This window comes from Halomonas gemina (genome assembly GCF_023554995.1).
Taxonomy (GTDB): domain Bacteria; phylum Pseudomonadota; class Gammaproteobacteria; order Pseudomonadales; family Halomonadaceae; genus Halomonas; species Halomonas gemina.
Genome location: NZ_JAMJPK010000009.1, coordinates 54,807 through 107,673, shown reverse-complemented (window position 1 = coordinate 107,673; position 52,867 = coordinate 54,807). Strand labels below are relative to the sequence as shown.

Genomic DNA, 52,867 nt, shown 5'->3' with positions numbered 1-52,867 from the left:
ACGCCTACCTGAAGGACGTGCTGGAACGGTTGCCGACCCAGAAAGCCAGCCAGCTCCACGAGCTCCTTCCGCAGAACTGGCAAAAAACCGCCTGACCATGCGCCGGCGGTGATGCCCGAACGCTTACGCCTCGGCAACCTCTGTCATCAGGTGGGCCAGGTCCCACAATTGTCGATCGCCACTGTCACGGCCGAAGCGCTTGTTGATGACGGGGAGTTCCTCGAGCCTAGCCGACACCAGGGCCATAGGTAGTCCAAGCCGACGACACACCTGACAGACCGCTTCGGCCTGTTCGCGAAAACTTGTTTGGGTGAGCAGCCCAGTATGGAGGTCATAGCCGTCCGAAGAGGAGAGCGCGAGTTCGTTCTCGACCATGCTGGCCAGGTCGTCGAGGAGCTTGGCATCCTCTTCCCCGAAGGCCCGAGGTGCAGGGTCGACCAGGCAGAGGGTGCCGACCTTCTCACCGCTGCGCAGGTAGAGTGGCCGGCCGGCGTAGAAGCGGATAAAAGGGGTACCTGTCACGCCTGGGTAGTCATGGAAAAGCGGGTGTGCGTGGGTATCGGACACCACCATCAGCTGGTCGCCTTCCAGTGTCTTGTGGCAGAAAGCGATGTCGCGCGAGGTCTCTGTGATATCGAGACCCTGCCGGGACTTGAACCATTGGCGGTCACGATCCATCAGACTGATTAGTACGGTGGAGACGCCAAATAGCCGGCGTGCCAGCCGGGTGAGACGGTCGAAGCGCGCCTCGGCGGGCGTGTCCAGAAGACCCAGACCCGAGAGCGCAACGAGCCGACGCTCCTCGCGCTGTGACTCGCGGATGATGAACCAGTCGGGGACCTCATCCGGCGGCAGGGGGCGCGCGATCAGATAGCCCTGAGCCAGATCGCATTGCAGGTCGTTGAGATAATTCAGCGTCTCTCCGTCTTCGACACCCTCGGCGGTGGTGTTCAGGCCCAGGCTGCGGCCGAGCTCCACCACCGAGCGAATGACCGCACGCGACTCCTCCGAGTCGTTGGCCGTCATCACGAAACGTTTGTCGATCTTGATCTCGGTGAAGGGCAGGCGTACCAGTTGCACCATCGAGGAATAACCAGTGCCGAAGTCGTCGATGGAAAGCTGGAAGCCCTGCAGGCGCAACCGAGTCAGGGTAGCCAGCGAGGTGGTGGCATCCTGCATGGCGCCGGTCTCGGTGAGTTCGAGCACGATGCGCTGAGGGGCGATATCACGCTCGCGGCAACGCTGCAGGATGGCATCGAACAGGGCAACGTTGCCCAAAGAACGCGCGGAAATGTTCAGTGACAGCAGGATGTCCTGAAGGACATGCTGCCCGACACGCCTGACGGTGGCCTCCGAGGAGATTTCGGCCAGCCAGTCGAGGGCCTTTTCGATCACCTGCAGGGTCAGGCGGTCGATCAGGCCATGAGTCTCGGCCAGGGGGATGAAGACGTCTGGAGGGATGAATCCCAGTTGGGGATGCTGCCAGCGGGCCAGTGCCTCGAAGCCCACGAGGGTGCCGGTACGGCAGCGCACCTTGGGCTGGTAGGCCAGATGGATCTGGTCCAGCGTGAGCGCCTGTTTCAGGTCCTCGACGCTGGCTTCCTGGGGCAAATATCGTTCGCCTGGCGAGTCCTCGGCGGTAACCTCTCCCCTCTCCATGGCCTTGTGCAAGAGCTCGCGAAGACTGGAGGCCGAGAAGGGCTTGGCAATCACACCGACGATGTCCAAACCATGCTCTCTGGCCGAGCGTGCGGCAGCATCCAGTACCCGGCTACCCACTCCGCTGGTGATGATCAGCCGGGGCTGACAGCCACGCCTGGCCAATTCGGCCATCACCTCCACACCATCCATTTCCGGCATGATCAGATCGATGGCCAGGATATCCGGTTGCCAAGTCGTCACTTGTTCGAAAAAGATGGCCGGCGAGGTGATGTGCCGTGCATCGAATCCGTCGAAATCGGCGACACGCGCGATGGTCTCGCCTGTCATAACCTCGTCATCGAGGATCAGCAGACGCGGCGGCTTTTCCTTGCCGGCTGAGTCAGTCTTCATCCAGGGTCTCTCTGATCATTCTCAACAGGGCGACGGGGCGATAGGGCTTGCCGAGGAATCGGACGCCTTTGTCCAGTCGGCCGTTGTGGACGATGGCATTTTCCGTATAGCCGGAGGTATAGACCACCTTGAGGCCAGGACTGAGCCTGCAGGCGACGACGGCCAGTTCCCTGCCGGTCATGCCTCCGGGCATCATGACATCGGTGAAGAGAAGGTCGATCGCATTGTCATCGGCAAGAACCGCCAGGGCGCTCGGACCATCCACCGCCTGTCGCACACCATACCCGGCAGCCTCGAGTTGCGCCACGACATACCCCCTCACCGCGACATCGTCCTCGACCACCAGAAGGGTCTCGCTACCCTCCAGGCTCGCCTCTTTCTGCAACGTGGAATCAGGTTCCGTAGCAGTTTTCCGGATGCGCGGCAGATAGAGCTTGATGGTGGAGCCCTCGCCCTCCTCTGAGTAGAGATTGACATGCCCGGCGGACTGCTTGAGGAAACCGAAGACCATGCTTAGCCCCAGCCCCGTCCCCTTGCCTTTCTCCTTGGTGGTGAAGAACGGCTCGAAGACACGTCCCCGGATGGCCTCCGGGATCCCCGTACCGGTATCGCTGACCGCGATACAGACATAGTCGCCCGGTGCTAGCTCCAGATACTCGTCGGCATACTCAGCCGAGAGCGACACATTACGGGTCTCGACAGTCAGGTGCCCGCCATCGGGCATGGCATCCCGAGCGTTGAGGGAGAGGTTGAGAATCGCGCTCTCGAGCTGGGAGGGATCGATATTGGCCGACCAGAGAGAGCGCCCCGGATGGAAGCGTAGCTCGATCTGCTCTCCCAGAGTTCGCCGCAGCAGCTCGGTCAGCCCGCGGATCAGGCGATTGATATCGGTGGGTTGCGGGTCCAGCGCCTGGCGACGGGCGAAGGCGAGGAGGCGCTGGGTCAGGTCGGCACCCCGCTGGGCGCTATCGGCGACGGCCTGGATGAGGGGCGCCAGCCTGGCGTCATCAGCCAGCGCCTCGCAGAGCAGATCGGCATTGCCCAGCACCACCGTCAGCAGGTTGTTGAAGTCGTGGGCCATGCCCCCGGTCAGATGACCGATGGCCTCCATGCGATGCGCTTCCTGAAGCTGCGCCTCGAGATGTTTCTGCTCGGTGACGGTGCGAAAGTAGACCGCCAGCCCCTCCTCGCCAGGATAGGCATTGACCTCGAACCATTCTGCCAGCGGCGGATAGTAGAAGGTGAAGTGCTTCGATTCACCGGATTCGACGGCGCCATGATAGTGAGTCCAGGCCTCACTCTCCCTGGCTTCGGGAAACTCCTCCCAGACGTTGCGACCCAGGAGCTCGTCGGCGTTTCTCGACAGCACGCGTTCCGCCTGGTGATTGAGGTAAGAGAAACGCCAGTCCTTATTGAGCAGGAAAAAAGCGTCGCTCATGTTCTCGAGGCTACGCGTCAGCCGCTGGGACAGCGACGTCTGGCGTGCTTCCGCCTCGCGCTGCACGGTAATGTCCTCGATCACGGCGACCAGGCTGATGATCGTGCCGTGCATATCGCGCTGAGCGGAGACACTGTTCCGGCACCAGACGACACCGCCCCGACTGTCCAGCATGCGTTTCTCGATGACGAAGCCGTTTCTCTCGCCGGCGAGAAGAGCTCCGAGTTTTTCTAGGTTGTCCTGTCTGTCCTCGGGATGGGTGAGGGCGAGAAAGTCTGTGGACGTCAGTGCCTCCTCGGAATAGCCCAACATGTCGCACAAGGCCCGGTTCGCATACAGGAATCGGCCTTTCGTGTCGGCCTGTGCGATACCAGTCGCGGCCTCGGCGAAGAGGCGGCGCCAGCGCTCTTCATTGCTTCGGTACCGTTCGAGAAGGGTCTTGAGCTCACGGGCGCGGGCGACCAGTTCCATGTTCGCGGGTTCGATGGCCTGCGCTTCGTGGAAATAGTAAGTTACGTCCTCGGTGCGGTGCAGAATCAGTGACAGCTGTCGATACTCGTCGAAGACTGGAACATTGATAGGGCTCCAGTAGCGCTCTTCGAAGTCACCGGTCTTGGGATTGGGTATCGGATAGCGAAGGACGGGCATGACATCGGGTTGGCCATAGCGCTTGACGCACTCAAGGGAAGCACTCAGTTCCTCGATACCCTCCGCATTCGACTGGTCGGGCGTTACCGGGAAGACGTCGAAAAGCTGGCGACCAATAATGGCATCGCGGTCTGTATAAGTCGTCTGCAGATAGGCATCACTGACCTCGACAATCCGGTAGTCGTCGGCGGTCAGCACCAGATATAGGCCCGGAGCGGATTCAAAGATGGCACGAAACCGTGACTTGAGGGCCTGCTCTCTGGCTAGTAGCTCGCGATTGCGCTGTTCCGTGGCATTGCGTTCGGTGACGTCATGCACCACCGACAGCACCGAGGTCACACGCCCTTCAACATCAAACTGGATGGAGTTGTACCATTCGCATTCGACCACGGTCCCGTCCCGTGTCAGGTTGCGATTGGTCGAATCATGCTGCCGCTCGGCGCCGAGGAGAAGTTGCTGGATGACCTCGGCGACGGATTCAGCATCCCCGGGATGAACAAAATCGAAGTCGAAGGGATGCAGCCCGATGACCACCTCGGCCGGCCAGCCGAACAGGATTTCAGCGTGTCTCGACCAGCGGGCGATGCGAAAGTCGCTATCCCACTCGATCACGGCCAAAGGCAGGTTGTCGAGATGGAAGCTGAGCAACTCATGGTCTTGATGAACGGGGCGGCCACTCCCTCCGGAATCCTGGGGCATCATGTCGTTCTCCGTTACCGTGGGTCCTGTCCGCCACTTTTGCACTATGTCTTCTCACACCTTAGCGCCCCAGCATTGCCTTGTCGCCGTAAGCCTCGGGAGTCGAAAAGACCGCCCCTGGTGGCCCATAGACTCACAAGCTTCTCTCTGAGAGCACACTATTTACGGCAGCCCTCAGGAGCCTGGCCTCTCTACTTGGGCTTCCACGCGGCGGCCTGAGTGGTTGAGCGGAGGCGCGAATCCCTCGCACCACCGGCTCGGGTGAGCCAGGTGGCTACCGGCCTACAGGCAACCAGCCAACGAAAAGGCTCGCCTGCCAGGCGCCAGGGATTGGAGCCCGCTCCCTGGGCTGGCACTATGCCCATCAGCATACTGCATGACATCGCCCTGACAGCGAGCATTACAAAAATACTGATGGTGTAAGCCTGAAGATCGTCAACCCCCTCACAGCCGCCCTGCGGCAACACTTCTTTTCCCTGCGCGGACGCCTGCTGCTGGGCGTCGCGGGGGTATGGTTCCTGCTTTCCCTGATGCTGCTGGCCTTCGGTTGGCAATCCGGCACCCTGCTGGTCGAGGAAACCAACCGGGTGCACCTGCGCTATGAGGCCGATCTCATTCGCAATGCGATTACTCACCAGGTCGAACAGCGCCTCGAGGCGCTCGAACGGCTGGCTGCCAAGCTGCCCGACGCCTCACAGGGCGCTTTGGCAAGCGGAAGTCAGGAGGCCCTGCTCACCCTGTTCGATGGCCTGGTAGTGGTGAATGCCGAGAACGAGGTCGTCGATGACTGGCCCAGGGTGCCGGGTCGGGTCGGCAGGGAGGTCAACGATCGAGCCTATGCACGTTTCATGCAGGCCGTGCAGCGCCCCCATGTCAGCGAACCCTTCATCGGTGCGGTCTCCGGCCAGCCGATGGTCATGATGCTGGCCCCCCGTCGCGACGAACGAGGCAACTATGCAGGCTTCCTGGGCGGGCTGGTGGAAATCGACGGCAGCGAGCTGTTCGAGGGATTCGAGCGCCTGCGGCTCGGCGATGCCGGCCATGTCGTGGTGGCCACGACATCAGGCCAGCTGCTCTACCACCCCGAACAACGCCATCGCGTGCCAGAGATCACCCAGGCGGAGGGCGATTCCCGCCTAGAGCTCGCCCTCCTGGGCTGGGAGGGCGAGGCGCGAGGTGAACTGCGCCAGGGCGGCGAAGCCCTCAAGGCCTATCGGCAGATCTGGCCCGCCGACTGGGTGGTGGGTGTCTACCTGCCTCTCGACCAGGTCTATGCCCCGCTGAGCAACGTGATGGAGCGCATTACCCGCCAGGCCTGGTGGGCCTTGGGCCTGCTGCTGCCGGTGATGGGCGCGCTGATCTGGCTGGCCCTGAGACCGCTGACGCGGCTGGCTCGGCAGATCAAGGAGCTGAGCCTCGGGCGCAGGCGCTCGCTGGAGATTCCTACCCGGATGGCGGAGCTACGCCGTGTCATCGATGTCTTCAACGAGGTGGAACAGCAACGGCTGGAAACGCTGGAAGACCTGCAGCAGCGCCGTGCCTTGCTGAGAGGCATCCTCGCTGCCTCACCCCAGGGCATGTTCGTCACCGACACCCTGGGTCAATTGACCTTCGTCAACCAGGCACTGAAACGGTTGCTGGGCATCACGCCGCCGATCCGGCTTGCCGCCTGGGCCCGGCACATTCACGAGGAGGATCGCGACCCGGTCATTGAGGCCTGGCTGGCGAGCCTGCGCCAGCATCAGGACTTCGATCGCCAGTTCCGCTATTACGCCGAGACCGGCGAGTTGATCTGGCTGGACGTACACACCAATGCGATCAGCGTGGACGGCGAGTTCATCGGTCTGGTGGGGGCCGTGCGCGACATCACCCAGCGCCAGCACGAGGATGCCCTGCGCCGCTGGGAAGCGGAGCATGACCCGCTGACTGGCCTGCTCAACCGCCGCGGCTTCGAGCGCCGGCTGGAGGAGGCCTTCACCGAGTGGCAGAAGGTCGGCACCCCTTCGGCCGTACTGCTGTTCGATCTGGACCACTTCAAGCGCATCAACGACGAGGGTGGACATGCCCTCGGCGACAGCATGCTTCAGCAGGTAGCCGCCGCGATGGGCGCGGAGACGCGCAGCAGTGACCATGCCGCCCGCCAGAGGGGCGATGAGTTCGCCATGCTGCTGCCGGGATGCGAGCTATCCAGAGCCATGCATATCGCCGAGTCGCTGCGGGCGCGGATCACAGACCTTGGCCAGGAAGGGCACGGCAGAACGTGGCGGGTCACGGCCAGCATCGGGGTCAGCGGCTTCCAGCGTGCGGACCAGGCCATCGATGACGTGGTGAACCGCGCCGATGCGGCGAGCTATCAAGCCAAGTCACAGGGCCGCAACGGCGTGGTCAGCGCATGACCACCACACCGGTGAGCCCGGCGATGCCCGAGGCTTCCCGATGATTGAGCCATCTTGTGGCGAACAACTAAAAAGAGCCCGTCCACTCGCGGGGAGGGACGGGCAAGGGGGTTACAGGACGCAACCTGAATCTCAGTGTAGCGCGCTGCCGCCCGGTCGCCCGGGCGGCAAGGTAACGCTTTGTGGCGCTGTGTGACGCGGGTTTATGGTGTGCGGCCTCAGCTCTGGAACACCAGCTTGTCGCCTTCCGCCTCCACCTGGATGACGTCGCCCGGCGAGAACTTCCCGGCCAGCAGGTCCTGGGCCAGCGGGTTCTCGATGCGCGCCTGGATCGCCCGCTTGAGCGGCCGGGCGCCGAACACCGGATCGAAGCCCGCCTCGGCCAGCAGGGCCAGCGCCGCCTCACTGACCTCGAGGCGCAGCTCGTGCTCGGCGAGCCGCGCGCGCAGGCGGTCGAGCTGGATCTCGGCGATGGCCTGGATCTGCGCCTGCTGCAAGGCGTGGAAGACCACCACCTCGTCGATGCGGTTGATCAGCTCCGGGCGGAAGTGGTCGCCGACCACCGCCATCACCATCTCCTTCATCTGGGCGTAGTCCGCGTCGTCGCCGCCCATGCGCTGGATGATGTCCGAGCCCATGTTGGAGGTCATCACGATCACGGTGTTGCGGAAGTCCACGGTGCGGCCCTGGCCGTCGGTGAGGCGGCCGTCCTCCAGCACCTGCAGCAGGATGTTGAAGACATCGGCGTGGGCCTTCTCCACCTCGTCGAGCAGCAGCACCGAGTAGGGCTTGCGGCGCACCGCCTCGGTCAGATAGCCGCCCTCCTCGTAGCCGACATAGCCGGGAGGGGCACCGATCAGCCGCGCCACGGAGTGCTTCTCCATGAACTCCGACATGTCGATGCGCACCATCGCCTCCTCGGTGTCGAAGAGGAAGTTGGCCAGCGACTTGCAGAGCTCCGTCTTGCCCACCCCGGTCGGGCCGAGGAACAGGAAGGAGCCGTTGGGCCGGTTGGGGTCGGCCAGCCCAGCCCGCGAGCGGCGCACGGCGTTGGCCACCGCGGTCACCGCCTCGTCCTGGCCGATCACCCGCTCGTGCAGCGCCTCCTCCATGCGCAGCAGCTTGTCGCGCTCGCCCTCAAGCATCTTGGCCACCGGGATGCCGGTCCAGCGCGAGACCACCTCGGCGATCTCCTCCTCGGTGACGTTGGAGCGCAGCAGCTGGTGCTTGGAGGTGTCGGCCTCGGCCTCGCCGGCCTCGGCGATCTTCTTCTCCAGGTCGGGAATCACCCCGTACTGGATCTCCGACATCCGCGCCAGGTCGCCCTGGCGACGCGCCTGCTCCAGGTCGATGCGGGCCTTGTCGAGGGCATCCTTGAACTGGGCCGCGCCCTGGATGCTGGCCTTCTCGGCCTTCCAGATCTCGTCGAGGTCGGCGTACTCGCGCTCGAGCTCATCGATCTGTTCCTGCAGGCCCTCGAGACGCTTCTTCGAGGCCTCGTCGGTCTCCTTCTTGAGGTGCTCACGCTCCATCTTCAGCTGGATCAGCCGGCGGTCGAGGCGGTCCATCTCCTCGGGCTTGGAGTCGAGCTCCATGCGGATGCGCGAGGAAGCCTCGTCGATCAGGTCGATCGCCTTGTCGGGCAGCTGGCGGTCGGTGATGTAGCGGGTCGAGAGCTTGGCCGCGGCGATGATCGCGCCGTCGGTGATGTCGACGCCGTGGTGCACCTCGTAGCGCTCCTTGAGGCCGCGCAGGATCGCCACGGTGTCCTCCTCGGAGGGCTCATCCACCAGCACCTTCTGGAAGCGGCGCTCGAGGGCGGCGTCCTTCTCGATGTACTTGCGGTACTCGTCGAGGGTGGTGGCGCCCACGCAGTGCAGCTCGCCACGCGCCAGCGCCGGCTTCAACATGTTGCCGGCATCCATGGAGCCCTCGGCCTTGCCGGCGCCGACCATGGTGTGCAGCTCGTCGATGAACAGGATCACCCGGCCCTCTTCCTGCGACAGCTCCTTGAGCACCGACTTGAGGCGCTCCTCGAACTCGCCGCGGAACTTGGCCCCGGCCAGCAGCGCGCCCATGTCCAACGACAGCACGCGCTTCTCCTTGAGCCCTTCCGGCACCTCGCCGTCGACGATGCGCTGGGCCAGGCCCTCGACGATGGCGGTCTTGCCCACGCCGGGCTCGCCGATCAGCACCGGGTTGTTCTTGGTGCGCCGCTGCAGCACCTGGATCGTACGGCGGATCTCGTCGTCGCGGCCGATCACCGGGTCGATCTTGCCGCTGGCCGCCCGCTCGTTAAGGTCCAGGGTGTACTTCTCCAGCGCCTCGCGCTGGTCCTCGGCGTTGGGGTCGTCGACCTTCTCGCCACCGCGCACGCTGTCGACGGCGGTCTCCAGCGCCTTGCGGGTCACCCCCGCCTGGGTCAGCAGCTTGGTCACCGCATGGCCCATCTCCAGCGCGGCCAGAAGCACCAGCTCGCTTGCGATGTACTGGTCGCCGCGCTTCTGAGCCTCGCGGTCGGTGAGGTTGAACAGCTTGATCAGGTCGCGGGAGGGCTGTACCTCGCCATCGAAGTTGGCGACCTTGGGCAGGTCGTCGAGGTGGCCCACCAGGCCATCGCGCAGCCGGGCGGCATCGCCGCCGGCCTTCTGGATCAACGCCTTGACGCCGGTATCGGTGGCCTCCAGCAGCGCCAGCAGCAGGTGGCCGGGCTCCAGTTGGTTATGGCCGCGGCCCACGGCCAGCGACTGGGCATCCGCCACGGCGTTCTGCAGCTTAGCGGTGAACTTGTCGAATCGCATTCGCTTTCCTCCATCGGGGTGACGGCGCGGTCGGACGCACCGTTTGGCCCTGTCAATGTGTCTTGACGGTATCAATGGAGTCAGCGTGGCCGGCTTTCAAGTCGGCGGCCAGGGAAAGGGCGCAGGGGATTGATATGCATCAAGGAGTCGACGCGGCCAAGCGGCCAAGCGGCCAAGCGGCCAAGCGGCCAAGCGGCCAAGCGGCCAAGCGGCCAAGCGGCCAAGCGGCCAAGCGGCCAAGCGGCCAAGCGGCCAAGCGGCCAAGCGGCCAAGCCAGGATAGCGCAACAGCGCAGGGAGCAAGCCAAGGGGGGCCTTGGCGCTTGCAGCTCGGCGCTATCTCAACCAGATCACGCTGGCCATGCGGCCGGTGACACCGTCGTCGCGGCGGTAGGAGTAGAAGCGGGGCTCGCAGGCGGTGCAGAAGTGGCCGCCGCTGATATGGGAGATGCCCAGGCGCTCGAGGCGCAGGCGGGCCAGCTTGTAGAGGTCGGCCATGTAGTGGCCGAGCCGGTAGGGGCTGGGATCGAAGGCCGCCTCGGCCTCCGGGTGCACGCCGACGAAGGCCTGCTGCACCTCGGGGCCGACCTCGAACTGGGCGTTGGAGATCGCCGGGCCCAGCCAGGCCATCAGCTCCTCCGGCGGCAGGCCCATCGCCCCCACGGTGGCCTCGATCACGCCGCCGGCCAGCCCGCGCCAGCCGGCATGGGCCACCGCCACCCGCTCGCCGCGGCGGTCGCAGAGGAACACCGGCAGGCAGTCGGCGGTGAGCACCACGCAGGCGTAGTCGCGATTCATGGCCACGGCGGCGTCCGCCTGGGGCCGGGCGTTAGAGTACTCCTGCTGCACCCGGGCACCGTGCACCTGGTCGAGCCACAGCAGCGGGCGGCCGTCGCCCACCTCCTTCTTCAGCTGGCGGCGGCAAAGCGTGACGTGGTCCGGGTTGTCGCCCAGGTTCTCGGCCGGATTGAAGGCGGCGAAGGGGCCCTGGCTGGGGCCGGTCTCGCGGGTGGTGACGAAGGCCCCCACGTTCTCCGGTGCCGGCCAGTCGGGCAGGATCGGAGTCGGGCGCAGGTCGAAGGTATCGCTCATCACGGGGTCCTTAGCGCATGGTCTCGCGGTCTTCGCGCAGGTAGTCGAGCAGCATCAGCAGGTCATCCGGCAGCGGCGCGCGGAAGGCCATCCGCTCGCCGCTGGCCGGGTGCACGAAGGCCAGCTTGCGGGCATGCAGCGCCTGACGCGGGAACTCGCGCAGGATCTCCTTGAGGGTCTCGCCGGCGCCGGCCGGCAGCTTGAGGCGCCCACCATAGACCGGGTCGCCGATCAGCGGATAGCGCGCATGGGCCATGTGCACGCGGATCTGGTGGGTGCGGCCGGTCTCGAGCCGGCAGCGCGCATGGGTATGGGCGCGGAAGCGCTCCACCACCCGGTAGTGGGTCACCGCCGGCTTGCCCGAGGCATTCACCGCCTGACGCTTGCGGTCGCGCGGGTGGCGACCGATGGGGGCGTCCACGGTGCCGCCGGCGGTCATCACCCCGACCACCACGGCATCGTACTCCCGCGAGACCGTGCGCGCCTGGAGCTGCTCGACCAGCGCGGTCTGGGCGGCCAGCGTCCTGGCCACCACCATCAGCCCGCTGGTGTCCTTGTCCAGGCGGTGCACGATGCCCGCGCGGGGAATGGTCGCCAGCTGCGGGTCGTGGTGCAGCAGGGCATTGAGCAGGGTGCCGTCGGGATTGCCGGCGGCGGGATGCACCACCAGGCCCGGCGGCTTGTCGATCACCAGCACCTCGGCATCCTCGTAGACCACCGTCAGCGGGATGTCCTCGGGCTCGAAGCGGGTGTCGTCCTCGAGCTCGGCGGCCAGGGCCAGCGCCTCGCCACCGTAGACCTTGTCCTTGGGCTTGGCCGGCTGGCCATCCAGGGTCAGGGCCCCGCTCTTGATCCAGGCCTTGAGCCGCTCGCGGGAGAAGTCGGCGAAGAGTTCGGCGGCGGCCTGGTCGAGGCGCAGGCCCGCCATGCGTTCAGGAACGCGATGCTGGGCTTCGAGGGTCTGGGACATGGGTCGGGACAGGGCTCTCTGCGCACCGGGAGCGATGACTGCGTTTCGCCGCAAGGTGCTTTATAGTGGGCGGATATCGGCCGATTCTATCACGGCCACCCGGGTTGTTAGACACGAGGATCACGATGCGCGTTATCACCTCCCCCGCCCGCCTGGCGTCCCTGCTGCTGGCCGGCATCCTGCTGGCCGGCTGCGCCAGCAACGGTTCCGAAGAGGAAGACGAACTCGCCGGCGTCGCCGAGCGCCAGCTCTACGAGGAGGGTCGCGAGGCCCTGGAGGATGGCCGTTACACCACCGCCATCAACCGGCTCGAGGCCATCGATACCCGCTTCCCCTTCGGCGAGCATGCCGAGCAGGCCCAACTGGAACTGATCTACGCCTACCACGAGACCGACGACTGGGAAGGCGCCCGCGCCGCCGCCAGCCGCTTCATCCGCCTGCACCCGGACCACCCCCAGGTGGACTACGCCTACTACATGCGCGGCCTGGCCGCCTGGCAGGCGGGGCGCTTCAGCCTCGAGCGGCTGCGGCTAATCAACATCGCCAAGCGCGACCTTGGCGCCACCCGCGATGCCTATGCCGACTTCCGCGAGCTGATCCAGCGCTACCCGGACAGCCAGTACGCCCCGGACGCCCGGCAGCGCATCGTCTACCTGCGCAATGTGCTGGCCCGCCACGAGCTGCACGTGGCCGACTTCTACCTGCGCAAGGGGGCCTACCTGGCCGCCGTGGAGCGCGGCCGCTGGGTGATCGAGAACTACCCGCAGTCCGCGGCCACCCATGACGCCCTGGCGGTGATGGTGGAGGGTTACCTGGGCCTGGAGATGCGCGACCGCGCCCGCGAGACCCTCCAGGTGCTGATCGACAACGCCCCGAACCACGAGCGGCTGCGCGGCCGCACCTTCCGCCCGGAGCACGTCAAGGCCGACGGCCTCTCGGCCTGAGACCCGCCCCACCCCGCTGCCCCACCAGCCAGCCCGGTGGGGCGCTTCGTTGAAGCCCGCCGGTGCCCGGCAAGCACCCAACAGGGTATCCTTGTAAAAATTCTAGGATCATCGCATTTTGGCGTGAAAGAGGTGAAGGATCCCTGTGGGAGCGCAATTCATTGCGCGAATGGCGCCGACAGGCGCCCTAAGCTGAGTGCCCATAGCCGAGAAGGCCTCCGGCCTTCTTTCGCGATCTAAAGATCGCTCCCACCGGAGGGCGGTCTACGCCCTTTGCTGCCGAACAGCATCACGCCAGTCTGCGAAGAACCAAATTCTAATGGCCGAATGTCCCGTCCAGCGGGAAATGCCGACCCAAGCCCCCATGCCGACAGACACCCCCTCTCCAACGTCGCGCTACATACGGCGCCTGCACCTGCGCATCCGCTCGCTGGCCGCGCTGGGCATCCTGGCCACTGCCCTGCTGGCCGGGCTGATCACCGCATTGCCCTTCTATTACGCCGCGCACAGCGGCATCGAGCACATCAGTCAGCTCAGCGCCGAAGCCCAGGCGGAGGCTCTCCACTATCAGTTCAAGCGCTATCAGGATATTACCCGCCAGCTCACCGGCCGCACGGAGATTCGCCGCCGCCTCGCCGCCTATGCCCGCGGGGACATCTCGCGGGAAGCGCTCGCGGCGTTCACCACGCCGCGCCTGGCCGACGCCATGGCCCAGGCGCCGGACATGGCCGGCGTGCTCCGACAGGGGCCCGAGGGCGAGCTGATCTCGCAAATCGGCGAGATCCCGTCTAACGTGGTGCCAGCAAGCGCCCCGCAGGAAGGCTACCCCTGCCGGCTCGAGCTGCTGGACAACGGTGAGGTACTGGTGCAGAGCTGCTCGCCGATCGTCACGTCGGCAGGGGAGCACATCGGCCGAGATATCGTCTTCTTCCACGCCGAGCCGCTGCTAGCTCTGCTGGCCGATACCGAGCCCTTCGGTGAAGGCGCCAGGATGCGGCTGCGTTCCACCGACGGCCAGCAGGAGCTCACGCTGGGTCCGGAGGGGCCGGTCGTAAGCCGCGTCGACGCCCTGGAAAGCCGCGAGGAGACGATTCACGTCACCCTCGAGGCCTCACTGGGGGAGCAGGACTGGCAACTGCTGGTGGCCGTGCCGTCACAACGCTTTCGCAACGAAGCCCTGCAACTGCTGCTGTGGCCGGCGCTGGCCATCCTGCTGATGGCCCTGGCAGGTAGCTGGGGCGTCAATCGTGCCATGCACCCCCTGCTGGCCCGCGTGGACCGGCAGGCCCGTGAACTCGAGGGCTCGGAACAGAAGCTTCGCCTGGCCGCCAGCGTCTTTCGTAACGCCCACGAGGCGATCGCCATCACCAGCCCGAGCCATGCCATCATCGATGCCAACCCGGCCTTTGCCCGCCACCTGGGCTACTCCATCGAGGCCCTGATCGGGCGGCCAATGAAGGCCCTTCTGGCCTGGCACACCGACAGACCGGAGCTGCAAGATGGCCTGCAACAGCTGGAACGCCACGGGACCTGGCAGGGCGAGGTCCGCTACCGCTGCGCCAACGGAGACCTGCTGGTGGCACTGCAGACCGTGAGTGCCGTCCGCAACGGCGACGGCGACACGCTGCGCTATATTCATATCTTCAACGATGTCACCGAGCAGAAGGCCGCCGAGGAAGTAGTACGCCACCAGGCATTTCACGATGAGCTGACCGGGCTGGCCAACCGCGCCCGGCTGGAACAGCACCTGGACGAGGCCATTCGCCGATCGCGCCTCGCCGTCAGGCAGTTGGCCGTGCTCTTCATGGACCTGGACCATTTCAAGGAGGTCAACGACACCCTTGGCCACCAGGCCGGCGATACGCTCCTGCAGGCCGTGAGCGAGCGCCTGCAGGCCAACCTGCGCGCCGAGGACATGCTGGCCCGGCTGGGCGGGGACGAGTTCGTGATCGTGGTGGACCCCATCCAGGTCGCCGATAACGCCGCCAAGGTGGCCTCCAATGTGGTCGAGGCGCTGACGACCCCCTTCACCATCGACGGCACGCCGGTGACCATCGGCGTCTCGGTCGGCGTCGCCCTCTACCCGACGGACGGCCACGACAGCGACAGCCTGCTGCAGGCCGCGGACGAGGCGATGTATCGCGCCAAGGCTGCCGGGCGCAATACCTGGTGCTTGTACTCGCCACCGTCGGCCTTGCAGAAAGCGTGAGAAGAGGCGCCCTGATCACTCCTCTTGAAATAATCCCTTTTCTCTGGGGATAAAAAAGGTATATTTTTTATCCATGGACGCCTTCGAGTTCGACTCGCTCAAGAGTGAGGTGGCCCTCTGTGAAAGCCCATGATCTCGATAGCCGATTCGATGACGGTGATGACATCATCGATGAGCTCGACCTGACCCAAGCCAGGCGCCCGCTCAGAAAGCAGAAGCGCGTCAACGTCGATTTCCCGACCTGGATGATCGACTCGCTGGACCGGGAGGCCGCACGTCTCGGCGTCACCCGTCAGTCGATCATCAAGATCTGGCTGGCCGAGCGCCTTGAGCAGCATGGCTCACATTCGCATTGACCTTGTCCACACCTTAAAGGCAGAACGCCACCGCCCGGAAGAGCGGTGGCGTTCCTTTGAGCTCGAAGCTCGCGGCTCGAAGCCCGTGGCTGGCGCGTAGCGCCTACTCCCCCGGCTGCCAGCCGTTGACGATGGGGTAGCGGCGGTCGCGGCCGAAACCGCGGCGGGTGACGCGCACACCCACCGGGGCCTGGCGGCGCTTGTACTCGCAGCGGTCCACCAGCTTGACCACCTTGTAGACGTCCTCGCGGTCGAAGCCCGCCTCGATGATCGCCTCGGCGCTCATGTCGCCCTCGATGTAGCGCACCAGGATGGCGTCGAGCACGTCGTAGTCCGGCAGGGTGTCGCTGTCCTGCTGGTCCGGGGCGAGCTCGGCGGTGGGTGGCCGCTCGATGACCCGCTCGGGGATCGCCGGCGACTGGGTGTTGCGCCAGCGCGCCAGGCGGTAGACCCAGGTCTTGTAGACGTCCTTGATGGCGTTGTAGCCGCCCACCATGTCGCCGTAGAGGGTGGCGTAGCCCACCGCCATCTCGCTCTTGTTGCCGGTGGTCAGCACCATCAGGCCCTTCTTGTTGGAGAGCGCCATCAGCAGCACGCCGCGACAGCGCGACTGCAGGTTCTCCTCGGTGGTGTCGCGCTGGGTACCGGCGAAGCTCTCGGCCAGCGTCGCCATGAAGGCCTCGACCATCGGCTCGATGGGTAGCACCTCGTAGCCCACGCCGAGCATCTCGGCCTGCTCGGCGGCGTCCTGCTTGGAGATGTCCGCCGTGTAGTGATAGGGCATCATCACCGCGTGGACGCGCTGCGGGCCCAGGGCGTCCACGGCGATGGCCAGCGACAGCGCCGAATCGATGCCGCCGGAGAGCCCCAGTACCACGCCCTTGAAGCCGCTCTTGTTGACGTAGTCGCGCAGGCCGGTGACCAGCGCGCAGTAGAGGTTATCCTCGGGCTCGACGTCGGGCTCCGTCTCGCCCGGCTGGGGCACCCAGTGGTGGGCATCGCGCACGAACTGCACCGGCATCAGTCCCACCGCCCAGTGGGGCGCCTGCACCCTCAGCTCGCCCCTGGCATCGACGCAGGCCGAGCCGCCATCGAAGACCAGCTCGTCCTGGCCGCCGATCTGGTTGACGTAGACGATGGGCAGCTCCACCTCGCGGGCACGCGCCTCGAGCAGCGCCAGGCGCTCGGCGGGCTTGTCCTGGTGGAAGGGCGAGGCATTCAGGGTGACCAGAATCTGGGCGCCTGCATCGCGGGCCTGGCGGACCGGCTTCTCGCTCCAGATGTCCTCGCAGATCAGGATGCCGAGCCTGGCGCCCTTGTGCTCCACTACCAGCGGCTGGTTGCCGGTGGCGAAGTAGCGCTGCTCGTCGAACACCTCGTAGTTGGGCAGCGCCTGCTTGGCGTACTCGTCGAGCCACTCGCCGTTGTAGAGCACCCCCGCCAGGTTCCAGTTCTGCCCCTCCCGGCGCCCGGGGTAGCCGACGATGACCATGACGTCGCGGGCCATCTTCTCGGCCATGTGGGACCGGGCATGGCGCAGGCGAGTCTCCATGGAGGGGCGCAGCAGCAGGTCCTCCGGCGGATAGCCGGTCAGGAAGAGCTCGGGCAGCACCACGATATCGGCACCATGCTCGATGCGCGCCTCGCGCACGGTCTCGATGGCGAGGTCGGCGTTGCCGGGAATGTCGCCGACCAGCGGGTCGAGCTGAGCCATTACCAGGGTCAGGTCTTGCATGGGCTTGGAAATCTCTCGAGAATCGATGGATATCCGCCATTGTCCCGCAAGGGCGGCCGAGTGGCAAAGCCGGCCACCCCCACCTGGGAGTTCCACAAGGAATGAACCTGTTGCTGATTCGCCTGATCATCTTCGCCGTGCTGTTCTTCGCCGGCCTGAAGCTTTACCGCATGTACCGCGAATGGAAACTGGACCGCGACGACCCGCAGCAGGGGGACGACCAGGGCAACCGCATGGTGCGCTGCAGCTGGTGCCAGGTACACCTGCCCGAGGAGGACGCCCTGCGTGAGCGCGGCGACTGGTTCTGCTCCAGTGACCACCGCGACAAGTACCTGGCAGAAAGGAAAGAAGAGCAGAAGGAAGAGAAGCAAGAAGAGAATAAGCAGGGAGAGAACAAGCAGGAAAAGGACGACTGAAGAAGCACAAGGGCGGGGAGTGATCCCCGCCCCCTGCTGCTATCACCTTGGCCTCTCGACCGACGACGACCTCGCCGACCTCCCGCATGGATGGCGCACAGCCCCTGTAGGCGATCGCCTACAGCGTGGCATTGCCGCCCGGCTAGCCTGAAGGAAGGACCCATCGAACAGGCCACCGCCGGGAGGGCACCATGCGCCCTACTGTCAGTTCCCCGCTTTCTTCTCGCCAGCATTCTCGTCAGCAGGGCCTAACGCTGATCGAGCTGATCGTCGCCCTCGCCGTCTTCGCCCTCCTGGTCACCTGGGCGATACCGGGCTACCAGCGCTTCACCGCCCGTAACGAGGTCGCGGCCGAGGTGATGCGGCTCAAGTCGGCGCTGGCCAAGACCCGCAGCGCGGCCATCACCCGGCGCGCCACCGTCACCCTTTGCCCCACCCTCGACATGACCCAATGCCAGATCAGCAACAATGCCGAAGGCGATGCCTGGCGGGCCACGCTGGCCATCTTCGAGGGCCGCGGCGAAACCGGCGACGCGCTGCTGCGCACCTTCGGCGAGAGCCGCCTGCCGTCGCTGACCTACCGCAACGACGACCGCCCGGTGCGCTACAAGGCGCTGGGCCGCTCGAGTGGCCATAACGGCACCTTCCGCCTCTGCGGCCGACATGAGAGCGGCGCACAGGTCATCATCAACAATGTCGGCCGGGTACGCGTCGACCCCGCCCGGCCTGAGTGCTGAGCGACTCGCCCCCTCTGAGACACCCCCAGCACGGATCGCCAGCCGTGGGGCTGGCCCCTGCCCGGCCATGACATGGAGAGCGCCATGGCCTATCATTGCCGTCTGGGCCGTAGCGCCACAACCCGGATCGTTACGTTTCGGCCCATCGCAACGACACCGCCGCCCCTTGGCGTCGCTTCACCACGCTAGAAGCGTGCTCTATCCCCGACACGGAACCCGCCCGCCCCACATGATGCGTAATCCCTTCAAGAAGGCACCGATCAAGGCCTGGGTCATCAAGCAGATCGACGACGATCAGACCCTGCACCTGTGTGGCCAGGGGGTGCTGGAGTCGACCGAGAAGCCCAAGCACGTAAGGGAAGCGCTTCGCACCGGGCGCTATCAAGGCGGGGTGCGCATGGGCAACACGGGCATCGTGCTCAACACCCGCCGCATCGCCGCGGTAGTGCCGCTGGATCGTCTCAGGCTGGTGGATGACGGCAGAGTCGCGGAGTGGGAAGGCCGCAGCTGGGCCGTTTCCCAGGTGCCGCAGCGCTGCTGGAACTACGAGGGCCGCCTGGTCACCCAGAAGAACCCGATGTCGAACTCCCCGGCACTGATCAGCACGGAAGATGTCTCGACCATCCGCAAGAACATCAGCCGCGATGGCGCCCCGCCGGGCGAGGTCGTCTTCCGCCCCGCCAATGCCCTGGAAGACCCGCTGCAAGACACTCAGGCGGCCATCAAGGACGTGCAGGAACGGCGCAAGCGGGCTGGCAAGGGGTGGCGGGAAGATGGGACATGGGGGCCGGTTAACGAAGCGCCGGAAGAGTGATGTTAATTACGCCAAATTTAATCAAAAAAAACAATGAAGAACATAATACGGAGCTCCCTGAGAGGTCCAGAAGCAAGAACATTGATATTTATAGACTATATCACTTCCATTCTGAAATACTGAAGTCTCCTCCAGCGCCTGAACCTGAAGGGGATGCAATTGCACCAACACTCGCTAATGCTTCCGAGCTAAAAAGCAACGCGGGGTTACCGTTTTGCATATCGACATTAGCGTTTTCAGCAATTATTGCACCAACAACAGCAACGGTACCAGCACCTTGAGCCGGCCTAATATTAAAGGCAGCATCTTTTACCACAATAAGGCCTGTAAACTTAAAGTTTCCCGGCACATCCATGGAAATATTAACACCATTAATTACAACGATTCCTGAACTGGGCATAGAAAACTCTCCGCTAGAGCTTTCGTCCCAGTACGTTATACGCTCATCACCATTTGCACCTAGAGTGATCAAGTTTTCGATATCACCCTTCAACTTAGATTCTGGACCACCCTCACTGTCCCATTGAATTCCGTCTGGATTAAACCCCACATCTTCATAGCCGCTCCTATCTGTAACCGTCTCACCTTGAACATCCGCCTTCCCAGTATCTACTGAACCATCCGGAACAATATAAGCAGCTCTCTCATAGCAACCTGAATCGGCATTACATTCACTACCGCTAAAACCATCAGGATTTATGTCACCATCACTGATGCTTCCCTTCGTATCAACGTCCTCGCTATAATCTTTTCCTGATATAACCGTAGGGGGATTTTTTGCGAAAAAACCACATGAGAACCCAGTACAAGTCAAAGCAGCTTCGGGGGTGGGAATCAAGCCTCCATCATAATCCAGCTCTATAACAACGGGCTCACTTACCGAGACAGCGCCTTCATCAATTCCTCCCATTGCGACAATATAATATTTATCGTCAAGATTTACATGCCGGTAATAACAATTTACTTTATCACAGCCACCCTCCTTAGCCTCTTCATCGTCAAAATTTCCATTATTATTAAACTCACCCCAAGTTATGCCCCCCAAATCATCAAGCGATGTACCTGCAAATTTACCAGCCTCTTTTGCAGCCTCAAAGCCTGCAGATGCAGCATCCTCTGCCCCCATTTGTGCTACGGACTGTGCTTTATAATTCCCCGCCAACCGCTCATCAATCTGCGAGGACTGCATGCTAGACAGGCCGACCATCAGTGAAATGGTCAGCAAAGAAAGGACGACTATCAGTGCTGCGCCTTTTTGATGCTTCATTATAACGCTCCGGGAAGCCATGTCGGCTTCGTAGACACAATATCAATCAGGGGGTTACCGCGGCAGTGCGGTTGACTGCGTGGAACACCAAGGAGTCTTGTCCACCATTGGCCGCATCCGTTGGTACAAGCATTAACGTAACCAGGACACCATAGTCACCTACAGGCGTCACATTAAAACCATTTTCAGCAATACCACCTACGATTTCTTGATCTACACCACCGCCGCAGCTAACTTGGAGATAATATTTGGACGTGTTATCCACAGTTCGGCTGGCCAAACTATACACCTTTTCCACATTATCACCACCTGAACACTCATCGCGGTTAGGGACAGTCACCTCAAACACAGAGGAACTGCCTTCACCGGGTGCGGGTGAAGTTTTTGACCAATCCGCTCGCCGGATATCTCGAAGCAGAGTCTCAACAGCAAAATTCACCGCCGCCTGCTTTTCACTGAGGGTCTCTACCTGGCGATTGGTCTGAAAAACCGTGAGGAAAAGCTGACCGGCACCAAGAATGATGATCAGGCCAATCACCAACGCCACCATAAGCTCGACAAGAGAAAAGCCACTATTTCGCTTCATGGCTAGCTCCCCGGCAACCGAACCGTGTACTGAAAATCAGGATCACTCTCTTCACTGAACCTGCTGTCCGACCACTTGACTGATATATCAAATTCACAGTCTGCATTGGGAGCGCCTGCCGGTGTTACAGCTGCTTGAACAAGCCCTGGCAGATACCCTTCCCAAGTGTCGTACCAACTTTCATCTCCCAAATCTTTGGCATCAGACCAGGCCGGACAAGTCATACCTCCTACCTCCGCCATTCGTGCCCAAAGCCTTTCCTGTGCGTCCTGCGCCGCTAAACTGGCGATGGAGCGTTGATAGGCAGCGTGCGCGCCCTGCAACGCCTCGAGTTGCATGGCCGCCACGCCCAGCAGGCCGATGGAAAGAACAAGCAGCGCCACAAGCGCTTCAATCAATGTGAAGCCTTGTTGAAAAGCGACACGACGACTTGATGTTTCCCTTATAACCCGCATTCTTCTTTACCCATTCGTCCATATGCGCTTACGCTGATAACACTGCAGTTATCACTCCCCCCTTCAATTTTAACCTTGCAGCCGCTACCACAATCGTCATCAGTGGAAGTTCTACCCAGCGAATTGAAGGTGATGGTTTTTTTTACTACCGCAGTACCATCATAAAAAATATTTATAGTTTCATGCACGGAATCGGCGATGCGAATTTCAGCGCCACCATCATCCGCCACGGTATATTTCCAGGGCGGGGAGCCATCCTCTTGCTCCAAAATAAAGCTCACTTTTTCACGAGATTTAACAGCTTCGCTACGTGCCAGCGTCAACCCCGAGAGAATAGAGTTATAATCAGCAGCATGCCGTCCATTGGCCAGTAAACTCTGAAAACCCGGAACTGCAATCGTGACAAGAATTACCATCACGGCCAGTGTGACCAAAAGCTCAATCAAGGTAAAACCTTCACTCTTCATAGTTACCAACAATTCCCAGGATCAGACGAAAGACTCTCACCTGATCCCTTAGCACCGCTGCTTTTTACCCACAGCACTTCACAGTTTTCAGGTACCCTAGTACCACCAGATGCTTTCAACGTGTAAGTGGCACCTGACGCTGGAAGTTCTATCTTTGGATAAACGCCTTCGGGTGAAGATTTCGTTTTCAGGCAAGAACTTTTATAGGAATATTCTTCCGTATAGCATCGTTCCATTTCCCCAGCCGCCTGCATCAGCCCTGCTTGCCCATCAGAAAGCCTGCTGCGTTCCACATACCCCTGATAACTCGGAATCGCAATCGACGCCAGAATACCGATGATGGCTACCGCAATCATCAGCTCGATCAGCGTAAAGCCAGCGCTGCGCCGGGTGATGCCTGAGGGCCCTTGGGGCCTGGGTCGGGGATCTGTGAAGGTCACGCCGTGCGTCTCCCTGGGAGTCAAGGCATTTGTATCAGTATGTATCAAGATGTGGCGTTGCGATAGGGGCCTAGGTCGAAAACCTGAGAAGCATGAGCGATGGCTTACAATTTAGTTGGCACTGGCAGCGCAGGCAGTGGGGCGAGATCCGCCATCGCTGCGCGATGGATCGCGCAGCAAGCCGGAACGCCGGACCGTGCGCTCCCACGAAACCCCCTACCCCACAAAGCAGAGCGCCGACGTCAGATCCCTGACGGCGGCGCTCTGCTCCGTGCTATGCGAGAGGTTCGTTACTCGCTGGCGATGACGCGCTCGCGTAGCTCGCGGGGCATGGAGAAGGTGATGGTCTCCTCGCGGCCGGCGAGCTCCTCGGGGGCGGTGGCCCCCAGCGCCTGCAGTCGCTCGATCACGCCCTTTACCAGCACCTCGGGGGCGCTGGCGCCGGCGGTCACGCCGATGACGCCGGCGCCTTCCAGCCACGCCGGGTCGACCTGCTCGGCGCTGTCGACCAGATAGGCCGGAGTGCCCACCCGCTCGGAGAGCTCGCGCAGGCGGTTGGAGTTGGAGCTGTTGGGGCTGCCCACCACCAGCACCAGGTCACAGCCATCCGCCAGTTCGCGCACGGCGTCTTGGCGGTTCTGGGTGGCGTAGCAGATGTCGTCCTTGCGCGGCCCCTGGATCTCGGGGAACTTGGCGCGCAGGGCGTCGATCACCCGGGCGGTGTCATCCATGGAGAGGGTGGTCTGGGTGACGAAGGCCAGCTGGCTCGGGTCCTTCACCTCGAGCCTGGCCACGTCCGCCTCATCCTCGACCAGGTAGATCTGCCCGCCATGGGCGGTGTCGTAGCGCCCCATGGTGCCTTCCACCTCGGGGTGGCCCTCGTGGCCGATCAGGATGCACTCCTGGCCACGGCGGGCGTAGCGCAGCACCTCCAGGTGCACCTTGGTGACCAGCGGGCAGGTGGCGTCGAACACCTTGAGGCCCCGTCGATCGGCCTCCTCCTGCACGGCACGGGAGACCCCATGGGCCGAGAAGATCACGATGACGTCGTCGGGCACCTCGTGCAGTTCCTCGACAAACACCGCCCCCCGCTCGCGCAGGCTGTCGACCACGAAGCGGTTGTGGACCACCTCATGGCGCACATAGATCGGCGGGCCGAAGGCGTCCAGGGCGCCGTTGACGATCTCGATGGCGCGGTCGACGCCGGCGCAGAAGCCGCGGGGGTTGGCCAGCTTGATTTGCATGGTGTTGGGTTGCATGGGGGCCTTGCCTTGATGCTCTTGCATCGATATCTCATTGAAAACGCTAGCGGTGCCTGTGATGTCAGCCCCTGCCATAACGCCATTATCAGGTGCAGTGCCGCGCCCTTGGGGTCTGACCCCGCTGCTGCATAGTACACCAACCATTTGATGGTACTGAGACATCAACGACCTGGGGGTCAGACCCCAAGGGCTACGCCGAGCTCTCGGATGTCTCAGGGCGTGCCCCCCAAGGCATGTGTCTCAATGGGTGGTGGCGGGCTTCACGTCCAACACTTCCACCTCGAAGGTCAGGGTACGCCCCGCCAGCGGGTGGTTGAAGTCCACTTCCACCTGCTCGCCCTCGATGTGCCTGATCACCCCGGGCAGCTCGCCGCCGGCGGCATCGGCGAAGGACATCACCATGCCCACCTCCGGTTCGTCGCTCTCGAAGTCGTCGCGCTTGAGCATCTGGATGTTCTGGGGGTTGTGCTGGCCGAAGGCGTGCTCGGGAGTAATCTCGAAGCTGCCGGTGTCGCCGCTCGCCAACCCCTTGAGGGGATGCTCGAAGCCCGGCGGCAGGTTGCCGTCGCCCACCTGGAAGGTGGCGGGCGCCTTGTCCCGGGTGGAATCGACCACGGTGCCGTCTTCCAGGCTGAGGGTGAAGTGTAGGGTCACTTCCATGCCCTCGTCGATGCGAAGGCCCTGGGATTCCTGGTTGCTCATGGCGTGTCTCTCGAAGCGTGCGTGAAGGTCACGAAGGGTGTGCGGCTTGGACGGCCGGGGAGCGAGCGGGTTCCTCAGCCATGCCGGCGGGCCCGTCGCCGCTCGGCGAAGAGCGACTCCCAGATCAGGCCGATGGCCCCCAGGGTGATGCCGATATCCGCCACGTTGAAGGCCGGGTAGTACCAGCCGGCCGCATGGAAGGAGAGGAAGTCCACCACGTAGCCGTGCACCAGCCGGTCGTAGAGGTTGCCGAGCGCCCCGCCGATGATCAGCGCCAGCGACACCGCCAGCAGCGTCTCGTCGCGCTTGAGGCGGCGCATCCACACCGTCAGGCCGATGCTCGCTCCCACCGCGATGGTAGCGAAGAACCAGCGCTGCCAGCCGGGATGGCCGGCCAGGAAGCTGAAGGCCGCGCCGGTGTTGTGAAGCAGCGTCAGGTCGAAGAACGGCAGCACTTCCACCGGCCGAGCGTAGTCGAGCAGCCCGCTGGCCAGGTACTTGGTGCCGAGATCCAGCACGATCACCGCCAGCGCCAGCCATAGCCAGCGCAGCGGCTGGTGCATGGGCGCCCTCTCCCGTTCTGGCTCGGCGCCCTTCCCGGCTCTCGGTTCCGATTCGGCCATGGCGCCCACCTTACGCATAGCGGCGAGTTTCGCCGGGGCCGTCCGGCAGGTTGCTGATGCAGCGTCCGCAGAGGTCCGGGTGCTCGGGATGGGTGCCTACGTCCTCGCGGTGGTGCCAGCAGCGCTCGCACTTGCTGTTGGCGCTCTCGGCCACGGCCACCTTGAGCCCCTCGAGCTCGGTGGCCTCGGCGCCCTCGCCCTCGGCGAGCGGCTTGAGCGTCACCTCGCTGGTCAGCATCACGAAGCGCAGCTCGTCGCCCAGCTTGGCGAGCGTGGCCTGCAGGGCGTCATCCACGTAGAGGGTGACGTCGGCGGCCAGGCTGCCCTTGATGGTCTTGGCGTTGCGCGCGTCCTCCAGGCACTTGTTGACCGCCTGCTTGACCTCGAGCACCTGCTCCCAGAAGTCGCGGCCCATGGCGGCGTCATCGGCGAGCGTCTCGAGCCCCGTGTAGTACTCGGCCAACAGCACGCTGTCGCCGCGCTGGCCCGGGATGTTCTCGAAGATCTCCTCGGCGGTGAAGGAGAGGATCGGCGCCACCCAGCGCACCAGTGCCTCCACCACGTGGTAGAGCGCGGTCTGGGCGCTGCGGCGCGCCACGGAGTCCGCCTGGGTGGTGTACTGGCGATCCTTGATCACGTCCAGATAGAAGCCGCCCAACTCCCGGGCGCAGAAGCCGTGCACCTGCTGGTAGACGTCGAGGAAGCGGTACTCCTCATAGGCGGTCTCGATACGCGCCTGCAGCTGGGCGGCACGATCCACCACCCACTGGTCGAGGGCCAGCATCTCGTCGAAGGGCAGCGCATCGCGCTCCGGGGCGAAGCCGTTGAGGTTGGCGAGCAGGAAGCGCGAGGTGTTGCGGATGCGCCGGTAGACGTCCGCGGTGCGCTTGAGGATCTCGTCGGAAACCGCCATCTCGCCGGAGTAGTCGGTGGAGGCCGTCCACAGGCGCAGGATGTCGGCGCCGAGCTTGTCCATCACCTCCTGGGGCGCCACCACGTTGCCCACCGACTTGGACATCTTGCGGCCCTGGGCATCCACGGTGAAGCCGTGGGTGAGCAGGCCGCGGTACGGCGGGTGGCCGTCGATGGCGCAGCCGGTGAGCAGCGAGGAGTGGAACCAGCCGCGGTGCTGGTCGGAGCCCTCCAGGTAGAGATCGGCGATCGGGCCGCTCTCGTGGCCGTGGGGGTGCGAGCCGCGCAGCACGTGGCGGTGGGTGGTACCGGAGTCGAACCAGACATCCAGGGTGTCGGTGACCTTGTCATAGTCGGCGGCCTCCTCGCCCAGCAGCTCGGCGGGGTCGAGGCGGAACCAGGCGTCGATGCCCTCGGCCTCGACGCGCTTGGCGGCCTCTTCCATCAGCGCCACGGTGCGCGGGTGAAGCTCGCCGCTGGCCTTGTGCAGGAAGAAGGGGATCGGCACGCCCCAGTTGCGCTGGCGGGAGATGCACCAGTCCGGGCGGTTGGCGATCATGCTGTGCAGGCGCGCCTTGCCCCAGGCCGGGGTGAAGGTGGTGGCCTCGATGCCCTCCAGCGCCCGCTCGCGCAGGGTCTTGCCGTCCTTGCCCTGCACGTCCATGCCCACGAACCACTGGGCGGTGGCGCGGTAGATCACCGGGGTCTTGTGGCGCCAGCAGTGCATGTAGCTGTGGGTGATCGGTTCGTGATGCATCAGCGCCCCGACCTCACGCAGCTTGTCGACGATACGGGGGTTGGCCTTCCAGATCATCTGGCCGCCGAAGAACGGCAGGTCATCGGCGTAGACGCCGTTGCCCTGCACCGGGCTCAAGATCTCCTCGAAGGTCATGCCGTGCTCGCGGCAGGTGACGAAGTCATCCATGCCGTAGGCGGGAGCCGAGTGGACGATGCCGGTGCTGCCCACCTCCGCTTCCACGTAGTCGGCCAGGTAGACCGGCGACAGGCGATCATAGAAGGGGTGGCGGAAGCGGATGCCGTCGAAGGCATCACCCTTGGCGGTGGCGATCACCTCGCCCGTGAGGCCGAAGCGTTCGAGGCAGCTCTCCACCAGCTCTTCCACCAGCACCAGCAGCCGCTCGCCGGTATCCACCAGGGCGTAGGTGAACTCCGGGTGCATGTTGAGCGCCTGGTTGGCGGGGATGGTCCAGGGCGTGGTGGTCCAGATCACCACGGCGGCGGGCTTCGGCAGTTCACTCAGGCCGAAGGCCCCGGCCAGCTTGTCGGCATCTTCCACCGGGAAGGCCACGTCGATGGCGTCGGACTTCTTGTCCTGGTACTCCACCTCGGCCTCGGCCAGCGCCGAGCCGCAGTCGAAGCACCAGTTGACGGGCTTCAGGCCCTTGAACACATAGCCGGCCTCGACCATGTCGGCGAGCGCACGGATCTCGCCGGCCTCGTTGGCGTAGTCCATGGAGCGGTAGGGGTTGTCCCAGTCGCCGATCACGCCCAGGCGCACGAAGTCCTTGAGCTGCTCCTGGATCTGCGCGGAGGCGTACTCGCGGCACAGCGCCCGAGCACGCTCCGGCTCGAGGTGTTTGCCGTGGGTGGTCTCCACCTTGTGCTCGATGGGCAGGCCATGGCAGTCCCAGCCGGGCACGTAGGGGGCATCGAAGCCGGCCAGGTTCTTCGACTTGACGATGATGTCCTTGAGAATCTTGTTGACGGCGTGACCGATGTGGATGCTGCCGTTGGCGTAGGGAGGGCCGTCGTGCAGCACGAACAGTTCCCGACCACGGCGCTCCTCGCGCAGGCGATGGTAGAGGTCCATCTCCTTCCACTGCGCCACCCGGGCAGGTTCCTTTTTCGGGAGCATGCCGCGCATGGGGAAATCGGTTTCTGGCAGGTTCAGAGTGTGCTTGTAGTCGCTCATATCCTGGGGGTCAGCCGTCGTCGTGGTCGGCGGGTGAGCCCGCCGAGGAATCGGAAGTCACGGCCTCGCGCGCCAGCGGCGCCGATGCCAGAGGAAGAGAATCGTCGCTGCTGTCGCCCGCGGTAGCCGCCGCGACGGGGTGTGTCGCGAAATGAGCACCGGCAGCGGGGTGCTGTAGAACGTAGCCACCGGCAGCGGAGTGCTGGTGAAAGTAGCTCCGGGCGCGTGCCTGGTCGGCACGGATCTGCGCCTTGAGCTCGTCGAAGTGCGCGAACTTGACCTCGCCGCGCAGCTTGGCGCAGGGAAATACCGTCAGGCGCCGGCCGTAAAGGTCACCGTCGAACTCGAAGAGGTGCACCTCGAGCACGGGGCGCTCGCTGCCCACCGTGGGGCGCCAGCCGATGTTGGCCACGCCGGGCAGCCGTCGCCCGTCGGGGAGCTCGGTGACCACCGCATAGACGCCCTGCAGGGCCAGCGACAGGGCGGGCTGCGGCAGGTTGGCGGTGGGCACGCCGATGGTGCGGCCCAGCTGCCGGTCGGGCACCACCCGGCCGCCCAGCCGGTAGGGGCGGCCCAGCAGGCGCGCCGCGGCGGCGAAGTTGCCGCTGGCCAGCAGGGTGCGCACCCGGGTGCTGGAGACCCGCTCGTCGTCGATGGTGAAGGTACGGGTGTGCTCAACGCCGAAGCCGTGTGTCACGCCCACCTCGGTGAGCAGGTGGAAGTCGCCGCGGCGGTCGCAGCCGAAGCGGAAGTCGTCGCCCACCACCAGGTGGCGCACGCCCAGGCCGCCCACCAGCACGCGCTCGATGAACTCCAGGGCGGTCAGGCTGCGCAGGGCGTCGTTGAAGGGCAGGCAGAGGATGCGGTCGACCCCGCACTCGCCGAGCAGCGCCACCTTGTCGCGCAGGCGGGTCAGCCGCGGCGGCGCCTGGTCGCCGGCGAAGAACTCCCGGGGCTGGGGCTCGAAGACCACCACCGCGACCGGCAGGCCGAGCCTCGCGGCCTGCTCGCGGCACTGGTCGAGGATCGCACGATGGCCGCGGTGTACGCCATCGAAGTTGCCGATGGTGGCCACGCAGCCGCGATCCTCGTCACGCAGGTTGTGCAGTCCTCGAATCACTCGCATGGGCGTCATCACGCTGGGAAATAAAGTCCACGATTATAACGGACCGGGGGGCCCTTGACAGCCGGCGCGGCTTGGTCTTTCCCCGCTGTGTCTTGTGGGAGCAACGCTTGCGTCGCGATCCGTCGCGAAGCGGCGGCTGGTTGGCATTCCTTCAGCCCTTCATCCGAAAATGGCGAAGCCGCACCCCGAAGGCCGCCAGCCAGGCGAAGTAGACCGTCACCCCGGCCGAGACCAGCACCGCCAGCCAGCCGGCGCGGGTCCACACGCTCCACTCGAGCCAGGCCCGCCACTCGGGGGCCAGCCAGGCCAGCCCCACGCCCATCACCGTGCAGCCGCCAAGCAGCTGCACCGCATAGCGGCCCCAGCCGGGCTGGAAGACCAGCACGCCCTGCTTGCGCAGCAGCCAGCCCAGCAGGCCGGCGTTGAGGAAGGCCGAGAGCGCCGTGGCCAGCGCCAGGCCGGCGTGGGCCAGGGGCCAGATCAGGATCAGGTTGAAGACCATGTTGGCGACCATCGCAATGATGCCCACCTTCACCGGCGTGGCGGTGTCCTGACGGGCGAAGAAGCCCGGCGCCAGCACCTTGATCAGCATGAAGGCCACTAAACCAAAGGCATATGCTCTGAGGCTCATCGCCGCCATGGCGATGTCGCGCTCGGTCATGGCGCCGTAGTGGAACAGCGCGATCAGCAGCGGCTCGGCCAGCACCGCCAGCGCCAACGCCGCGGGCAGCCCGAGCAACAGCACGGCGCGGATCGCCCAGTCGAGCATGGCGGCGAAGTGCTCGCCGGACTGCTCGGCATGGCGCTTGGAGAGCGCGGGCAGGATCACCGTGCCGATGGCGATGCCGAACACGCCCAGCGGCAGCTCCACCAGGCGGTCCGAGTAGTAGAGCCAGGAGACGCTGCCCGCCGCCAGCAGCGAGGCCAGCACGGTGTCGAGCAGCAGGTTGATCTGCGAGACCGAAACCCCGAACAGTGCCGGCGCCATCAGCCGCAGGATGCGTCGCACGCCGCTGTGGGCGAAATCCGGCCAGGGCCGCGGCAGCAGCCCCAGCCGCGCCAGGAAGGGGACCTGGAAGGCGAGCTGCGCACCGCCGGCGATCAGCACCCCCCAGGCCAGCGCCATGGCCGGCTCCTCGAACAGCGGTGTGAGCAGCACCGCCGCGCCGATCAGCGACAGGTTGAGCAGCACCGGGGTGAAGGCCGGTACGGCGAAGCGGTTCCAGGTGTTGAGCGTACTGCCGGCGAAGGCGGTGAGCGAGATCAGCAGCAGGTAGGGAAAGGTCAGCTGCAGCATGTCGGCGGTCAACGCCAGCTTCTCGGGGTCGCGGCCGAAGCCGGGCGCGAAGACCCACACCAGCCAGGGCGAGGCCAGCATGGCCAGCGCCGTGATCAGCGCCAGCACCGCCGTGAGGCTGCCGGCCACCGCATCGAGCAGCTCCTTGACCTCGCGCTTGCTGCCACGGGTGGCGTATTCCGAGAGCACCGGCACGAAGGCCTGGTTGAAGGCCCCCTCGGCGAACAGGCGGCGCAGGAAGTTGGGGATCTTGAAGGCGACGAAGAAGGCGTCCGCACCGTTGCCGGCGCCGAACAGGGTGGCGATCACCACGTCGCGCGCCAGCCCCATTACCCGCGAGAGCATGGTCATCACGCTGACCACCAGGCCGGAGCGCATCAGGCCGCCCGCCTTGGGGGCGACCGCTCGGTCGTGGTCATCGACGGCCGGCGGGCGCGGCGCGCCGTCAGGCGTCTGGCGTTCGTCGTCCCGGGGCTCGGGGGGCGGTTCGTGATCCGTCACCGTCTGTTCCTCGTTCGGCGCCTTCGCCAGGCGCTCGGGAAGAATCGCGGACACAAAAAAACCGGCCGCAGCCGGTTTTTTTGCGGGCGCTCGGCTGACTTACGCCGCGAGTGCCTTGATGCGCTTGTTCAGGCGGCTCTTCAGGCGCGCGGCCTTCCGCTTGGAGAGCACGTCCTTGTCGGCGATGCGGTCGATGACCGGCTGCGCCTGCTTGAAGGCGTCCATGGCCTTGGCGTGGTCACCGCCGTTGATGGCCGTGATGACGCGCTTGATGTAGGTACGGACCATGCTGCGCTGGCTCGCCTTCAGGACACGACGGCCTTCTGACTGACGGGCACGCTTGCGGGCTTGCTTGCTGTTCGCCACTGACTGTCTCCTTGGAGAAAGTTGTGGTCGCCATCTGCGGGCGACACTTGATAACTGTATGATCCAACAGGGAAATAAAAAATCCCCGCCGGCCTGGCCATGTTGCCGGCTGCGCCATCGAGCGCAGTCGCTTAGGGGCCGTGTCTGAGAGGATGGCATATCCTATCACGCAAGCCCCGTGCTTGCCATAGTCCAACGATTGTGCAAAACGAGAAGCGCCGGGGACAGGTCGAAGAGGGGGTCCTACACCAGGGATGGCGTCGGTAGCGCCCAAGGAGGGGTCCACAGCGCCCCCTCGCAGACCTGTCGCCGGAACAGCTTCGAGCGACACTACCGTCTGCAATGATCCAGCCGGTGGTTGCTAGAGCACCACCAGGTTGTCGCGGTGGATCAGCTCCGGCGCCTCCATGTAGCCGAGGATGGCCTCGATCTGGTGGCTCGGCTTGCCGACCAGCAGGCGAGCCTCGTCGGCGCCGTAGTTGACCAGCCCCTTGGCCACGCGGTGCCCCTGGTCGTCGACGCAGAGCACCATGTCGCCGCGGCGGAACTGGCCACTGACCGCGGTCACCCCCACCGCCAGCAGGCTGGAGCCGCTGCCCTTGAGCACCTTCACCGCGCCGGCATCCAGGGTCAGGCTGCCGCGCACCTGCAGCTGCCCTGCCAGCCAGCGCTTGCGCGCCGCCATGGGGGCCTGCTCGGGCAGCAGCAGGGTGCCCAGCCGCTCGCCCTCGGCCAGGCGACCGAGCACATCGGGCTGGCGACCGCTGGCGATCACCGTGACCGCCCCGGAGCGGGCAGCCAGCCGGGCCGCCTGCAGCTTGGTGGCCATGCCGCCGCGGCCGAGTGCCCCACCGCCGCCGGCCACCGCGGTCAGGCTCGGGTCGTCGGCGCGCCCCTCGGCGATCAGCCGCGCCTCGGGATTGCTGCGCGGGTCGGCATCGAACAGCCCCTCCTGGTCGGTGAGGATCACCAGGGCATCGGCCTCGAGCAGGTTGGCTACCAGGGCCCCCAGGGTGTCGTTGTCGCCGAAGCGGATCTCGTCGGTGACCACGGTATCGTTCTCGTTGATCACCGGCACCACCCGCAGCGCGACCAGGGTACGCAGCGCCGAGCGGGCGTTGAGATAGCGCTTGCGGTTGGAGAGGTCATCGTGGGTGAGCAGTATCTGGGCGGTGAGCAGGCCGTGGCGGGCGAAGTGGCTCTCGTAGCACTCGGTGAGGCCGTTCTGGCCCACCGCCGCCGCGGCCTGGAGCTCGTGTACCGCCGAGGGGCGGGCCTGCCAGCCCAGGCGCACCATGCCGGCGGCCACCGCCCCGGAGGAGACCAGCACCACCTCGATGCCCCGGCGATGCAGCGCGGCGATCTGGTCCACCCAGCCGCCGATGGCCGCCTCGTCGAGGCCGCGGCCGTCATTGGTCAGCAGCGCACTGCCGATCTTCACCACCACCCGGCGGGCGCCAACAAGCGCCTCGCGGCCTGCCACCTGCTCGTTGCCTTCCATTCGCTCTCGACCCTCAGGGTGCGTACTCGACCTCGACGTCGTAATCATCATCATCGAAATCGTCGTCATCCTCGTCGTCGCGCTTGCGCTTGCGCCCCAGGCGGGCCTCGGTGCGGGCCACCGCCTCGTCCTCCATACGCGCGCGCATCTCACGGGCCCGCTCGGCGGCCTCCTCGTCCTCGTTCTCGAGGCGGCGCTGCTCGGTGAGCCAGCGGTAGGCGGCCTGCACCAGCGCATCGGTGCCGTCGCTGGAAATCGCCGAGATGCGGAACACCGGCCCCTGCCAGCCCAGGCGACGGACGACCTGGTCGGCCACCGCCTCGCGCTCCTCGGCCGGCAGCAGGTCGAGCTTGTTGAGCACCAACCATCGCGGCAGTTCGGACAGCGCCGGGGAGAACTCGCCCAGCTCGTGGATGATCGCCTCGGCGGCCGCCACCGGGTCGGACTCGTCGAAGGGCGCCACGTCGACCACGTGGAACAGCAGCCGGGTGCGGGTCAGGTGCTTAAGGAAGCGCAGCCCCAGGCCGGCACCGTCGGAGGCGCCCTCGATCAGGCCTGGCACGTCGGCCATCACGAAGTGCTCGTGCTGGCCAAGCTTCACCACGCCGAGGTTGGGCACCAGGGTGGTGAACGGATAGTTGGCGACCTTGGGCTTGGCCGCGGAGACCGAGCGGATCAGCGTCGACTTGCCGGCATTGGGCAGGCCCAGCAGGCCCACGTCGGCCATCACCTTCATCTCCAGGCGCAGGTTGCGGCGCTCGCCCTCGGTGCCCGGTGTGGTGCGCCGCGGCGCACGGTTGGTGGAGGACTTGAAGTGGATGTTGCCAAGCCCCCGACGGCCGCTCTGGGCGACCAGCACCACCTGGCCGATCTCGGTGACGTCGGCGATCACCTCGAGGGTGTCCTCGTCGATCACCGTGGTGCCCACCGGCACCTTGACGTGCAGGTCCTCGCCGGCGCGCCCGCTCATCTGCCGGCCCATGCCGGGCTGGCCGTTCTGCGCCTTGTAGAAGCGCTGGTACTTGAAGTCGATGAGGGTGTTGAGGGAATCGTCCCCGATCAGGTAGACGGTGCCACCATGGCCCCCATCGCCGCCGTCGGGACCACCCTTGGGCACGTACTTCTCGCGGCGGAAGCTCAGGCAGCCATTGCCGCCCTTGCCGGCCTCCACGATGATCGAGGCTTCGTCGACGAACTGCATCTCTTACTCTCCTGACGGCCTGTGCCGCCATGATACAAGAAGGCCCCGCCTGGGCGGGGCCTTCTCGCTGCAAGCGTCAGGGGTCTCAGGCAGAGACGATACTGACGAACTTGCGGTTCTTCGGACCCTTGGTCTCGAACTTGACCACGCCCTCGTCCAGCGCGAACAGCGTGTGGTCCTTGCCGATACCGACGCCGGTGCCGGCATGGAACTTGGTGCCACGCTGGCGGACGATGATGTTGCCCGGGTTGACGACCTGGCCGCCGAACAGCTTGACGCCGAGGCGTTTGGATTCGCTGTCGCGACCGTTACGGGTGGAACCCGCTGCCTTCTTGTGAGCCATTGCAAATACCTCGCTCGTTCAGGGGAGCAGCCGCTTACGCGGAGATCCCGGTGATCTTGACTTCAGTGAACCACTGGCGGTGGCCCTGACGCTTCATGTGGTGCTTGCGACGACGGAACTTGATGATGGTGACCTTGTCGCCACGACCGTGGGAGACGACCTCGGCCGCCACCTTGGCACCGTCGACCAGCGGGGCGCCAACCGTGACGTCCTCGTCATTGCCCACCAGCAGGACCTCGTCGAACTCGATGGTGTCGCCGGTCGGCACTTCCAGCTTCTCGAGCTTGAGAGTCTGGCCTTCCTGAACGCGGTACTGCTTGCCACCGCTCTTGATAACTGCGTACATGCTTTTCTCTCCAGGACTCATCGGGTGTTGGCTCTTCATCGACCTGCTGCGAGTGGCGCCCCTTCCGGCAGCCATCTGACAGGGAGCATGATGAGTGGGTCGCGGATTATAACCGCGGGCGAACGGCCGCACAACCCGCGGAACACCCTCCGGGAGGCGAGGCCGGCACCCCTGCCGAGGGCCCGCCAGCACCGGCTTGACGCCCCCATGGGGGCCCCATAGCATGGCCGGCAACCCGATGCCAGAAGGGACGCCCGTCGCCCCGGCCCCACCTACCCGTCGAAACCGCCTCCATGCCTGCGAACGCCTCACCGCCCCAGTCGCCCCGCCCCGCTCCCGCGTCGCCGCTCCATGCCGCGGTGGCCGATGATTTCCTCGCAGTGAACCGCACGATCATGGACCAGCTCGCCTCGCGCATCCCGCTGGTGGAGACCATCGGCCAGTACATCATCGAGAGCGGCGGCAAGCGGCTGCGCCCGCTGCTGGTGCTGCTGGCGGCGCGCTCGCTGGGCTACCAGGGCGACCGGCACATCACCCTGGCGACCCTGGTGGAGTTCATGCACACCTCGACGCTGCTGCATGACGACGTGGTCGACGAGTCCCACATGCGCCGTGGCAAGGCCACGGCCAACGACGCCTGGGGCAATGCCCCCTCGGTGCTGGTGGGCGACTTCCTCTACTCACGCTCCTTCCAGATGATGGTGGAGGTGGGCTCGATGCGGATCATGGACGTGCTTTCGCGGGCCACCTGCACCATTGCCGAGGGCGAGGTGCAGCAGCTCACCAACGTGGGCAACCCCGATACCGACGAAGCGGCCTACTTCGAGACCATCCAGGGCAAGACCGCCATGCTCTTCGAGGCGGCCTCCCACAGCGGCGCCATACTCGCCGACGCCAACCCAGACCAGGAGGCGGCCCTGCAGTACTACGGCCGCTACCTGGGCCTGGCCTTCCAGCTGATCGACGACCTGCTCGACTACCAGGGCGACGCCGAGGCGATGGGCAAGAACGTGGGCGACGACCTGGCCGAGGGCAAGCCGACCCTGCCGCTGATCCAGGCCATGGTCGCCGGTACCCCCGCGCAGCGCGACCTGGTCCGCCGGGCCATCCGCAAGGGCGGCCTCGACCACCTGGAGGAGGTACTGACCATCGTGCGTGACACCGGCGCCCTGGACTACACCCGGGCCCGCGCCGAGGAGATGGCCGACAGGGCCCTGGCACAGCTCGACGCGCTGCCCGAGAGCCCCTTCCGCGACAGCATGGCCGAGCTCGCCCGCCTGGCTGTCGACCGGCAGACCTGAGCGGCGCAAAGCCGCTCGAGGGGCTTGCATGCCGGCAAGGCTTGCGTATAATGCGCTCCGTCGGTCAACACAGACCCGATGCAAAAAAAGTTCGGAGTATAGCTCAGCTTGGTAGAGCGCTGCCTTCGGGAGGCAGAGGTCGTAGGTTCGAATCCTGCTACTCCGACCAAAGAACACAGCAAAAACCGCCACTTACGGATCATTCCGGGTGGCGGTTTTTCTGTTGTGGCGCCTGGGTGGCAATATGGCGAGCGCCCTGGCCGCGTTTGCGGCATGCCCCCGTACGCTCCCATCAGCGCCGTGTCTTGTTGCGCGACTTCGCCCGAGGCTTGGCGCCATGGGACTGCAGCTTGCGCACGTTCGCGCGGGTCTTGGTGCCGTAAGGCTTCAACGCCGCGGCCGCGATACGTGCGGGATCGCCACCGCGCGCCGCCGCCACTGCCGCTTGCTCGGCAGCGGTGGTGAAGGTCGTGGCCTTCTCCATGACCATCCCCACTGCCTCGGGGCCGGTCATCGCCCCGCTTGCCATCTTCATGGTGCGATGGGCGATCACCTCACAGGCAGCCAGCGACATCCTGTTATAGGCCGAGGCGACCTTCATCCAGGCAAACATCATTTCCATCGGGTTCTTGGTCATTTCGTCCAGGGCTCCATATGAGCATCAGATTGTATACGCCGATATAGCTCGGCACACGTGCCTTTAAAGGCATGGATGCGGCGAGTGGCGGCGCCCGGTTCCCCCGCAACCGTGTTCAGAACCTCGAACCACGTTGGCGCATGATGCCCATCCGTGAGTTGCGCCTTGATGCCACTTCCGATGTCAGTGTGCGGCGGGTCCCGGTGATCACCTCTACGCCTGGCCGGTTGCGTCTCACGCAATCCCGACGATACTGAAACCGTAGGTTGCAGCAGCCAGGATCATGCACATCCACCCTGAGTCTTCAATCTGCGAAACGCCCGCGTCTGACCTGGGGTCGCGCACGGCAACCGGGTAGCGGACTCACAGAGGTACGGACCATGACTGACCCACGGCATTCGTCACCGAAGGCAGGTGATGGGCAGACACCGCCCGAGGCACCAGACGACATCCTGGCACAGCGTTACGCCGAGATCCTCGCGCGCTTGTCGACCGAGTCGTCCCGGGCCCTGCAGGGCTTGCTCGAGCGACAGGCGCGCGGGGATTTCTTTACTCTGCCTGACCCGGCGGTTGCCGCCAAGTCGCTCGCCAGCCTGGGCCAGCAGTTTCTGCGGCATCCGCAGCGCGCCCTGGACGTACAGATGCAGCTGTGCCAGGGCTATGCGGCACTCTGGCAGGACACGGCGCTGCGACTGTGCGGCCAGGCACCACCACCGTCCGTCCAGTACGACCCGAGAGACCGGCGTTTCAAGGGTAAGGGCTGGGAGGAGAACCTCTTCTTCGATGCGCTCAGGCAAGCCTACCAGTTGACCGCCGAGCAGTGGCTGAGTGCGGTCCATGATGTCTCCGACGACCTGGACAGGGAAGAGCGGGTGAAGATCGAGTTCTATGCGCGTCAGCTGATGGACGCGCTCGCCCCCAGCAATTTTGCCACCACCAACCCCGAGGTGATCGAAGCCACGGTCCGTACCGGCGGCGCCAACCTGCTGCAGGGCATGGCCAACCTGATGGACGACATGGCCCGGGGCGAGGGGCTATTGCGCATCAAGCAGAGCGATGCTGCCGGGCTGGAGCTGGGCAAGAACATCGCGGTGACCCCCGGCAAGGTCATCTATCAGAACGAGCTGATGCAACTCATTCAATACGCGCCGGCCACCGAGGAGGTCGACCGCCAGCCCTTGCTCATCGTCCCCCCCTGGATCAACAAGTACTACATCCTGGATCTGACCCCGCAGCGCTCTTTCATCCGCTGGGCCGTCGAACAGGGGATAACGGTCTTCATCATCTCGTGGGTCAACCCGGACGAGCGCTATGCCGAGGTGGCCTTCGACGACTACCTCACTCAGGGCACCCTCAAGGCCATGGACATCGTCGAGGAGGTGACAGGCGAGGCGTCGCTCAACACTATCGGCTACTGCATCGGTGGCACCCTGCTGGCCTGCACCCTGGCGCACCAGGCCGCCCGGGGGGATGATCGGGTCAGCAGCGCCACCTTCTTCACCACCCTGCTCGATTTCAGCGAGGTAGGGCCGCTGGAGGTGTTCATCGACGAGGAGCAGATCCGCTACATGGAGCAACACATGGCCCAGCGCGGCTATCTGGAGGGCACGCATCTGGCCAATGCCTTCAACCTGCTGCAGTCCGCCGATCTGGTCTGGAGTTTCGTGATCAACAACTACCTGCTCGGCCGCGACCCCAAGGCCTTCGATCTGCTCTACTGGAATTCGGACTCCACCCGCATGCCCCGGCGCATGCAGAGCTTCTACCTGCGCAACATGTACCTGGAAAATCGCCTCACCGAACCCGGGGGAATTTCCCTGGCGGGAGAGGCCATCGACCTTGGCAAGGTGCGCACCCCGGCGTTCTTCGTGGCGACCGAGAAGGATCATATCGCCCCCTGGCAATCCAGCTACCGCGGCGCACACCTGCTGGGCCGCCGTCCACGATTCATCCTCGGTGGATCCGGCCATATCGCGGGCGTCATCAATCCGGCCGACTCGGCGAAGTATGGCTACTGGAGCTATGGCCACCTGCCCCGCGATCCCGAGCGCTGGCTAGCCTCAGCCACTCATCATCCGGGCTCATGGTGGCGGGAATGGCGCACCTGGCTCAAGCGCCATGGCGGTGGGCAGGTGACAGCCCGAGAGCCTGGCGGTGGCCGCTTCACCCCCCTCGAGGAGGCGCCGGGATCCTATGTCCAGGTGCGAGTCGATGCCCCGGCACCGACCACCTCGTGAAGGGGCAAGGCCAGTGAGTCTCCTGACGCCCTGACTCCTCAGGTCACGGTAATCACGGTGCAATCGGCGGTATGGCTGACCTTGTGGGAGACGCTGCCGAACACCATGCCGCGCATGTCGCTGACGCCACGGCTGCCCATGACGATGGCATCGGCGCCGAGTGCCTCGGCCTCGCCGGTGATCAGCTCCGCCGGGCGGCCCTGGCGAACCACCTCCTTGACCTCGATGTCGGCGAGGTCGACGGTGGCGCGTGCCTTGTCGATCGCCTTGTGGGCCTCCTCCTTCATGCCCTTCGCCAACTTCTCGCGCTCCTCCTCGGCATAAGGTTCGGCAACGCCGCCGGTGAACAGGCCGATGTTGTCCGGCGGAAACTCGGCCACGGTCATCAGGTGCAGGACGGCGGACGTCCCCCTGGCCAGCTGGGCGGCCACCTGGAGCGCCTTCTCGGCATGGCTGGAACCGTCAACGGGAACGAGGATTGTCTGGTACATGATATCTGTCCTTTCAGTGACATACCGGGATACCCCGCGGCACCCCCTCCTGAGTCAAGCCTAGACGCTGACGGCAATCCGGCAATGTCCTGGATCAAACGCTCCAGCCGAAACCCAGCACCGGCATCGCCAGGCCGAACACCACCAGGGTGATGACCAGGATCGCCGCCAGGCTCACCAGGGCGCCGGCGCGCATCATCTCCGCCACGCTCAGCCGGCCGCTGCCGAAGACCACGGCATTGGGCGGGGTCGCCACCGGCAGCATGAAGGCGCAGCTTGCCGCCATGGCCACCGGCACCGAGAGCAGCAGCGGGCTGGCACCGAGGCTCACGGTCAGCGAGGCGGTCAGCGGCAGGATCGCCGCCGCGGTGGCGGTATTGCTGGTCACGTGGCTCATTAGCATCACCACCACCACGACCATCGCCACCAGGCCCCAGGTCGGCCAGGCATCGAAGGCCCCCAGCCCCTGGGCCACCGCCGCGGCCAGGCCGCTGCCCTCGATCGCCGTGCCCAGGCTGAGCCCGCCACCGACCAGCACCAGTACCCCCCAGGGCAGCTGACGGGCGCTGTCCCAGTCCATCAGGAACTGGCGCTGGCGCCAGCGGGCCGGCACCACGAAGAGCAGCAGGGCACCGATCACGGCGATACCGGCATCGCTGAGCGGCACCTGCAGCCAGGCCTCCAGCAGCGGCCGGGTGACCCAGGCCAGGGCGACGAGGGCAAAGACCGCCGCGACTCGCTGCTCGGGGCGGCTCATGCGCCCCAGGTCCTCGGTCTGCTCGCGGAGCATCTGCGCCACCCCCGGCAGCTCGTCGTGGCTCACCGGGTAGACCCAGCGGGTCAGCAGCCACCAGGCCAGCACCAGCAGCAACAGGGACGGGGGCACCGCCACCAGCATCCACTGGGCGAAGCCGATCTCGATGTCGTAGTTGTCGGCCATGAAGCCGGCCAGCAGCGCATTAGGCGGCGTGCCGATCAGCGTGCCCATGCCACCGATATTGGCGGCCAGGGCGATCCCCAGCAGCAGCGTCAGGGCCATGTGGTGGCTGGCGCCCTCGCCACCCTCCCGCTCCAGCATGGTCAGCACCGAGATACCGATGGGTACCATCAGCGCCGCGGTGGCGGTATTGCTGACCCACATGCTCAGCGCCGCCGTGGCGACCATGAAGCCGCCCACCAGACGATCCGGGCGCAGGCCGGAAAAGCGCAGCACCAGCATGGCGATGCGCCGATGCAGGCTCCAGCGCTGGATCGCCTCGGCCAGCAGGAAGCCCCCGAGAAAGAGGAAGATCAGCGGATTGGCATAGGGCGCCGCCACCTGGTCGATGGGCGCCACGCCCATGAGTGGCAGCACGGCCACCGGCAGCAGGGCGGTGACCGCGATGGGCACCGGCTCCAGTACCCACCAGATCGCCATCCAGGCGGTCAGTGCTACCACCTGCCAGGCCGCCGGCGGCATCCCTGCCGGCACCTCCATCAGCACCAGCAGCAGGAAGGCCAGCGGCCCCAGCGCCAGCCCCACCGGCACCTTGAGGCGCGCCAGCCGCGACGGCGATGCCGCCGTGGCCTCCCCGGACGTCGAGTCGGTCATGGCTCCTCCCTATGGTTGACCAGCCTCAGGATACACGGCTGGCGGGTGGCCTCAGAGCCAGGGCTCCAGCCCCAGCAGGCCGCTGAGCCAGGCGAGCAGACGCGCGCCCGCCGAGCCCGGTTCGCGGTCGAGGTGGACCGGGCGGCCATCGATCAGCGTCAGCCAGTGCAGCCGCCCCCGGACATCGAGCTCGAGGGCATAGCTCTGCTGGGGGCTCGCCCCCTCGGCAACGAACGCCATGAAGTCGTCCAGCAGCGGCTCGCTCACGGCCAGCACCCCCACCTCGGTGTTCCACCATACCGAACGGGGGTCGGCATTGGCCGACCCCACGAAGAGCCGGTCCCGGTCGACCCCCAGCGCCTTGATGTGCAGCACCGAGCCGGAGCTGCCAACACGCTCGTCGTGCGGGTCGCCGTCCGCCGCGAGGTCACCGCGCAGCTCGAAGAGCGCCACGCCGCTCTCCAGCAGCCCTGCCCGGTAGGGCGCGTAGGCGCCGTGGACGAGCGGGACGTCGGAGGCCTCCAAGGAGTTGGTGACCACCGTCACCTCGATGCCCGCCTCGGCCATCGCCTGCAGCCGGCGACTGCCCGCCGAGGTGGGCACGAAGTAGGCGGAGACCAGCAGCAGCCGCGACTCTGGGGCTAGCCGACGCACCAGCTGGCCGGCCATGGTCTCGGCCAGCGGCGGGCGGCCGCGGCGCGCCGGCTTGCCGGGCGGGTCCCACAGGGCCTCGGCCTCCCCCCAGTGCAGCGAGTCGGCCAGCCGGCTGCGGGAGCGGTTCTCGTAGCGCTCACGCAGGGCGGCGAAGTAGGTCGAGTCGCTGCGCGCCTCGAGCCAGGCGGCCAGGCGGTTGCGCAGCACCCGCCAGGCATCGGGGTCGGCCTGGCGATAGCGGCCGATGGGCTGGGCCAGGCCATGGTTCCAGTAGAGATCGAAGCTGCGCGACAGCGGCGCCATCACCGGCCCCATGACCAGCAGGTCCAGGTCGGCGAAGTTGCGCGGCGAACCGGCGCTGTAGTACTCGTCACCCAGGTTGCGCCCGCCGACGATGCCCACGGCGTTGTCGGCGAGCCACAGCTTGTTGTGCATGCGCCGATGCTGGCGACCGGCCACCGGCAGCGAGGCCAGCACCCGGCTGGCCAGGATGTCGGCACTCCGCGCCCTGCCGCCCGCTCAATCCGCATCGTCGTCATCGTCGGCCAGGCGCCTGGCCATGGCCTTGCGCGCCCTGTTGCGGCGGTAGAGACGCACCAGGGCGATCCACAGCGCGGCCGCCACCATGGCCGCCAGGGTCCAGCCCTGCCAGGGACGCGCGGCATCCCCCATCAGGGTCTCCAGGGTAATGATCAGGATGAAGCCCGTCGCCTGGCTGGCGATCGCCAGGGCGCGCAGGGTATCGAAGGCCGGTCGTGCCATGAGTGCTCCCGCTGGATGACAGCCCTGCCCGCCGGCAGTAGGCTTGGCGAAACGAATGCGCCCAGTGTACCCGCTGCGGCGCCAGCCGCCGACCACTCGGGAGCCACCGCCACGACATGGATGCCATCGCCCTGGGGCCCGTCCTGATCGCGCTGCCGCGCCTCTATGCCTTCCTTGCCGCCCTGGTCCTGCTGGCTGCCAGCGCCTTCCTGCTCGGCCTGCCCCGGGGCCGCCATGCCCGCTGGTTCAACGGCCTACTGCTGGCCTGGCTGGTCGGCGCCCGACTGGGGCATGGGCTGATGAACCTGGGCGCCTATGCCGAGGCGCCCCTGGACATCCTCAAGCTCTGGCAGCCCGGCTACCATGGCCTCTGGGGCCTGCTGGCCGCGCTGGGCTGGACCGCCTGGTCGCTGCGCGACCGCCTGGGGGCGATGCTGGGCGGCATGGGCCTGGCGCTGGGTGCCTCGCTGCTGTGGCTGACGCTGGTCACCCTGGCCCCGCTCGGCGGCGGCATGGCGCTTCGCGCGCTGCCTGACCTCGCCCTGGAGAACCTCGACGGCGAGGAGGTGAACCTGGCGTCGCTGTCCGGCGAGCGGGTGGTGGTCAACCTCTGGGCCACCTGGTGCCCGCCCTGCCGTCGCGAGATGCCAATATTAGCCGAGGCCGATGCACGGGAAGGGGTCACCGTGGTGATCGTCAACCAGGGCGAGGAGCTGCTGCAGGTAGTGCGCTACCTCGACGAGCAGGGCCTCGACTTCGGCCATGCCCTCCTCGACCCGCGCCAGCAGCTGATGGTGCTGGCCGAGTCCCCGGGCCTGCCCACCACCCTGCTGTTCGACGCCGAGGGCCGCGCCCTGGATCAGCACGTCGGCGAGCTGACCCGCGCCCAGCTCTCGGCCTGGCTGGAGGAGCGCTGAGCGGCCTCGGGGCGATCGCCTCCTGATCGGCGCCTGGACGCTTAAGCCGCGCTTGGCTTTGCGGTAAGATACCGCGCCCTGTCGCCGCCGGGCCGGGTGTGGCCAGCGGCACCGAACCGATCCCAAGCATCCCCGAGGCACCATGAGCGACTTCTCTCCCGGCCAGCGCTGGATCAGCGACGGCGAGGCCGAACTCGGCCTGGGCACCATCCTCAACGTCGACGTCCGCAGCGTCACCGTGCTCTTCGGCGCCAGCCAGGAAACCCGCACCTACAGCAGCCGCAACGCCCCCCTGACCCGGGTGGCCTTCGGCAGCGGCGACCGCATCCAGTCCGCCGAGGGCTGGCAGATGACCGTCGACGACAGCAAGGAGGTCGGCGGCCTGATCGTCTATATCGGCGAAGACGACGCCGGCGAGCTCACCGAGCTGCCCGAGGCGCGGCTCGCCGACACCATGCAGTTCGACCAGGCCCGCGACCGCCTGCTCACCGGCCAGGTCGACCGCAACGACTGGTTCGACCTGCGCTTTCGCACCCTGCACCACTTCCATCGCATCGAGCAGAATCCGGCACTCGGCCTGGCCGGCCCGCGCATCGACCTGATCCCCCACCAGCTCTACATCGCCGACGAGGTGGCCCGTCGCCACGCGCCGCGGGTACTGCTGGCCGACGAGGTGGGGCTGGGCAAGACCATCGAGGCCGGGTTGATCCTGCACCGCCTGCTGCTCACCGGCCGCGCCGAGCGGGCGCTGATCCTGGTGCCGGCGAGCCTGACCCACCAGTGGCTGGTGGAGCTGCTGCGCCGCTTCGCCCTCGAGGTCACCCTGCTCGACGAGCAGCAGAGCCAGGCCCACGGCGAGGCGAACCCCTTCGAGGCCGGCCAGCTGGTACTGGCCAGCCAGGACTGGCTGTTCGCCAACCCCCATCGCCAGCAGCAGGCGCTGGCCTGCGACTGGGAACTGCTGATCGTCGACGAGGCCCACCACCTGGACTGGAGCCCGGAGCAGAGCGGCCCCGGCTACGCCTGCGTGGGGCGCCTGGCCGCCCAGGTACCCGGCATGCTGCTGCTCACCGCCACCCCCGAGCAGATGGGCCTGGAAAGCCACTTCGCGCGGCTGCGCCTGCTCGACCCGGACCGCTATCACAGCCTCGCGGCCTTCCGCGAGGAGGAGCAGCACTACGTGGAGGTGGCCGAGGCGATCGACGCCCTGGAGCGCCTGCCGGGCGAGGCCGCCGACCGCGAGAGCGTCGCCGCGGTGATCGCCGAGCCCGACAGCCTGGCCCTGCTCGACACCCTGGCCGACCCCGAGCGTGGCGACGACCAGCACGCCGCCGCCCGCGACCAGCTGCGCGATCAGCTGCTGGACCGCCACGGCACCGGCCGGGTGATGTTCCGCAACAGCCGTCGCCATGTGGGCGGCTTCCCGGAGCGCCGCCTGCATATCGCGGAGCTCGAGGCGCCCTCCTCCTACCGCCGGGTGCTGCGCCGCCTGGCGCGCGACGAGGACTACCTGGACGAGCTGCTGATCGAGACCGGGCTCGACCATCCCGAGGTGCTGATCTACCCGGATGCCATGTACCGGGCGTTGACCGACGACCCGCTCAACACCGAGCCGTGGTGGCAGTTCGACCCGCGGGTGACCTGGCTGCTGGCACGCCTCGCCGACGACGGCGAGGACGGCTTCGCCGATGACAAGGTGCTGGTGATCGCCCATGACCGCGAGACCGCCCTGGGGCTGGCCGAGGGGCTGCGGGTGCTCGGCGGCTACCAGGCTCCGGTGTTCCACGAGGGGCTCTCGCTGGTGGAGCGCGACCGCGCCGCGGCGGCCTTCGCCGACCAGGAAGAGGGCTGCCAGGTGCTGGTCTGCTCGGAGATCGGCTCCGAGGGGCGCAACTTCCAGTTCTGCCGCCACCTGGTGATGTTCGACCTGCCGCTGCATCCCGACCAGCTGGAGCAGCGCATCGGCCGGCTCGACCGCATCGGCCAGCGCCACGCCATCGAGCTGCATGTACCGGTGTTCACCGGCAGCCCCGGCGAGAAGCTGCTGCGCTGGTACCACCAGGGCATGGACGCCTTCAGCGCGCCCCATGGCCTGGGCAGCGAGATCCATGCCGCCTTCGGCGATACCCTGGCCGACAGCCTGCTCGACGACGAGGCGCTCGAGGAGGTGATCGCGGAGACCCGGGCACTGTTCGAGGCGCGCCTGGCCGAGCGCGATGCCGGCCGCAACCGATTGCTCGAGCTCAACGCCTGCCGCCTGGACCGCGCCGATGCGGTCATCGAGGCGATCCGCGAGCTCGACGCCGACAAGGCCCTGTCCCGCTACCTGGACCAGGCGCTCGAGATCTTCGGCGTCGACAGCCAGGAGCTGGGCGGCGGCATCCAGTACCTGCAGCCGAGCCCGCAGATGCTCGACGGCCTGCCGGGCCTGGTGAAGGGCGAGGAGGGCTTCTCGGCCACCTTCTCCCGCGCCCGGGCCCTGACCCGGGACGACGTCCAGCGCCTCTCCTGGGAGCATCCCCTGCTGCGCGAGATGATGGGCCGGATCCTCGACGGCCCCATGGGCAACACCGCCCTGGCCCTGCTCAGGCACCCGGCGATTCCCGCCGGCCGCCTGATGGTCGAGCTGGTCTTCCGCACCCACTGTCCGGCACCGAAGCGGCTGCACCTCAACCGCTTCCTGCCGCCCACCGCGGTGCGCGTGCTGCTCGACGAATCCGGCGCCAACCTAACCGACAAGATCTCCTTTACCGGCCTCTCGAAGGCGGTGCAGAAGGTCAAGAAGGCGGTCGCCCGGGACCTGATCAAGAGCCGCCACGACCGGCTGCGCGAGCTGCTCGACGGCGCCGAGGCGGAGGCCGAGCGGGAGCTGCCGAGCATTGTCGAGGCCGCCCAGGTGCGCATGCGCACCGAGCTCGATGCCGAGCTCAGCCGCCTCGAGGCGCTCTCGCGGCTCAACCCGGCGGTCCGCGACGACGAGCTCGAGGCACTGCGCGCCGAGCGTGCCGAGCTGGATACCGCCATCGAGGGCGCGCGACTGCGCCTCGATGCGGTGCGGGTGATCGTCACCGTGGGTGACGACGCGCGGTAAGGCCAAGGCGGCAATGTCTTCGCGAACTGAAGTTCGCTCCCACAACTTCCGTCTTCCAGCTTACAGCTCCCGGCGAAGCCGGGCAGTGGGAGCGCAGCTTGCTGCGCGAATGGCGCCGGCAGGCGCCCCGAGCTAAATGCCTGACGCCAAGGGAGGCCTCCGGCCTCCTTTCGCGATCTGAAGATCGCTCCTACAGCTGAATGGGCCCGATAAGTCGAAGGCGCATCTGGCATAGCTGCTTGGCCGCTTGGCCGCTTGGCCGCTTGGCCGCTTGGCCGCTAGCCCAGGATATCGGCCAGGGCCTTCTCCAGCGTCTCGAACCGGAACTCGAAGCCCGCCTCGAGCAGCCGGGCCGGGCGCATGTCGGCTCCGGTCAGCAGCAGCCGCGACATCTCGCCGAAGGCGGTCTCCAGCACGATGGCCGGCACCGGCATCAGGGCGGGACGCCCCAATTGCTTGGCCAGGGTGCGGGTGAACTCGGCATTGGTGACGGGATTCGGCGCGCTGCCGTTGAAGGGGCCCTCCAGGTCGTCGCGCTCAATCAGGAAGAGGATCGCGCGGACCAGGTCCTCGCGATGGATCCAGGGCATGTACTGCTTGCCGTCGCCGAAGCGCCCACCCAGCCCCAGCTTGAAGGGCGGCAACATCTTCTCCAGGCTGCCGCCGCCGACATCGAGCACCAGGCCGATGCGCAGCAGCGCCACCCGGACGCCGAAATCCGCCGCCTCCCGGGCGGTATCCTCCCAGCGCTTGCAGAGGCGGTGGGCGAACTCGTCGTGGGGCGGGGTCTCTTCGGTGACCTCGCGATCACCCTGGTCGCCGTAGTAGCCCATCGCCGAGGCGGAAACCATCACGCGGGGTGTCCGGCCCTGGCTGGCCTCGAGCTGCTCGCAGAGCATCACCAGGTCGCCGGTGATGTTGACCCGGGAGTCGATCAGGCGCTTCTTCTGGTTGTCGCCCCAGCGGCGGGCGGCGATCGACTCGCCGGCCAGGTTGACGATGGCGTCCGGCGGCGTGTCGACGAAGTCCAGCACCGAACGGCGGATATCGCTGCCCTCCGGCAGGCGGTCGCGCACCTGCTCCGGCTCCCGCGACACCACCAGCAGGCGATGCCCGGCCTCCTTCAACCGCAGGCAGAGCCGCTGCCCGACGAAACCGCTGCCGCCCGTGATCAACACTCGCATCCGGAATCCCTCCCCATGCCATTAAGACAAGCCACCGTGAGTTATACAGCCGTTGTACACTTCTGCTAGTCTAGCGATGAACGCCGTTGACTGCACGAGATGACCATGTCCCAGCCTCCCGTTTCCATCGCCATCATCGGCGCCGGCATCGCCGGCCTCGCCTGCGGGCAGGCCCTGCGCGCGGCCGGCCTGCCGGTGCACCTCTTCGACAAGGGCCGCGGCCCCGGGGGACGGTTGTCCAGCCGTCGCCTGCCGGGCGCCGTGGTCGACCTGGGCGCCCAATTCTTCAGCGTGCGTGACCCGGCCTTCCAACGCCAGGTCACCGCCTGGCGGGAGGCGGGCCATGTCGCCAGCTGGCCCGAGGCCCTCTGGCAAGTGAGCGAGACGGGCTGGCAGCGCCACCGGGACGACGTCGAGCGCTTCATCGGCGACCCGCGCATGAGCGCCGTGCCCCGCCGGCTGGCCGAGGGGCTCGAGGTTACCACCGACACACGCATCGAGCGCCTCGAATCCCACGACGGCCAATGGTGGCTGCTGGACCAGCACCGTCAGCGTCACGGTCCCTTCACGCGGGTGGTGATCGCGGTACCGACGCCCCAGGCCGCGGCGCTGCTGGCCGACCACGAGCCGGCCCTAGCCCAGGCCTGCGAGGCGGTGATCCAGCGCCCCTGCTGGACGGCCTGGGCATGCTTCGATGCGCCGCTGCCGTCCCTGCCGGGGGTCGACGACGACTGGCAGGCGGTGCGCCTGGACCCCGGCCAGGACCGGACGCAGGACGCCGATCCGCTGCGCTTCGTCAGCCGCAACGACCACAAGCCCGGCCGCCACGGGCAGGGCGAGAGCCTCAGCCTGCTGGCGCGTCTGGAATGGAGCGAGGCCCACCTCGCGCTCGACGCCGAGGCCGTGGCCCGGGAACTGCTTGATGCCTTCCGCGCGCGCCTGCCGCACGGCGTCACGCTGCCCGAGCCCAGCGACCTGGGGGCCCACCTCTGGCGCTACGCCCAGCCGGACGTCTTCGCCGCGGGCGAGGCCGTCAACCTCGACTACCGGCGCTCGTCCGCGGGGCTGGCGCTGTGCGGCGACGCCTGGCGTGGGCCGCGGGTCGAGGATGCCTGGCTCTCCGGCCACCATCTGGGTGAGGCCCTGGCGGCCGACGCTCACTGACCCATCGCGACTGGAGACTTCCATGACCCACGCCCTGATCCTGCTCGCCCACGGTTCCAGCGACCCGCACTGGCGAGCCCCCCTCGAACACTTCGCCGAACAGGCAAGGGAGCCGGCACGCTCATGAATGACGAGGCACGGCGCCCGGCCGACACGCCACTCTATCCGATCCGCGAGGTCTCCCGACTGACCGGGGTGAACTCCGTCACCCTGCGCGCCTGGGAGCGCCGCTACGGCCTGATCAAGCCGCAGCGCACGCCCAAGGGGCACCGCCTCTATGCCCGCGAGGACATCGAGCGCGTCGAGCGCATCCTGCAGTGGCTGAATCGCGGGGTGCCGGTCAGCCAGGTCCGCGAACTGCTCGACCAGCCGGAGAGCGCGGAGGCCCCGGCACCGGCGGCCGGCGACTGGCCCGGCCAGCGTCGTCTGCTGGTCAGCGCCGTTCAGGCCCTGGATCTGACGCGCCTGGAGGAGCTGTTCAACCAGTCGCTGGCGCTCTACCCGGTACCGACCTGCCTGGCCGAGCTCTGGCAACCGGTGGTCCGCCAGCTCGAGGAGGGCTGGGGAGAGCAGCTCGGCGACGCGCTGCAGCGCCGCACCCTCGAGACCTTCCTGCGCACCCGCATCGGCACCCGGCTGCTGCATGCCAACCGGCAGGGCCGGGGGCCGACCCTGCTGATCGCCCCCCTGCCCGATGACCCCGCCCCGCTGTGGGTGCTGCTCACCGCCCTGGCCGCCAGCGACCGTGGCTATCGGGTGCAGCTCTTCGATGCCCCGCTGCCCTGCAGCGAGCTGCCGCTGGCGGTGGAGCGCTTCCAGGCGGCGGCCCTGCTGCTGGCCAGCGGCAAGGCGGAGAAGGCCGAGCTGATACGGCGCCAGCTGCCGCGCCTGGCCGAGCAGCTCGAGGTGCCGCTGATGGCCTGCGGCCCCATGGCCCGCATCCGCGAGGCCGACCTGGAGGAGACCCGGGTGGAGCTGCTGGGCGATGACCTCGGCGAGGCCATGGAGCGCCTCCAGGCCTGCCTTCCCGTGCGCTGAACCCGGAGCCGCCCATGACCCGCCCCCTGATCGTCTGGTTCCGCAGCGACCTGCGCATCCACGACAACACCGCCCTGGCCGCGGCCGCCCGCCAGGGCCCCGTGGTCGCCGTCTTCCTGCGCAGCCTCACCCACTGGCAGCGCCACGGCCACGGCGCCAACAAGCTCGACTTCTGGGGCCGCGGAGTGGCCGCCCTGCGCGATAGCCTGGACGGCCTCGGGATCCCACTGCTGCACCGCGACATCGACGACTTCGGCGAGGCCCCGGCTGCCTTGCTGGGCATCGCACGGGAGACCGGCGCCGCCGCCCTGCACTTCAACCGCGAATACCCGGTGGACGAACTCGCCCGCGATGCCGCCGTGATCGAGGCCTTCGACGAGGCGGGCCTCACCGCCACCGGTCACCATGACGCCGTGGCCTTCGCCCCGGGCGAGCTGCTCACCGGCAAGGGCGACTACTACGGCGTCTTCACCCCCTTTGCCAAGGCCTGGCACCGCCAGCTGACGCCGGAACGGATCGCCCTGCACGACACCCCACCGCCCCAGGCGCCCATCGACATCGCGTCCGACCCGCTGCCCGAACTCCCCGCCCTGGCGGACACGCCGATCGACGGCCGCCAGTGGCCAGCCGGCGAGCAGGCGGCCGCCGATCGCCTTGAGCGCTTCCTGCGCTTCCGGGGACGCCACTACGCCGCGCAGCGGGACTTCCCGGCGATCCGCGGCACCAGCGAGCTCTCGCCCTACCTGGCGCTGGGCATGATCTCCCACCGCCAGTGCCTGCAGGCGGTGCTCGCCGAGAACGACGGCGCCCTGGCCGAGGGCGACGCCGGGCTCACAGCCTGGGTCAACGAGCTGGTATGGCGGGAGTTCTATCGCCACGTGGCCGTCGGCTTCCCGCGGGTCTGCCGCTATCGTCCCTTCCAGCGCCACACCGAGCGGCTTGCCTGGCGCGACGACGAGGCCGGCTTCGCCGCCTGGTGCGAGGGACGCACCGGCTACCCCATCGTCGATGCCGCCATGCGTCAGCTCGCCGCCACCGGCTGGATGCACAACCGCCTGCGCATGGTCACCGCCATGTTCCTCGCCAAGCACCTGCTGATCGACTGGCGCCGCGGCGAGGCCTTCTTCCTGCGCCACCTGGTGGACGGCGAGTTCTGCGCCAACAACGGCGGCTGGCAGTGGGCGGCTTCGACCGGCACCGATGCCGCGCCCTACTTCCGCATCTTCAACCCCACGACCCAGTCGACGCGCTTCGACCCCGACGGCCGCTTCCTCGCCGAGTGGCTGCCGGCGCTGGCCGGGCTGCCGGCGAAGGCCCGCCATGCCCCCTCGAGCGACCTGCTCGGCGGGGTCGACTACCCGGCCCCCATCGTCGACCACCGGGCCGCCCGGGCCCGCGCCCTGGAGGCCTTCAAGGCCCTGAACGCGGACTGATCCGCCACCCGACACGGGAGACCCTGCCATGCGCCAGGCACCTGATCTGGAGGCCTTCTGCGCCTTCTTCAATAAACTGGACAAGACCTGTACAACAAAGCTATACGAGGTATACACTGACGATATCGACTTCATCGACCCGCTGCACCACATCAAGGGCCGAGAGGCGCTGGAAGGCTACTTCCAGACCCTGTACGACAACGTGACATCATGCGGCTTCACCTTCCACGAGTCTCTGCAACGGCACGACACGGCCTTCGTCACCTGGACCATGCAGCTGGTGCATCCCCGCCTCGACGGCGGCCGCAGGGTAGAAGTCGAAGGCTGCTCGCACCTGCGCTTCGCAGACGACGGCCGGGTGGCCAGGCACCGCGACTACTTCGACGCCGGTGCCCTGCTCTACGAGCGTCTGCCGGTGCTGGGGGGCGCGATACGACTGGTCAAGCGACAACTGGGCCGCTGACGGCCACCGCAAACGGGGAGAGACCATGACCACAGCGAGCGACAGGCAGCGTATCTGGCTGACCGGGGCCACCTCGGGCATCGGCCGCGCCCTGGCCGAACGCCTGCTGGACGCGGGGCACCGGGTAGCGCTCAGCGCCCGCAGCGAGCCGGCACTGCGCGACCTCGCCGCCGGTCGCGACAACGCCCTGCTGCTGCCGCTGGACGTGGCCGACCGCCAGGCCGTGCGCCAGGCCGGCGAGCGCCTGGGCCAGGCATTCGGTGGCCTGGACCTGGTGATCCTCAATGCCGGCACCTGCGAGTACCTGGATGCCCGCGACTTCGATGTCGACCTCGTCGAACGGGTCTTCGCCCCCAACTTCTTCGGCGCCGTCTACGGCATCGAGGCCGCCCTGCCCCTGCTGCGCCGGGCCCGCGCCGAGGGCGGGCGACCGCTGCTGGCCGCCACCTCCAGCGCCGCGGCCTACCTGCCGCTGCCCCGGGCGGAGGCCTACGGTGCCTCTAAGGCCGCGCTGAGCCACTTCCTGGAGTCGCTGCGCCTGGACTTGGCCGCCGAGGGCATCGACGTGAGCGTGATCCACCCCGGCTTCGTCAAGACCCCGTTGACCGACCGCAACGACTTCGCCATGCCCATGCGCGTGAGCGTCGACGAGGCCGCCACGGCGATCCTCGAGGGCCTCGCCAGGCGCCGCCTGGATATCAATTTCCCGCGACGCTTCACGCTGCTGGTGCGACTGGCGGGCATCCTGCCCCCGGGGCTGCGCCATCGCCTGGGCCTGCGCATGACCCGCCAGGACACCGCCCCGGAGACCCGCCCATGACCGCCTCGTTCACCCCGCCCTATCCGCCTCGCAACGCCCGACGGAATGCCGCCCAACGCATTGCCGTGATCGGCAGCGGCATCGGCGGCATGGCCGCCGCCTGGTACCTGTCGAGCCGCCACCAGGTGACGCTGTTGGAGGCGGCCGACCGGCTGGGCGGCCATACCGCCACCGTGGATGTCTCGCTGGAAGGCCGGCAATACGCCATCGATACCGGCTTTATCGTCTTCAACGACTGGACCTACCCGCACTTCCAGCGCCTGCTGGCACGACTGGGCGTGGCCAGCCAGCCCACCGAGATGAGCTTCTCGATGCACGAGACGGCCCGCGACTTCGAGTACAACGGCCACACCCTGTCGAGCCTCTTCGCCCAGCGCCGCAACCTGCTGCGCCCCAGCTTCCATCGCCTGCTGCGCGACATCCTGCGTTTCAACCGCGAGGCGACCCGGG

At 66.4% G+C, this 52,867-nt stretch carries 46 protein-coding genes and 1 tRNA gene (1 of these 47 running past the window's edge); 19 read left to right on the top strand and 28 right to left on the bottom strand.

Going from position 1 to position 52,867, the window contains the following annotated elements; genetic code table 11:
- Nucleotides 1–95, top strand: a 95-nt coding sequence (locus M8009_RS17435) for a transposase domain-containing protein (protein ID WP_250059491.1), incomplete at its 5' end; no start/stop codon positions are given.
- Nucleotides 96–123: 28 nt separating this feature from the next.
- Here M8009_RS17435 and M8009_RS17430 read toward each other — a convergent pair.
- Both M8009_RS17430 and M8009_RS17425 read right to left on the bottom strand, forming a co-directional pair.
- Nucleotides 124–2,052 carry an EAL domain-containing protein gene (locus M8009_RS17430; protein ID WP_284047885.1) on the bottom strand — a complete coding sequence of 643 codons (1,929 nt, stop codon included), beginning with the start codon at nt 2,050–2,052 and terminating at the stop codon, nt 124–126.
- Nucleotides 2,042–4,840 (bottom strand): hybrid sensor histidine kinase/response regulator, encoded by a 2,799-nt coding sequence (locus M8009_RS17425; RefSeq protein WP_250063515.1) that lies wholly within the window; start codon nt 4,838–4,840, stop codon nt 2,042–2,044. The genes M8009_RS17430 and M8009_RS17425 overlap by 11 nt, the downstream gene beginning before the upstream one ends.
- A gap of 527 nt (nt 4,841–5,367) precedes the next feature.
- Between M8009_RS17425 and M8009_RS17420 the strand changes: the two genes are divergently transcribed.
- Entirely contained in the window at nt 5,368–7,233 is a 1,866-nt protein-coding gene (locus tag M8009_RS17420) for a sensor domain-containing diguanylate cyclase (RefSeq protein ID WP_250063513.1), read from the top strand.
- A 218-nt stretch (nt 7,234–7,451) separates the two neighbouring features.
- On the opposite strand, the gene clpB is transcribed toward M8009_RS17420, so the two are convergent.
- The 3 genes from clpB to rluD form a co-directional block, all read right to left on the bottom strand.
- Nucleotides 7,452–10,034, bottom strand: a complete 2,583-nt coding sequence (clpB, locus tag M8009_RS17415; protein WP_250063511.1) for an ATP-dependent chaperone ClpB — start codon at nt 10,032–10,034, stop codon at nt 7,452–7,454.
- Between the two features lie 335 nt (nt 10,035–10,369).
- The gene (gene pgeF, locus M8009_RS17410) at nt 10,370–11,125 is read right to left on the bottom strand and encodes a peptidoglycan editing factor PgeF (RefSeq protein WP_250063509.1); all 756 of its coding nucleotides are present in this window, start codon (nt 11,123–11,125) and stop codon (nt 10,370–10,372) included.
- 10 nt (nt 11,126–11,135) lie between these two features.
- Nucleotides 11,136–12,095: a 23S rRNA pseudouridine(1911/1915/1917) synthase RluD gene (gene rluD / locus M8009_RS17405; RefSeq protein WP_250063507.1), complete on the bottom strand. Its 960-nt coding sequence runs from the start codon at nt 12,093–12,095 to the stop codon at nt 11,136–11,138.
- 125 nt (nt 12,096–12,220) lie between these two features.
- Here rluD and M8009_RS17400 point away from each other — a divergent pair, with 125 nt between their 5' ends.
- From M8009_RS17400 to brnA, 3 genes are all read left to right on the top strand, one after another.
- A complete protein-coding gene (locus M8009_RS17400; protein ID WP_250063505.1) occupies nt 12,221–13,039 on the top strand; it encodes an outer membrane protein assembly factor BamD in 819 nt (272 codons plus the stop codon).
- Between the two features lie 364 nt (nt 13,040–13,403).
- Nucleotides 13,404–15,248, top strand: coding sequence for a sensor domain-containing diguanylate cyclase (locus M8009_RS17395; RefSeq protein WP_250063503.1), 1,845 nt, complete (start codon nt 13,404–13,406; stop codon nt 15,246–15,248).
- 119 nt (nt 15,249–15,367) lie between these two features.
- Nucleotides 15,368–15,604, top strand: a complete 237-nt coding sequence (gene brnA / locus M8009_RS17390; RefSeq protein WP_250063501.1) for a type II toxin-antitoxin system BrnA family antitoxin — start codon at nt 15,368–15,370, stop codon at nt 15,602–15,604.
- Nucleotides 15,605–15,707: 103 nt separating this feature from the next.
- Here the strand turns inward: brnA and M8009_RS17385 are convergent, their stop codons facing one another.
- Nucleotides 15,708–17,339, bottom strand: coding sequence for an NAD+ synthase (locus M8009_RS17385; RefSeq protein ID WP_250063499.1), 1,632 nt, complete (start codon nt 17,337–17,339; stop codon nt 15,708–15,710).
- A gap of 101 nt (nt 17,340–17,440) precedes the next feature.
- On the opposite strand from M8009_RS17385, the gene M8009_RS17380 reads away from it, so the two are divergent.
- The 3 genes from M8009_RS17380 to M8009_RS17370 all read left to right on the top strand — a co-directional run bounded on the left by M8009_RS17380 (nt 17,441) and on the right by M8009_RS17370 (nt 19,306).
- Entirely contained in the window at nt 17,441–17,755 is a 315-nt protein-coding gene (locus M8009_RS17380; RefSeq protein ID WP_250063497.1) for a PP0621 family protein, read from the top strand.
- A gap of 191 nt (nt 17,756–17,946) precedes the next feature.
- Entirely contained in the window at nt 17,947–18,492 is a 546-nt protein-coding gene (locus tag M8009_RS17375; protein WP_250063495.1) for a GspH/FimT family pseudopilin, read from the top strand.
- Between the two features lie 229 nt (nt 18,493–18,721).
- Complete coding sequence (locus M8009_RS17370; RefSeq protein WP_250063493.1) at nt 18,722–19,306, top strand: hypothetical protein; 585 nt, start codon at nt 18,722–18,724, stop codon at nt 19,304–19,306.
- 100 nt (nt 19,307–19,406) lie between these two features.
- Here M8009_RS17370 and M8009_RS17365 read toward each other — a convergent pair whose 3' ends face one another.
- The 16 genes from M8009_RS17365 to rplU form a co-directional block, all read right to left on the bottom strand.
- A complete protein-coding gene (locus M8009_RS17365; RefSeq protein ID WP_250063491.1) occupies nt 19,407–20,573 on the bottom strand; it encodes a pilus assembly PilX family protein in 1,167 nt (388 codons plus the stop codon).
- 46 nt (nt 20,574–20,619) lie between these two features.
- Nucleotides 20,620–21,159, bottom strand: a complete 540-nt coding sequence (locus M8009_RS17360) for a PilW family protein (protein WP_250063489.1) — start codon at nt 21,157–21,159, stop codon at nt 20,620–20,622.
- A gap of 2 nt (nt 21,160–21,161) precedes the next feature.
- The gene (locus M8009_RS17355; protein ID WP_250063487.1) at nt 21,162–21,557 is read right to left on the bottom strand and encodes a type IV pilus modification PilV family protein; all 396 of its coding nucleotides are present in this window, start codon (nt 21,555–21,557) and stop codon (nt 21,162–21,164) included.
- Nucleotides 21,558–21,601: 44 nt separating this feature from the next.
- A complete protein-coding gene (locus M8009_RS17350) occupies nt 21,602–22,081 on the bottom strand; it encodes a GspH/FimT family pseudopilin (RefSeq protein WP_250063486.1) in 480 nt (159 codons plus the stop codon).
- Between the two features lie 2 nt (nt 22,082–22,083).
- The gene (locus M8009_RS19155) at nt 22,084–22,521 is read right to left on the bottom strand and encodes a type IV pilin protein (protein WP_347709849.1); all 438 of its coding nucleotides are present in this window, start codon (nt 22,519–22,521) and stop codon (nt 22,084–22,086) included.
- A 290-nt stretch (nt 22,522–22,811) separates the two neighbouring features.
- Nucleotides 22,812–23,765: a 4-hydroxy-3-methylbut-2-enyl diphosphate reductase gene (ispH, locus tag M8009_RS17340; RefSeq protein WP_250063523.1), complete on the bottom strand. Its 954-nt coding sequence runs from the start codon at nt 23,763–23,765 to the stop codon at nt 22,812–22,814.
- Nucleotides 23,766–24,023: 258 nt separating this feature from the next.
- Nucleotides 24,024–24,485 carry an FKBP-type peptidyl-prolyl cis-trans isomerase gene (fkpB, locus tag M8009_RS17335; RefSeq protein WP_250063483.1) on the bottom strand — a complete coding sequence of 154 codons (462 nt, stop codon included), beginning with the start codon at nt 24,483–24,485 and terminating at the stop codon, nt 24,024–24,026.
- 74 nt (nt 24,486–24,559) lie between these two features.
- Nucleotides 24,560–25,048 (bottom strand): signal peptidase II, encoded by a 489-nt coding sequence (gene lspA / locus M8009_RS17330; RefSeq protein WP_250063481.1) that lies wholly within the window; start codon nt 25,046–25,048, stop codon nt 24,560–24,562.
- A 70-nt stretch (nt 25,049–25,118) separates the two neighbouring features.
- Complete coding sequence (gene ileS / locus M8009_RS17325) at nt 25,119–27,953, bottom strand: isoleucine--tRNA ligase (protein WP_250063479.1); 2,835 nt, start codon at nt 27,951–27,953, stop codon at nt 25,119–25,121.
- 10 nt (nt 27,954–27,963) lie between these two features.
- Nucleotides 27,964–29,079, bottom strand: a complete 1,116-nt coding sequence (ribF, locus tag M8009_RS17320) for a bifunctional riboflavin kinase/FAD synthetase (RefSeq protein ID WP_250063477.1) — start codon at nt 29,077–29,079, stop codon at nt 27,964–27,966.
- A gap of 151 nt (nt 29,080–29,230) precedes the next feature.
- A complete protein-coding gene (gene murJ, locus M8009_RS17315; RefSeq protein ID WP_250063521.1) occupies nt 29,231–30,754 on the bottom strand; it encodes a murein biosynthesis integral membrane protein MurJ in 1,524 nt (507 codons plus the stop codon).
- A gap of 222 nt (nt 30,755–30,976) precedes the next feature.
- The gene (gene rpsT / locus M8009_RS17310) at nt 30,977–31,243 is read right to left on the bottom strand and encodes a 30S ribosomal protein S20 (protein WP_250063476.1); all 267 of its coding nucleotides are present in this window, start codon (nt 31,241–31,243) and stop codon (nt 30,977–30,979) included.
- 361 nt (nt 31,244–31,604) lie between these two features.
- On the bottom strand, nt 31,605–32,744 hold the full coding sequence (gene proB, locus M8009_RS17305; RefSeq protein ID WP_250063474.1) for a glutamate 5-kinase: 1,140 nt from the start codon (nt 32,742–32,744) through the stop codon (nt 31,605–31,607).
- 13 nt (nt 32,745–32,757) lie between these two features.
- Nucleotides 32,758–33,945: an Obg family GTPase CgtA gene (gene cgtA, locus M8009_RS17300; protein ID WP_250063472.1), complete on the bottom strand. Its 1,188-nt coding sequence runs from the start codon at nt 33,943–33,945 to the stop codon at nt 32,758–32,760.
- Nucleotides 33,946–34,030: 85 nt separating this feature from the next.
- On the bottom strand, nt 34,031–34,288 hold the full coding sequence (gene rpmA / locus M8009_RS17295) for a 50S ribosomal protein L27 (RefSeq protein ID WP_089714316.1): 258 nt from the start codon (nt 34,286–34,288) through the stop codon (nt 34,031–34,033).
- A gap of 34 nt (nt 34,289–34,322) precedes the next feature.
- Nucleotides 34,323–34,634: a 50S ribosomal protein L21 gene (gene rplU / locus M8009_RS17290; RefSeq protein WP_040183063.1), complete on the bottom strand. Its 312-nt coding sequence runs from the start codon at nt 34,632–34,634 to the stop codon at nt 34,323–34,325.
- Nucleotides 34,635–34,927: 293 nt separating this feature from the next.
- Here rplU and ispB point away from each other — a divergent pair, with 293 nt between their 5' ends.
- The gene (ispB, locus tag M8009_RS17285) at nt 34,928–35,935 is read left to right on the top strand and encodes an octaprenyl diphosphate synthase (RefSeq protein ID WP_250063470.1); all 1,008 of its coding nucleotides are present in this window, start codon (nt 34,928–34,930) and stop codon (nt 35,933–35,935) included.
- A 92-nt stretch (nt 35,936–36,027) separates the two neighbouring features.
- Nucleotides 36,028–36,104, top strand: a tRNA-Pro gene (locus M8009_RS17280).
- Between the two features lie 123 nt (nt 36,105–36,227).
- On the opposite strand, the gene M8009_RS17275 is transcribed toward M8009_RS17280, so the two are convergent.
- The gene (locus M8009_RS17275; RefSeq protein ID WP_250063468.1) at nt 36,228–36,572 is read right to left on the bottom strand and encodes a hypothetical protein; all 345 of its coding nucleotides are present in this window, start codon (nt 36,570–36,572) and stop codon (nt 36,228–36,230) included.
- Between the two features lie 380 nt (nt 36,573–36,952).
- On the opposite strand from M8009_RS17275, the gene M8009_RS17270 reads away from it, so the two are divergent.
- A complete protein-coding gene (locus M8009_RS17270) occupies nt 36,953–38,809 on the top strand; it encodes a PHA/PHB synthase family protein (RefSeq protein WP_250063466.1) in 1,857 nt (618 codons plus the stop codon).
- A 38-nt stretch (nt 38,810–38,847) separates the two neighbouring features.
- Here the strand turns inward: M8009_RS17270 and M8009_RS17265 are convergent, their stop codons facing one another.
- The 4 genes from M8009_RS17265 to M8009_RS17250 all read right to left on the bottom strand — a co-directional run bounded on the left by M8009_RS17265 (nt 38,848) and on the right by M8009_RS17250 (nt 42,307).
- Nucleotides 38,848–39,300, bottom strand: coding sequence for a universal stress protein (locus M8009_RS17265; RefSeq protein ID WP_250063464.1), 453 nt, complete (start codon nt 39,298–39,300; stop codon nt 38,848–38,850).
- Between the two features lie 94 nt (nt 39,301–39,394).
- Nucleotides 39,395–40,891 carry an SLC13 family permease gene (locus tag M8009_RS17260; RefSeq protein WP_250063462.1) on the bottom strand — a complete coding sequence of 499 codons (1,497 nt, stop codon included), beginning with the start codon at nt 40,889–40,891 and terminating at the stop codon, nt 39,395–39,397.
- Nucleotides 40,892–40,942: 51 nt separating this feature from the next.
- A complete protein-coding gene (locus tag M8009_RS17255; protein ID WP_250063460.1) occupies nt 40,943–42,022 on the bottom strand; it encodes a phospholipase D-like domain-containing protein in 1,080 nt (359 codons plus the stop codon).
- 42 nt (nt 42,023–42,064) lie between these two features.
- The gene (locus M8009_RS17250; RefSeq protein WP_250063458.1) at nt 42,065–42,307 is read right to left on the bottom strand and encodes a hypothetical protein; all 243 of its coding nucleotides are present in this window, start codon (nt 42,305–42,307) and stop codon (nt 42,065–42,067) included.
- 116 nt (nt 42,308–42,423) lie between these two features.
- Here M8009_RS17250 and M8009_RS17245 point away from each other — a divergent pair, with 116 nt between their 5' ends.
- Complete coding sequence (locus M8009_RS17245) at nt 42,424–43,224, top strand: TlpA family protein disulfide reductase (protein ID WP_250063456.1); 801 nt, start codon at nt 42,424–42,426, stop codon at nt 43,222–43,224.
- Nucleotides 43,225–43,366: 142 nt separating this feature from the next.
- Nucleotides 43,367–46,315, top strand: coding sequence for an RNA polymerase-associated protein RapA (gene rapA / locus M8009_RS17240; protein ID WP_250063454.1), 2,949 nt, complete (start codon nt 43,367–43,369; stop codon nt 46,313–46,315).
- Between the two features lie 278 nt (nt 46,316–46,593).
- Here rapA and M8009_RS17235 read toward each other — a convergent pair whose 3' ends face one another.
- Nucleotides 46,594–47,499: a TIGR01777 family oxidoreductase gene (locus M8009_RS17235; RefSeq protein WP_250063452.1), complete on the bottom strand. Its 906-nt coding sequence runs from the start codon at nt 47,497–47,499 to the stop codon at nt 46,594–46,596.
- Nucleotides 47,500–47,604: 105 nt separating this feature from the next.
- Here M8009_RS17235 and M8009_RS17230 point away from each other — a divergent pair, with 105 nt between their 5' ends.
- The 6 genes from M8009_RS17230 to M8009_RS17205 all read left to right on the top strand — a co-directional run.
- The gene (locus M8009_RS17230; RefSeq protein ID WP_250063450.1) at nt 47,605–48,663 is read left to right on the top strand and encodes an NAD(P)/FAD-dependent oxidoreductase; all 1,059 of its coding nucleotides are present in this window, start codon (nt 47,605–47,607) and stop codon (nt 48,661–48,663) included.
- Nucleotides 48,664–48,786: 123 nt separating this feature from the next.
- On the top strand, nt 48,787–49,701 hold the full coding sequence (locus M8009_RS17225) for a MerR family transcriptional regulator (protein ID WP_284047883.1): 915 nt from the start codon (nt 48,787–48,789) through the stop codon (nt 49,699–49,701).
- A gap of 14 nt (nt 49,702–49,715) precedes the next feature.
- Nucleotides 49,716–51,134: a deoxyribodipyrimidine photo-lyase gene (gene phrB / locus M8009_RS17220; RefSeq protein WP_250063449.1), complete on the top strand. Its 1,419-nt coding sequence runs from the start codon at nt 49,716–49,718 to the stop codon at nt 51,132–51,134.
- A 28-nt stretch (nt 51,135–51,162) separates the two neighbouring features.
- On the top strand, nt 51,163–51,597 hold the full coding sequence (locus M8009_RS17215) for a nuclear transport factor 2 family protein (protein ID WP_250063447.1): 435 nt from the start codon (nt 51,163–51,165) through the stop codon (nt 51,595–51,597).
- A 25-nt stretch (nt 51,598–51,622) separates the two neighbouring features.
- Nucleotides 51,623–52,417 (top strand): SDR family NAD(P)-dependent oxidoreductase, encoded by a 795-nt coding sequence (locus M8009_RS17210; protein ID WP_250063445.1) that lies wholly within the window; start codon nt 51,623–51,625, stop codon nt 52,415–52,417.
- On the top strand, nt 52,414–52,867 hold the beginning of the coding sequence (locus M8009_RS17205) for an NAD(P)/FAD-dependent oxidoreductase (RefSeq protein ID WP_250063443.1). It continues 917 nt past the right edge of the window; the window shows 454 of its 1,371 coding nt (coding positions 1–454); it begins with the start codon at nt 52,414–52,416; its stop codon lies beyond the right edge, outside the window. Before M8009_RS17210 ends, M8009_RS17205 begins: the two co-directional genes overlap by 4 nt.

What these genes read in the sequence shown, in the direction of transcription:
- M8009_RS17250 (WP_250063458.1), bottom strand. Translation starts at nt 42,307, where the DNA reads ATGGCACGACCGGCCTTCGATACCCTGCGCGCCCTGGCGATCGCCAGC.
- pgeF (WP_250063509.1), bottom strand. Translation starts at nt 11,125, where the DNA reads ATGAGCGATACCTTCGACCTGCGCCCGACTCCGATCCTGCCCGACTGG.
- M8009_RS17385 (WP_250063499.1), bottom strand. Translation starts at nt 17,339, where the DNA reads ATGCAAGACCTGACCCTGGTAATGGCTCAGCTCGACCCGCTGGTCGGC.
- M8009_RS17230 (WP_250063450.1), top strand. Translation starts at nt 47,605, where the DNA reads ATGTCCCAGCCTCCCGTTTCCATCGCCATCATCGGCGCCGGCATCGCC.
- ileS (WP_250063479.1), bottom strand. Translation starts at nt 27,953, where the DNA reads ATGAGCGACTACAAGCACACTCTGAACCTGCCAGAAACCGATTTCCCC.
- M8009_RS17380 (WP_250063497.1), top strand. Translation starts at nt 17,441, where the DNA reads ATGAACCTGTTGCTGATTCGCCTGATCATCTTCGCCGTGCTGTTCTTC.
- M8009_RS17245 (WP_250063456.1), top strand. Translation starts at nt 42,424, where the DNA reads ATGGATGCCATCGCCCTGGGGCCCGTCCTGATCGCGCTGCCGCGCCTC.
- phrB (WP_250063449.1), top strand. Translation starts at nt 49,716, where the DNA reads ATGACCCGCCCCCTGATCGTCTGGTTCCGCAGCGACCTGCGCATCCAC.
- M8009_RS17425 (WP_250063515.1), bottom strand. Translation starts at nt 4,840, where the DNA reads ATGATGCCCCAGGATTCCGGAGGGAGTGGCCGCCCCGTTCATCAAGAC.
- murJ (WP_250063521.1), bottom strand. Translation starts at nt 30,754, where the DNA reads ATGCGCTCCGGCCTGGTGGTCAGCGTGATGACCATGCTCTCGCGGGTA.
- M8009_RS17260 (WP_250063462.1), bottom strand. Translation starts at nt 40,891, where the DNA reads ATGACCGACTCGACGTCCGGGGAGGCCACGGCGGCATCGCCGTCGCGG.
- M8009_RS17430 (WP_284047885.1), bottom strand. Translation starts at nt 2,052, where the DNA reads ATGAAGACTGACTCAGCCGGCAAGGAAAAGCCGCCGCGTCTGCTGATC.
- M8009_RS17225 (WP_284047883.1), top strand. Translation starts at nt 48,787, where the DNA reads ATGAATGACGAGGCACGGCGCCCGGCCGACACGCCACTCTATCCGATC.
- rpmA (WP_089714316.1), bottom strand. Translation starts at nt 34,288, where the DNA reads ATGGCTCACAAGAAGGCAGCGGGTTCCACCCGTAACGGTCGCGACAGC.
- ribF (WP_250063477.1), bottom strand. Translation starts at nt 29,079, where the DNA reads ATGCGAGTGATTCGAGGACTGCACAACCTGCGTGACGAGGATCGCGGC.
- ispH (WP_250063523.1), bottom strand. Translation starts at nt 23,765, where the DNA reads ATGCAAATCAAGCTGGCCAACCCCCGCGGCTTCTGCGCCGGCGTCGAC.
- rluD (WP_250063507.1), bottom strand. Translation starts at nt 12,095, where the DNA reads ATGTCCCAGACCCTCGAAGCCCAGCATCGCGTTCCTGAACGCATGGCG.
- lspA (WP_250063481.1), bottom strand. Translation starts at nt 25,048, where the DNA reads ATGCACCAGCCGCTGCGCTGGCTATGGCTGGCGCTGGCGGTGATCGTG.
- proB (WP_250063474.1), bottom strand. Translation starts at nt 32,744, where the DNA reads ATGGAAGGCAACGAGCAGGTGGCAGGCCGCGAGGCGCTTGTTGGCGCC.
- M8009_RS17215 (WP_250063447.1), top strand. Translation starts at nt 51,163, where the DNA reads ATGCGCCAGGCACCTGATCTGGAGGCCTTCTGCGCCTTCTTCAATAAA.
- rplU (WP_040183063.1), bottom strand. Translation starts at nt 34,634, where the DNA reads ATGTACGCAGTTATCAAGAGCGGTGGCAAGCAGTACCGCGTTCAGGAA.
- M8009_RS17275 (WP_250063468.1), bottom strand. Translation starts at nt 36,572, where the DNA reads ATGACCAAGAACCCGATGGAAATGATGTTTGCCTGGATGAAGGTCGCC.
- cgtA (WP_250063472.1), bottom strand. Translation starts at nt 33,945, where the DNA reads ATGCAGTTCGTCGACGAAGCCTCGATCATCGTGGAGGCCGGCAAGGGC.
- M8009_RS17375 (WP_250063495.1), top strand. Translation starts at nt 17,947, where the DNA reads ATGCGCCCTACTGTCAGTTCCCCGCTTTCTTCTCGCCAGCATTCTCGT.
- M8009_RS17270 (WP_250063466.1), top strand. Translation starts at nt 36,953, where the DNA reads ATGACTGACCCACGGCATTCGTCACCGAAGGCAGGTGATGGGCAGACA.
- M8009_RS17420 (WP_250063513.1), top strand. Translation starts at nt 5,368, where the DNA reads ATGCTGCTGGCCTTCGGTTGGCAATCCGGCACCCTGCTGGTCGAGGAA.
- M8009_RS17360 (WP_250063489.1), bottom strand. Translation starts at nt 21,159, where the DNA reads ATGAAGCGAAATAGTGGCTTTTCTCTTGTCGAGCTTATGGTGGCGTTG.
- M8009_RS17400 (WP_250063505.1), top strand. Translation starts at nt 12,221, where the DNA reads ATGCGCGTTATCACCTCCCCCGCCCGCCTGGCGTCCCTGCTGCTGGCC.
- M8009_RS17395 (WP_250063503.1), top strand. Translation starts at nt 13,404, where the DNA reads ATGCCGACAGACACCCCCTCTCCAACGTCGCGCTACATACGGCGCCTG.
- fkpB (WP_250063483.1), bottom strand. Translation starts at nt 24,485, where the DNA reads ATGAGCAACCAGGAATCCCAGGGCCTTCGCATCGACGAGGGCATGGAA.
- ispB (WP_250063470.1), top strand. Translation starts at nt 34,928, where the DNA reads ATGCCTGCGAACGCCTCACCGCCCCAGTCGCCCCGCCCCGCTCCCGCG.
- M8009_RS17235 (WP_250063452.1), bottom strand. Translation starts at nt 47,499, where the DNA reads ATGCGAGTGTTGATCACGGGCGGCAGCGGTTTCGTCGGGCAGCGGCTC.
- M8009_RS17365 (WP_250063491.1), bottom strand. Translation starts at nt 20,573, where the DNA reads ATGAAGCATCAAAAAGGCGCAGCACTGATAGTCGTCCTTTCTTTGCTG.
- M8009_RS17370 (WP_250063493.1), top strand. Translation starts at nt 18,722, where the DNA reads ATGATGCGTAATCCCTTCAAGAAGGCACCGATCAAGGCCTGGGTCATC.
- clpB (WP_250063511.1), bottom strand. Translation starts at nt 10,034, where the DNA reads ATGCGATTCGACAAGTTCACCGCTAAGCTGCAGAACGCCGTGGCGGAT.
- M8009_RS17210 (WP_250063445.1), top strand. Translation starts at nt 51,623, where the DNA reads ATGACCACAGCGAGCGACAGGCAGCGTATCTGGCTGACCGGGGCCACC.
- M8009_RS17350 (WP_250063486.1), bottom strand. Translation starts at nt 22,081, where the DNA reads ATGAAGAGTGAAGGTTTTACCTTGATTGAGCTTTTGGTCACACTGGCC.
- rapA (WP_250063454.1), top strand. Translation starts at nt 43,367, where the DNA reads ATGAGCGACTTCTCTCCCGGCCAGCGCTGGATCAGCGACGGCGAGGCC.
- M8009_RS17265 (WP_250063464.1), bottom strand. Translation starts at nt 39,300, where the DNA reads ATGTACCAGACAATCCTCGTTCCCGTTGACGGTTCCAGCCATGCCGAG.